Consider the following 53,899-nt stretch of genomic DNA (forward strand, 5'->3'; position numbering starts at 1 on the left):
CAGAGCTGGACGGCGTGACCACACATACCAAGATGGTGAAAGAGTAAGACAATCAAAATCAAACACAGAAGAGCCGGGTAAAAAAACCGGCTCTTCTGCTTGCTACCTCTACAGCAGGCACTCAACGCAAAGCTTTCTGAAAGTCACTGGCTACACCATTGCTACATTCAGCCGGCAGAAGACCAACCTGCTGTGCGCGTAGTTCGTTATTAGCAAGCACACTAGTCCGAACAGCACATGGAACAAACTACTTTATTAAAAGACTACCCGCTAGAGGAGAAGGGGGCCTACTTCGGCGCCCTGGCTTCTCTTGCCTCGGCCGACGGGAAAACGACGGAAGAAGAGTTGGAGTTTTTAGCGTTGATGGGGGAGGCAGCCGACCTACCGGAGAATGTACAGCAGGAGGTGGAGATGATCGCGAAGAACCCCTCCCAAATAAACGTACAGCAATGCCTGGACGTGCTGAAACGCAGCCAACTGCGCTTCTCCTTTGTCACAGACATCATCAGCTTTGCCAAAGCAGACGGACATTATGCCCAGGAAGAGCAAAAGGAAATTCAGCAGATGGCAGATTACCTGGGCGTCAATCAGAAGCAGTACAGCATCTTAGAGCAGTACGTAAACAAAGCGGACGAAGCACAACAGCAGGGCGAAGACCCTACCTCGCAGTCCTTTTTAAATAAGAATGGTTTCGGGGACATGTTTAAGAACGCTGGCATTTCACCGCAGATGGTGCAGGGCGTGTTGGGCGTTGTAGCACCACTGGTGATTGCCAAGCTGCTGAGAGGCGGGCGGCGCAGGCGGTATCGTGGTGGCATAGGCGGTGGTTTACTTGGAGGTCTGTTGGGCGGAGGAATGTACCGCAGCGGGGGAGGATTAGGCTCTATCATCTCGATTCTGGGAGGTTTGAACGGCCGGAAGGGTTATGGTAACATGAGGCGCTCTGGCGGACTGGGAAGCCTGCTCGGAGGAATATTGGGTGGCCGGCGAGGTGGTTCCGGGTGGTAACCGTGCATAGGCTTTACTGATAAGTGTAAACCTTCCGGTACAGAAGTCTGTGCCCGTTTGCGAATCCGGAACAGGGCTTACCCCAGCTCTTGTATGATCAGTCTGCGGAGGTCTTCTTCGCGCAGCAGCCCGCGCACGATTTTGTTGCCGACAATAAAGGTTGGCACTGCCGATACGCCTACTTCTTCGTACGCATGACGCAGTGCTTGCTGGTGCGTCTCCCTGTACTTGCCTGATTCAACAGCTTCTTTAAATGCTTCTTTATCCAGGCCTACTTCCTGCGCCAAATTAGTTAATACGTTTATATCGCCTAAGTCCTGTTCTTCCTGGAAAAAGGCAGTAAACATGCGGTGCGTGTATGCCTCGCCTAACCCTTTTTCCTGTGCGTACTGGTAGCCCTCGAAGGCGAGGTGGGTGTAGGGCTGCGGCGATACCTTGGGCAGCACGATGTTAATATCTAGTTGCTCGGCCATCGGGTATACAGAACGCTGCCAGGTTGTTTGCAGGTAGTCTCCCTCCGGTTTAAGGGTCGGTGTCGGGAAGGGGCGCAGTTCAAAGGGCATCCATTCTATATCTACCTGGCCTTTTAAGCCTTGTAAGGCCCGCTCCAGCATTACCTCTCCTAAAAAGCAGTAAGGGCAAACGTAGTCGGAGTATACTCTTATCTGTAGCATAGGCACTCAATAAGTTATAAATCTAGTACAGCCAGGGCTTTTAATTGTTTTCCTTTGTAGGAACAAAGAGGCACGTACTGCTAATTTTAGTAGATTGTAGGTTCTAAAATAAGATCGTATGATGCTTCGGAATTCTTTCCTGTCGCTGGCCCTGGCCGCTAGCCTGTTATCGTGCCAGCAACAACCTGAGCAGACCGCTACTACTGCAACCACAACGGCAAAAGCTGCCGCAGAAGTTTACTATCCCGGAGACGGAGACGATTGGGAGTACCGCAGGCCCGAAGAGCTGGGGCTGGACCCTGTTAAGTTGCAGGAGGCAGTGGCATGGGCCAAAACACAGGAAACAGAGCAGATGCCGAAAGACTTCTCCACACAGGAGGAAATCTTCGGTAAAATGCTCGGTCCTTTGCCTGCCGACAGAGCCGCTACCAATGGCATTATCCTGAAGGATGGCTATATCGTGGCAGAGTGGGGCGACACCAAACGGCCAGATCCGACTTACAGCGTTGCCAAAAGCTTCCTCTCTACGTTACTGGGTATCACGATTGATGAAGGGATGATCGAGGATATCCAGGACCCTGTGGCGCAGTACGTGAAAGACGGAGGTTATGAATCGGAGCAGAACCGCAAGGTAACCTGGGAGCACCACGCCCGGCAGACCACGGAGTGGGAAGGCGAACTGTGGGGCAAAAAGCATGACTTTGTCGGTACGGAGGAGTATGGCCGTGGCGAGCGTAAGCCACGGGAGCTGCAGGAACCGGGAACTTACTACGAGTACAACGACGTGCGTATCAACCGCCTGGCCCTGTCGCTGCTGCGCCTGTGGGAGAAGCCTTTGCCGGAGGTGTTGGAGGACGAGATCATGGATCCCATTGATGCCTCGGATACCTGGCGCTGGGTGCCTTACCGTAATTCGAAGGTAATGATAAACGGACAGGAGATGCCATCTGTGAGCGGTGGTACCCGCTGGGGTGGTGGTCTCTGGATCAATACCCGTGATGAGGCGCGTTTCGGCTATCTGTTCCTCCGTAACGGGCGCTGGGAAGACAAGCAGCTGATATCAGCGGACTGGGTAAGAGAAGCAACAAGCCAACGCGGTCCTGTGGGGCCGGACTACGGTTACCTGTGGTGGCTGAATACCGAGGGGAAAGCCTGGCCGAGCGCGCCTACTACCAGCTATGCGGCCTTGGGAGCCGGGCAGAACACGATCTGGGTCGATCCGGAACACGATATTGTGATCGTATGGCGCTGGCACAATGGTAAGCAGGACGAACTGTTCAGGCGCGTACTGGAGGCGGTGAAGTGATGGTTTGTTGTTCGTTTAGCGTTGCTTGTTCATCGTAATAGGTTGTTTTATGACAGCTTATGTCTCATTGATTCAGTGCTGTCCCTCTTAGAAAGGGGAGGGGGATGACTTGCAGGGAAAAAATATAAGGTTTTGCTGGTGCGAACTTGTAGTTCGTTCCTTTTCTAGTTGCTGTGCATGCACAGTATAAAAAAAGAGTTTCAACATAAAATTGAACTGTTAGAAAGATGGAGGTACGAGCTACAGGCTCGTGCCTTCATCAGAAGTACAGGGATGAGGCCAAGAGGAAACTTAACCACAAGCGTGGCTTACTTTATTCGTAAGACCAGCTGATAAATGATAACTGATAGATGTTAATTGATTTCTGATGCTTACTTCTTCACCGGCCCAAAGCCACTCACGACTTATTCACCGTGTGGCGGTGGGCTGTTTTTACTTTTTGCAAGGTTTAAGTTTCGCCAGCTGGGGATCCCGTATACCAACCATACAGCAGCAAATGGGCTTATCAGAAGCTGAACTGGGAGGCGTGCTGCTGGCGCTTCCGGTCGGCTTGCTGCTTTCGCTTCCTGTGGCCGGTTGGGTGATTGCGAAAACTGGGAGCCGCAGCGTGGTTATCTTTTCCGGGCTGCTCTACACTACAACACTCGTTGCCATTGGCTATTCACAAGATCCACTGCAACTGATCGTGGCTTTGTTTGTCTTCGGCTTTGCCGGTAACCTGATGAACATATCCATTAATACCCAGGGAGTAGGCGTAGAAGCTTTGTACCAGAAGTCTATCATGGCCTCTTTTCATGGGCTCTGGAGCTTGGCGGGTTTTACCGGAGCAGCTATCGGAACCTTGATGATCGGAGAGGGAGTAGCCCCTTTTGAACACTTCCTGCTGATCATGTTCCTGTCTCTTTTAGTCATTGTGATCGCTTCCCGTTTTGTGTTGCGAGAGGATGTGAATACAGACACAGATAAACCAATCTTTGTGATGCCCGACAAGTCGTTGATAGACCTAGGGATTATCTGCTTCTTTGCCATGATCTGCGAGGGGGCTATGTTCGACTGGAGCGGCGTGTATTTTAAGAAAGTGCTGTTGGTAGAGAAGGCCTGGATCGGGGCGGGTTATACTGCTTTTATGTGCACGATGGCTGCCACCCGTTTTGTGGCAGACTGGTTTACAAGCCGCTTCGGTTTAAAAAGGATTTTACAGCTAAGCGGCACGCTGACAGCCGCAGGCTTGCTCATTTCGGTGGTCTTTCCTTATCTGTATACCGCTATGCTGGGCTTTGCCCTGGTGGGAGCAGGTGTGTCGTCTGTGGTACCCCTGGTCTATGGCGCTGCCGGAAGGTCGAAGGTTATGTCGCCGGGTGTAGCTTTGGCGGCCGTATCTACCATTGGCTTCTTCGGTTTCCTGCTTGGCCCGCCACTGATAGGTTTTATCGCTGGGGCCACCAGCCTGCGGGTGTCTTTCACTATTATCGCAGTTATGGGGCTTAGTGTGGCGCTGGTAGCTACTAACTCCAGATCCATTGGGTAAAGGCAGAGTCAGCTTATTTTCCAGGCTTGTCTTCGTGTTCCTGTTAAGAAGGGAAGCTATCGAATCAAATGTAACAGAGGTTGCATACTCACAGGAGTTATATAAAAACAGTGCAGCCACCCCAAATGAGGTGGCTGCACTGTTTTTATATGTTGGTTAGCTTGGCTTAGTGGCGGCATACGCAGTGCTCACCGGCAATACCCTCAAAGCGGGTGTCGGTACCTTCGTGCCAGTCAAAAGCGGTAGCGTACTTGTCGTTCTCCCACCAGAACTTGCCCGGCTGCTTGTTGTAGTTTCCTACTTCTGCCATGGTAGCGGCATCATACAGGCGGCCGTTGATCATGGTGTACTTCACGTGCTCCGAGTTCTGGATGTTCTCCAGCGGGTTCTCGTCCAGTACGATCAGGTCAGCCAGCTTGCCCGGCTCTAACGAGCCGATCTCCTTATCCATGCCGATGTACTCCGCTCCGTTTAAGGTGGCCGCACGCAAGGCCTCGTGGTTTGTCATACCGCCTTGCTGCAGCATCCACAGCTCCCAATGCGCACCTAGGCCCTGTAACTGGCCATGCGCCCCCAGGTTTACTTTTACCCCGTTGTCGGTCAGGGCTTTTGCAGCACGGGAGGTAGCCATGAAGCCATTCTTATACTCCTCATCCGGCACCTTTGTCACGAACCGGGCGCGGCCATCTATAATAGAGCGAGGCGTAAACTTCAGCAGGCGGTCTTTCTCCCACACGTTCGTTTTCTGATACCAGTAGTACTCGCCGTTAGTGGCGCCATAGTTCACGATCAGGGTAGGGGTGTAGCCTACTTCAGAAGCTTTCCACACTTCCAGCACGTCCTTGTAAAGCGGTGCTACCGGAATGTTATGCTCCACGCCAGAGTGGCCGTCCAGTACCATTGTCATGTTATGGAAGAAGGTAGAACCGCCTTCCGGGTACACGCTCATGTCCAGTTCACGGGCTGCCTCAATTACTTGCTGGCGCTGCTCACGGCGTGGCTGGTTATAGCTCTTTACCGAGAAACCTCCTACGGCCTTCAGACGGCGCAGGTGTGAGCGGGCATCGTCCAGGCTATTGATCACGGCCTTAAAGTTACCGTCAGCGCCATACAGGATGGTGCCGGTTGAGTAGATGCGCGGTCCGATCATGGCACCAGACTTTACTGCCTCTGATTGGCTAAATACCATCTCTGTGGTAGAAGAAGGGTCGTGGGTGGTGGTAACACCGTAGGCCAGGTTGGCATAGTAAGACCACTGCTTCTGCGGGCTCATACCCAGGCGGAATGTACCCAGGTGCGCGTGTACGTCTACAATGCCCGGCATAATGGTTTTACCCTTGGCGTCGATCACTTTGGCGTCTTTCGGAACAGCCACATTATTACCAACGGCCACAATGCGGTTGCCGTCCACTATGATCGTGCCGCCCTCAATCACTTCGTCGCCTTTCATGGTGATGATGCGGGCATTGGTGAAGGCTACTTTCCCTTCCGGAATGTCTGTTTTCAGTTCCAGTCCGATCTTAATGCCTGTTGTGTCGATAGCAGGCAATTCTTCGGGAGCACCAGGCACAAAAGCAAAGCGCTCTTTCAGATCATTCGAGAAGTACTCGTCTCCCAGCACCCAGTTGATCTTCTTGCTGTCGGCAGACCAGTGAATGCTGGTGCCGGCATCGCGGGTAAAGCGCGCCACCGGAACAGCCTTGGTATCGGCACTCAGGTCTAAGCCAGCCCCGTTTGTGGTGAAAGGTGCAATGTAGCCGTTAAACAACTCCACAAAGCCGATCCACTTGTTGTCCGGGCTTGGGTAGAACTGGTCTGTATACTTGGAGGTGTAATGTGTCTGTTCTTCTTTGCCATTCAGGTCCACGCTTTTGAAGGCATACTTGTCACCCTCTCGGCCAGTAAAGAAGATCCGGTCAGAGGTAGCATTAAAGAGCGGAGAAGAACCGCGCTCCTGTACCAGTGTGGCTTTTCCTCCATCAGCAGGCATGTAGTAAATGCCGCGCTCTTTGCCATGCGCATACCCCATGTGGCTGTTTCCGCCATCCTTGCTGTACACGATGTACTTGCCGTTAGGCGAGAAAACAGGCTCGGTATAAAAGCCTTTCTCAGAGGTTAACTTCGTTGGCTTAGGGTTCTTCTTACGGATATCGAGCTTATACAAAGCTCCAAAGTTATCGTCGTTCCAGGTGGAGTACACGATGTACTTGCCATCCGGGGAGAAGGACGGATAGAACTCGAAGTCCTGACCATTGGTAATACGCTCGGGTTTGCCGTTGGGCAGGTCTTTCTTGTAGATGTAACCGGCCGCATTAAACACCAGCGTCTTTCCGTCAGGAGAGGTTACGGCATGGCGAATGGCCTTTGCAGTGAACTGCTTTGGTGCGATGCCCCCGTTCTTGCTGTGGTCGTGGCGTACAGCACCGGTTATATAATGTGTCGCGGTCGCCTCGAATGGGATGTTTGTCACCTGCTTAGATGCTACATCCACTTTATTGATCTTACCGTCGGCCCAGAACACGATGTGCTTGTTGTCCGGTGTCCAGGAGAAGTAAGGGTAAACTCCGAAAATAGCCCAGGCTTCCTGCTGGTCGTGGTTTAACTTGTCATAAACAGGCCACTCTTCGCCGGTCTTCAAGTCATGCACAAACAACACCGACTTAGTACGCACGCGGCGCACAAAGGCAACGTACTTGCCATCGCGGCTGAGTACCGGGCGAACAGCGCCGCCATTTCCTGTGATGACGTTCTCTATCTCGCCCGTATTGCGGTCAACCCGACGGATCACATAGATCTGGCCGTTCGGGTCTTTGTTATACTCAAACGTGGAGCCGCCGCTCATATCCTCTGAGTAGTACACGTACTTGCCGTCGGGGGAGGCGAAGGGTTCGCCTGCATCCTGCTGGTCGTTCTTTCGCTTTGTTAACTGTACGCCGCTACCACCTGTGCGGTGGTACATCCACATTTCGCCGGCACCCAGCGAGCGGGTATTCGTAAAATGCTTACGGGCGATCAGGTACTCCCCGTCTGGGGTCCAGACGGCGTTGTTCAGCAAGCGGAAGCTTTCGTTGGTTACTTGCTTGGCCTCCGAGCCATCGCGCTTCATCACCCAGATGTTATCGCCACCCCCTGCATCCGACGTAAACGAAATATACTGGCCATTCGGACTAAAGCGGGGCTGCACTTCGTAAGGGCGACCGCTTCTGAGAAGTTTGGCTGTACCACCGGAGATGGGCATGATGTAAATATCCCCCAACATATCAAAAACGATCTCTTTGCCGTCGGGACTTACGTCCACGCTCATCCAGGTGCCTTCGTTGGTAGTAACGGAAATCTCTTTTTGTGGACCATGGGCTGCGTCCACCTTCCATTTAGCGTCTTCTTTTTTGTCCTGGGCTTGCGCCGTGCCGTAAGGGAGTGCCAGCGCGGCGGCCAGTAACATACTCAGATAAGTACGTTTATTCATGCGTAGATTAAGTGTTAGATTAGTTTAGCCTCTAAGGTAAGGATTTAGGAGCTTAGGTGAAAAGCTGTTTGATGAATGGTTTATTAAAGAAGGATAGAGAGGATGCTTAGAGGTCTCTGAAAGGTTTTGTCTAAGCTGGCGTAGGGTCTGCTGATCCTATAGGCTTATTGATGCCCTTTTGCATTGCTGCTTACCTGCGCTCTACGTCCGCGAGGGCGCGTTTTCCCGCTCAGCGCTGTGCCGTCTTCCTATGCTCGCTGTCGCTGCGCAATGCTCAGCAAGCTGAGCACCGGAACCCGCCAAGGCGCCTCCCGGGAAAACTGGAGAAGTTTTTTTCTTTGATTAAGTAAGAGAGAGCCTGTAGCGTTTAATTGACGGTGAGTAACACCAACAACGGCAGCAAAGACCTCGCAGTGTGCGCAGCTCCTGCGAGCGTCTGGGATCCTTACTTGTGCTACAGAACAGATAAGGTAGCCAGATGCCCTTTTGACGGTTTTTCGTTTGGGCGTTCAGCGAGTTCAAAATCGTTTTGATTCTTTTGCTCGTTGTGGGGTAGGAGCCCTCGATTCTCATCAAGAAGATAAGTAAGACCCAGCCGGCGAGGCGAAAAGCCAGCAAAAAGCTATGTTATAACAAGTTGGAAAGCTTTTTACAGCTTATGCTTCAGCCGTTCCCTGTAGTTAGGTAGTTCGCTTCACTACAGCGCCGGGAACTTGCTGTCCTGTTGCCTGTTCTTAAGCTGTTTCAGAGCATCCGCAGCGGTGTGCACCGGCAGCTGGCATGTTTTGTTATAGCAGACATAGACCGTTGTCTGGCCCTGTATCGCTACTTTGTCCTCCAGTAATGGTATCTGGCTGCCTTCTCCTGTTTCACTGCCTAATAAGAGCATGTTGGGGAGGTAAAAGGCGCTTAGCTCGGCCCGCATTTCCGGGGCTGCGGGTCCAACAATGGCTACCTCGGCGGTAGGAGTCAGCTTATAGAAGTATAAAGAGGCCCAGTTGCTCAGGTGCGAAGGCTCTTTGACCAGGAGGTCTTTGACTTTGGCCAGCATTTCGTCTGATAGGCTGCTGTACTTTTCCTCGTCATAGGACAGGCCCAGGAAATGGAGGTTGGTGGCCATCACGGAGTTAGAGGCGGGTACTACATTGTCGATGATCTCCTTTTTGCGGGCAATAAGCTTCTCAGAGCGTTTATCCGTGAAAAAGAACATGCCTTCCGCCTCATCAAAGAAGTTCTCCAGGCTATAGTCTACCAGCGCCTTGGCTTCCTGCAGCCACTGCTCGTCAAAGGTTACTTCATAAAGGCGGGTAAAGGCGCGCGCCAATAGTGCATAATCTTCCAGAAAGCCGTCAATCGTTGCTTTGCCCTCCTTATAGTTGTGGTACAGTTTTTCTCCCTCCTTCAGGCGGGCTAAGATGAACCGGGCGTTTTGCAGGGCCAGTTCCAGGAAGTGCTTGTTGCCAAACACATGGTAGGCGTCAGCCAGGCCTTTTAGCATTAACGCGTTCCAGGAGGTGAGGATTTTATCGTCGAGCCCCGGCCGGACGCGCTGAGCCCGCACCTCCATCAGTTTCTCTTTCCAGCTTTGCACCATATCTTCCAGTACGTCTACCTCCAGCTCGTTCTCTTCTGCAAAAGCCTCATCGGTAGAGCGGCGGTGCAGGATGTTGCGGCCATGCTCAAAGTTGCCGGCGGCTGTTACATGGTAGTACTTCGAGAAAAGAGGCTCCTCAGCACCTAAGATAGCCTGTAGCTCTTCTCTTGTGAAGGTGTAAAACCTGCCTTCCTCTCCCTCGCTGTCCGCATCCAGCGAGGAGTAAAACCCGCCTTCGCCGCTCATAAGCTCACGCGCTACAAATCCGATGGTCTCGTAGACTACGTCGTGGTAGAGCGTTTCACGTGTGGCCTGGTAAGCTTCTGCGTACAGGCTGATCAGCTGCCCGTTATCATACAGCATTTTCTCGAAGTGCGGCACCAGCCACGCATCATCCACCGAGTAACGGGCAAAGCCACCCCCGATCTGGTCGTAAATGCCGCCGAAAGCCATTTCGCGCAAGGTTAGGTTGAGGTGGTTCAGCGCTGTCTGGTCACCCGTCTGGCTGTAGTAGCGGAGGAGGAAGAGGTAATTGGTGGGCATCGGAAACTTGGGTGCCTGCCCCATGCCACCCAGCTTTTTATCGAAGCGCGTGCTGAAGTTGTAGCCCATCAGCTTGAAGTCATCTTCGCGTACCAAAAAGTTGCGCTGCCCCAGGCCGTACTTGTCTAACTCGCTACGGTTCAGGTGTTGTACAAACTGCTCTGCCGACTGATCCAGCTTCTCCCTGTTTTTTTGGTAGGCCTCCGCAATGTTTTTAAGCAGGCTTACCCACTGCTGCGGCTGAAAGTAAGTGCCGCCGTAAAAGGGCTTTGCCTCCGGTGTCAGAAAAACGTTGAGGGGCCAACCGCCTTGCAACCCCATCGCGTGCAGGGCATCCATGTACACGGCGTCCACGTCGGGCCGCTCTTCCCGGTCTACTTTAATGCACACGAAATGCTCGTTCATCACCGCTGCGATCGCTTCGTGCTCAAAAGACTGGTGCTCCATTACGTGGCACCAATGGCAGGCGGCATAGCCGATACTCACGATGATGGGCTTATCCTCCTGCTTTGCTTTCTGCAGGGCCTCCTCGCCCCAGGGGTACCAGTCTACGGGGTTGTGGGCGTGTTGCAGCAGGTAAGGGCTGCTCTCCTGTATAAGTCGGTTCGTGTGTTTGTTCTCTCCCATCGTTTTATCAGGTACAAAGAAAAGGGCTTCAGGGCTGTAGCTGCGGGCATTACACCTGCTGTTTCTACGCTTGGCTTGTCTCAGTTTTTACGGTCAAGTTACATAAAAGTGTTGGGCAGGCAAGTCCGGCAGGCGGGCTTACCTCTGTAGGAGTTGCTGTTGGAGGGCCTGCCTTTCTGCCGACGCCTCGATCTGATGCTGCTGTTCAAGGGCCTGTAACTGCTCCAGGGTTTTCCGAAGGAACGCTTGGTGTGCCGCTGATTGGGGGTGGAAGGGCCTGTGTGCCACAGCCCGCTTTATTTTCTCCCACTCCTTTATAAACTGCTGAAAGTCCTTTCTGTAATAGGCTTCTACGAACTTCTGCCAGATATAATCCTCGGCGACTTCCGTTGGGTGCAGCATGTCCTCTTTGTAAAAGCGGTAGTCGCGCAGGTCGTCGAGCATGATTTCGTAAGCCGGGAAGTAAAGCACATCTTCGTGTGCCTCGGCTAGCTGATGGCACAACACGCGTAGGGTAGCTTTGCTGACACTGTTCATCGGAATCGTTTCCTTTATATGGCGTACAGGGCTTACCGTTAGCAGCACTTTCAGGTTGGGGTTCATTAGCTTCAGAAAGCCATACATGTCCTCAAAGGCTTGCATTGTCTCTTCCACACTCAGCAGTACCCGCGAGAAGTTACTGGAGGGGAGCTTATGGCAGTTAGCCACTACTTTACCGTTGTAGTTTAACCGGTAAGCCACGGCAGTGCCTAAGGTAATGATGAGCAGGGAGGACTGCTGTAACTGCTCGCTCGTCTTGTTCAGCCTTGCCTGAATTTGCTGCAGCAGTTCCTGCTTGTGGGGGGAGGAGAGGGAGGAGTGTAAGTCGTAGGCATACCAGATTCCCTGCTGCTCTACCAGGTGCTGTTCAAAACTGTAGGGCTTACCGGAGGCGGCCTTGAGTAACAGGCAAACAGAAACAGGGTTAAAGATAGTGCCGAAAGGGTTAACAAGGGCCTCTACCTTATGTTGCCGTAGCTTGGAGCCGATCACATCGGCAAAGCAGGAGCCAAGGGTGACTACCTTGTCCTGTAAGGTAAGGTTAAGGTCAGACTTTGGTACGTGTACTTCTGTGCGGAACATAGCGATCTAGTTTTTAGCTTCTATACGTGGGGGAGGGCTAAAAAAAAGCGTCCTGCCTTTTGTGGGGCAGGACGCAGGTAATAGTCTTTCAGATAAGCTTACTCAGCCACCACATTAAAACGTATCTGGTGCTTCACTTCTTTGTGCAGGTTCAGCGTAGCTGTGTATTCGCCAGCAGTTTTCACGTCCTGGTCGAAAGAAATACGCTTACGGTCTACATCAAAGCCTTTTGCTTTTAAAGCATCAGAAAGCTGCAGGGTAGTAACAGAACCGAAGATCTTTCCGGTCTCGCCTACTTTTGCAGGGATCTCCAGGGTGATATCACCGATGCTGTTGGCCAGCTCCTGTGCATCAGCTTTTACTTTCTCAGCTTTGTGTGCCGCCTGACGGATATTTTCAGCAACTACTTTCTTGCTTGACTTGTCAGCGATAACAGCCAGCCCTTGTGGGATCAGGTAGTTACGGCCATAACCAGGCTTTACTTCAACGATATCGTTTTTGTAGCCTAAGTTCTTAACATCTTCTTTAAGTATTACTTCCATCGTTTGACCTCCTTATTTTAAAGAATCTGTTACATAAGGTAAAATGGCAAGGTGTCTTGCTCTGGCAACAGCCTGAGCCACTTTGCGCTGGAACTTAAGGCTGGTACCTGTAAGCCTTCTTGGAAGGATCTTGCCCTGCTCGTTTACAAACTTCAGCAGGAAGTTGCCATCCTTATAGTCGATATACTTGATACCGCTTTTCTTGAAACGGCAGTATTTCTGACGGTTCTCTGGTTTGTTTACTCTTTCGTTAACTAAGCTCATTATCCTTTAACCTCCTCTTTTTTAGCTTGTGATTTGAACTCGCCGTTTCTTCTGCGCTCGTTGTAAGCCACAGCGTGCTTGTCAAGGGCAGTAGTCAAGAAACGAACTACTTTTTCATCACGGCGATAAGCCAGTTCAAGGGCATCCACTACAGTGCCTGGTGCCTTAAATTCAACGAGGTGATAGAAACCAGTTGATTTCTTCTGGATTGGGTAAGCAAGCTTACGAAGACCCCAGTTCTCTTCGTGAATAATGTCGGCGCCATTTTCCTTAAGCACCTGTCTGAACTTCTCGACCGTTTCCTGCATCTGCGCATCATTCAAAAGAGGCGTCAAGATGAAGACCGTTTCATAATTTTTCAATTCCATCGGTTCGATTATGGTTTTAATTTTAGCCTGCAAAGGTACGCTTTGGTTTTATCATAAGCAAGTGGGTGTGAGGATTATTATGTGTAACAGCAGGAAGAAAAAGTAGCGAATTGGAAACACAGGGTGGCAGAAAACAAAAACTCCTATATATATAAGGTGTAGGCGGTCAGGCGAAGCGGATTTTTTGCACTGAAAAAGAGAACAATGGAGATGGGGATTTGGACTAAAACAAGAGTAGGTAGGGGTGTGAAACTTGTAATATTTTTGAGTGCAAATTGTGTTATTCTTCTTAAAAGAGGGGGTAAAGGGAAAGGGTCTTATTTAAACTGATTCTAAATAAAAACGCTGAAAAGAGGTCGATACGAGCAATTTATCCATTTTTTAAAGGTAAAATGGAAGGGGGTGCAATAGGGCCAAATAATAAACTTATTCTGTTTGATTAATGGAATTCGCATAGTAGATTTGTGCCCGTAAGTTATTTCACCATATACTAAACACACACAAGTGATCTTGGCTATGATTAGCTGTATACCTAAAATTAAAGCAAAAGTTTTCTTCGCCTTTTTGTTTTCTCTGGTGGTGTCTTTTGGCGCCTTAGCTCAGGGGGCAGCAGAGCAGGCGCAGGTAAGCGACGAAGGAGTAGTGCCAGGTGCTGCTGAAGGTGCCGTGGAAGCTGCAAACGCAGGTGGTTTGCCTGTAGATGATCCTGCTATTGTAAGTGCGGGTAACCAGTTGTTTAAAAATAACTGTGCTGTCTGTCACTCTGCCGGTAGCGATGTAATTGTAGGACCAGGCTTAGCAGGAATTAATGAGAGAAGAAGCCAGGATTGGTTGCTGAAGTGGATTAAGAACTCTCAGGCATTGATTCAGGCAGGAGACGCGGAGGCGGTTGCTGTTTACAACGAGTACAACAAGCAGGCGATGCCCTCTTTCAACTTCAAAGACGAAGAGATCGTCTCTATCCTGACTTATATCAAATCTGCGGAGGCTGAAGTGGCGGCAGTGCCAACAACAGTAGGCTCGGGTGAGGACCAGCCTGCCGGTGAGAACGTGGGGACAGATGCTATTGGGGCTGTTGGAAACTACCTGGATATTATCCTGGTGGTATTGATCCTTGTGTTGATCGTGTTGATCGTTACCCTGTTGCTGATCTCCTCTGTCCTAAAAGGTTACCTGAACAAGAACCGTCAGTTGGATGAGTTTGATAATGAGGTGGTGAACCAGCGCTTCGACTTCTCCAAGATATATAAGTCTAAAGTAGTGCGCTCTCTTGTCGGGTTGATCTTTGTGGTGGTGTTGCTCGATTTGACCCTTGGTTATGCGATGGGTGTGGGTATACAGCAGGGCTATCAGCCAAAGCAGCCAATTGCCTTCTCGCACAAGCTGCACGCTGGTGAGCACCAGATCAACTGTAACTACTGCCACACAACGGTGTATGAGAGCCAGAGCGCAAGTATTCCTTCTGCCAATATCTGTATGAACTGCCACAGCCAGATCAAAACAGAGTCTCCGGAAATTCAAAAGATATACAGGGCGATTGAGCGCGGTAGGCCAATTGAGTGGGTGCGTATCCACAACCTGCCAGACCTGGCTTACTTCAACCACTCACAGCACACACAAGTGGGTGGGGTAGAGTGTGAGACTTGCCACGGTCCGATCCAGGAAATGGATGTGGTGTACCAGTACTCCCCGCTAACCATGGGCTGGTGTATTAACTGTCACCGCGAAACGCCTTTGAACACGGAGGGTAACGGCTACTACGATAAGCTGGTTGAGTTGCACGAAAAATCGTCCAGAGGAACATTTACGGTGGCTTCTAATGGTGGTACTGAGTGTGCCCGCTGCCACTACTAATTTTTAATTCAAGTATTCGAGTTTCTTAGATATAAAATGAAAAACAGGATAAAATACTGGAAAGGAATTGAAGAGCTGGAAAATACGCCAGAGTTTCAAAAAAATGCTCAGAACGAGTTTCCGGAATTCTTGCCAGTAAATGAAAACGGTGAAGAGGCTTCTTCTGGTAAAACAAAGAGAAGAGACTTCCTGAAACTGTTAGGGTTTAGCATGGCCGCTGTTTCACTCGCATCTTGCGAGGCTCCAGTAAGAAAAGCTATCCCATATTTAAATAAGCCAGTTGATGTAGAGCCAGGTGTCGCGAACTGGTATGCTTCCACTTTCTTTAAGAACGGTGACTACAACAGCATTCTGGTTAAGACACGTGAAGGTCGTCCTATAAAGGTAGAGCCAAACACAAGCTCCTCCTTGACGCTTGGAACTGGTCCAAGAGCGCAGGCCTCTTTACTTGACCTGTATGATAATAACAGACTTCGTTTTCCGGTCATCAAAGGGGACGAAGCAGAGTGGGAAGAGGTAGACAGACAAATTGTTGAGCGACTGGCGAATGTTACCGGTAAGGTAGCTTTTGTGTCTTCTACTATTATCAGCCCTACTACTAAGAAACTGATCCGTGAGTTCGGATCACGCTTCAGCAACTTTGAGCACGTAACATACGATGCTAACTCTGCGACAGGACTTCTGGCTGCCAATGGTGGAGTTATTCCTGGTTACGACTTTAGCAAAGCGAAGGTCATCGTAAGCGTTGGTGCTGACTTCCTGGGCTCTTGGCTAGCGCCAGTGATCTTTGCGAAGCAGTATGTAGAGACACGAAGAGTGAACCCGGAGGCGCCGGCTATGTCGCGTCACTACCAGTTCGAAACATGGTTAAGCTTATCAGGTGCAAATGCTGACGTGCGTGTACCGATAAAACCTTCTGAGCATTCAGCTGTAGTAGCTGCCATCTACCAGGCGGTAACAGGTAACAATGGTGGAGCACCAGCTTCTGCTGTAACAGAAAGCCCTGTGCTGGCAGCAGCCATCAAAGAACTGAAAGCCAACAGAGGCCGTGCCTTGTTGGTTTGCGGGTCAAATGATCCGAACGTGCAGGCGATGGTAACGGCTATTAACGATGCTGTAGGAGCAGTTGGTAGCACCATAGATCCGGCAGCTCCTTATTATGTGAAGCAGGGTAACGATGCGAACATGCTTCGCCTTATCAAAGAGATGAATGCGGGCCAGGTGGGTGCTGTGTTCTTCTACGATGCAAACCCTGTGTATCATCACCCGCTAACAGAGGCCGTGGTAAGTGGCCTGGCAAAAGTACCGCTTAAAGTTTCTTTTGCGGATAGAGTAGAGGAAACTGCAGCGTTCTGCGACTACGTAACACCAGACCACCATTACCTGGAGTCCTGGAACGACTACGAGCCAAGAAAAGGCTATTATAGCTTCGCACAGCCAGCTATCAGCCCGATCTTTACTACCCGCCAGATGCAGGACAGCTTGCTGACCTGGCTGGGAACCAACATTCTGTACTATGATTATCTGAAAGATAACTGGAGATCTGCAGAAAGAGGCGATTTCGACAGTTACGACAAATTCTGGGAGCAGCTTATCCACGACGGCGTGTACGAGAGCCAGACGGGTACCATCGCCTTGGACATCGTGAATGACTTTGAGCCGGTAACGCCAGTGGCGCGACCAGTAAAAGGTGGCCCAGGTATAGAGGCAGTGCTGTACGAAAAAATGACCATTGGAACAGGCGAAATGGCCAACAACCCATGGTTACAGGAGTTGCCAGACCCGATCTCAAAAGCTACATGGGGTAACTATGTGTGTATGCCAAGAGACATGGCAGAGGAGATGGGGGTGACGCAAGGGGAGGTGCTTCGTGTGACCATGGAAAATGGGAAGACGATAGAGTTGCCAGCCTTAATGCAGCCAGGACAGGCGAAAGGTACTGTAAGTATCGCAGTTGGATATGGCCGCAAGGTACAGTCTATGCCGGTTGCGTATCAACTGGGCGAAAACGCATGGCCTCTTGCGCAGGTTGTGGACGGCATTATTCTTTACTCTGGTAACGTGAAACTGGAGAAAACAGATGCCCTTCACCCAATCGCACAGCAGCAGACACACCACACCGTAATGGATCGTCTGGTTGTGCAGGAGAGCACTCTTTCGCAGTACCTGGAGAATCCACTGGAAGTAACAGAGTATATCAAAATCGCCACAGCGGATGGTCCTAAAAAACCAGCTTTAGTTTCTTTGTGGGACGACTACGAGTATAAAGACCACCACTGGGGAATGGTCATTGACCTGAACTCTTGTATTGGTTGCGGTGCCTGCGTGGTAAGCTGCCAGGTAGAAAACAACATACCAGTAGTGGGTAAAGCAGAAGTGCTGAACCGCCGTGAAATGCACTGGCTGCGCATCGACAGATACTATAGCGCGGTAGAGCACGAAGAAGGCGACTTTGTGGCGATGGAAGACCCTGCAGAAAACCCTTCTGTTATATTCCAGCCGATGCTTTGCCAGCACTGTAACCACGCCCCATGCGAGACGGTGTGTCCGGTGGCTGCCACCATGCACAGCTCTGACGGCCTGAACCAAATGGTGTACAACCGTTGTGTGGGTACACGTTACTGCGCAAACAACTGCCCTTACAAAGTGCGTCGTTTCAACTGGTTCTCTTATGCGAACAACGATAAGTTCGACTACCACATGAACGATGACCTCGGTAAGATGGTGTTGAACCCGGATGTTACTGTACGTGGCAGAGGAGTTATGGAAAAATGTACATTCTGCGTGCAGCGAATTCAGTTAGGTAAACTAGAGGCGAAGCGTGAGAACAGAAGGCCAAAAGACGGAGAGATTGTTTCTGCTTGTGCGCAGTCGTGCCCTACAAACGCGATTGTGTTTGGCGACATGAAAGACCCGGACAGCAAGGTTTCTCAACTGCTGGCCCGAGAGCACCAGTCAAGAGCGTTCCACGTGTTGGAGGAGCTTAATACGCAGCCAAACGTAACTTACCTGACAAAAATTAGAAACTTAGCTTAATATATAATTTCGATAGCGTTATGCAGCATGTATCTCCGATAAGAGAGCCTCTTGTAACGGGGGGGAAAACATACCACGACATCACCGAAGATGTCTCGAGGCAGGTGGAGGCCAAGCCCAACATACGTTGGGCTACGGCTCTTGCTATTTCGCTGGTGGGCCTGGCAATTTTCGCCTACTCTGTATACCGTACTTTATGGTATGGTATCGGGGAGTGGGGCCTCAACAAAACAGTAGGATGGGCATGGGACATCACCAACTTCGTGTGGTGGGTTGGTATCGGTCACGCCGGTACACTTATCTCTGCCGTTTTGCTTCTGTTCCGCCAGAAGTGGCGCAGTTCCATTAACCGTGCAGCCGAGGCGATGACGATCTTCGCCGTTATCTGTGCGGCTATGTTCCCTGTTCTTCACATGGGGCGTCCTTGGTTGGCTTACTGGGTACTTCCTTTACCAAACACATTCGGTTCGCTTTGGGTTAACTTTAACTCTCCGCTTCTCTGGGACGTGTTTGCAATCTCAACCTATTTCTCCGTATCGCTGGTGTTCTGGTATATTGGTCTGATCCCGGACTTTGCAACAATCAGAGACCGTGCTACTGGCCCTATCGCTAAAAGAGCATATGCCTTACTTTCATTCGGTTGGACTGGCTCTGCCAAGGCTTGGTCTCGTTATGAGACCGTGTCGCTGATTTTGGCCGGTGTAGCTACGCCACTTGTACTTTCTGTACACACGATCGTATCGATGGACTTTGCAACGTCCGTTATTCCAGGATGGCACACGACTATCTTCCCGCCTTACTTTGTGGCTGGTGCGATCTTCTCAGGCTTTGCGATGGTGTTGACGCTGATGATCATTACCCGCAAAGTGTATAAGCTGGAAGACTATATTACAATAGAGCATGTCGAATCGATGAACAAAGTGATCATCACGACCGGCTCTATTGTAGGTATTGCCTATATCACAGAGTTCTTTATCGCCTGGTATTCGCAAGTAGAGTACGAGCAGTATACCTTCATCAACCGTGCTTTCGGTCCATACTGGTGGGCGTACTGGTCTATGATGACGTGTAACGTGATTACGCCGCAGCTGTTCTGGATCAGAAAAATCAGAAGAAGCTTAACCGCAACCTTCATCATCTCGATTTTCGTGAACATCGGTATGTGGTTCGAGCGATTTGTGATCATCGTAACCTCCCTGCACAGAGACTACCTGCCTTCATCCTGGGCCATGTTCTCTCCAACAGCGATAGATGTGGGCGTGTATGTAGGTACTTTCGGTTTGTTCTTCACCCTGTTCTTCCTGTTTGCTAAGTATTTCCCTGTAGTGAACATGGCCGAGGTGAAAGCTATTCTGAAGTCGTCTTCTGGCGTAACGCACTCGCATACTAAAACCATGCATGCCACAGAAAAGGAATTGAATACTAATACACGTCACAACAATGAATAAGAAATTTGTTCTAGGTATATACGATGATGAAGATGTGCTTTTAACAGCCATCGAGAACGTACGGGCTGCCGGTACAAAAATTTATGAGGTGTTTTCTCCTTACCCGATACACGGCATCGACGATGTGTTAGGTATCAAACGTTCAAGACTGCCAATCGTGGCTTTCTTCTGCGGCTTGTTCGGAACATGCTTCGCTTTGTGGATGCAGATCTGGATGCTGGGCTTTGACTGGCCCATGATCATTGGTGGTAAACCGCACATTGCGTTGCCTTCATTCATTCCTGTTACCTTCGAGTTAACAGTACTTTGCGCCGCGTTTGGTATGGTGATCACCTTTTTTATTGTCACTAACCTGAAGCCTTCCATGAAGGTGAACGTGTTCGACAAGCGCTCAACAGACGACAAATTTGTGATGGCGATCGAAGTGAAAGAAGGTGTAACAGATATGACAGCACTAAATAACCTGCTTCGTTCTAATGGTGCAGTAGAAGTAAACGAGAAGGAGGTAGTAAAGTAATGAAAAGACTCACAAAACTAGGCTTACAAGGTTCTGCTATCCTTTTTTCTGCTGCAGTTCTTTTTGCCTGTACAAACGTGGAAGATCCGGGTGTGGAATATGCGCCGGACATGTACCACTCTGTTTCCTACCAGCCTTACTCTCAGGTTGATGAGGTAGCGTTTAATCCCGGTGGTATGACAATGCGTCATCCAGCAAGGGGAACAGTTCCTAGAGGTAAAGAAGGCTATAACCTGTACCTGACGACAGATACAGCTGAAGTAGCAGGGGTAGAGTTAACGAACCCGCTTCCTTATACAGAAGAAAACATCAAACAAGGCAAAGTCTTGTATACACGCTTCTGTTCTCCCTGCCATGGTGAGGCAGGTGACGGACAAGGTTTAGTAGGCGTTAAGTTCAAAGGTGTACCTTCTTACTCAGCAGGCCGGGTAGCAACGCTTCCTGCAGGTCACATTTTCCACGTGATCACCTATGGTAGAGGCCGTATGATGCCACATGGCTCACAGGTAGACCCTACAGAGCGATGGAAAATAGTAATGTACGTGCAGCTGTTGCAGCAAGGCTCAACTGAAATCCCGGTAATAGCAGGATCTGAAGCCGAAAATGAAGCAGCTGGAGAGTCCATTACAGATAATCCGGTAACAGGAACTCCTAACCCAGGATTGGATGAGGAAAACCCGGACCAGGAGCTCACTCAGCCGGAACAACAGTCTCCTAATAACTAAGTCTAAGGCATAATTTAAAAAGGATAATGACAGAAGAAAGACTCATCATTTCCAGAAAAACGAATAATAAGTTTTTCTTAATGATAGCTGTAGGTGTAGTTTTACTTATAGCAGGAATCATTTTAATGGCCACAGGCGGGGGAGGAGAGCATCATGCAGAAGGCGGAGAACAAGCTGCTGTAGAACATGCGGCAACTTGGCTCGACAGACTGTGGGTGAACCTATGGCTGAATAACGTTTACTTCACGGGGATTGCGCTTATCGGGGTATTCTTCGTTGCTGTGAATTACGTAACCTATTCTGGGTGGTATACTCTTATTAAAAGAGTACCGGAAGCTTTAGGATATTTCCTGCCGGTTGGTGGCGTAATTATGCTGCTGGTTTTCTTGTTCGGTTCGCATACCATTTTCCACTGGACACACGAATACCTGTATGAGATCGATGATCCACGATATGACCCGATCATTGCAGGAAAAAGACCTTATCTGAATACGGTGTTCTTTCTCATCCGCATGGTTGCTTACTTCGCGCTATGGATAGGTTTAGCTACCTGGTTAAGAAAGAACTCAGTAAAAGAGGACTTGGAGGGAGGAACAGATTATTACCACAAGAATATCCGTATCTCAGCGGTGTTCCTGGTAGTGTTTGGAGTTACTTCTTCGACAGCAGCATGGGATTGGGTGCTGTCTATTGACACGCACTGGTTCTCTACCATGTTCGGCTGGTACGTGTTCTCAAGCTGGTGGGTTTCTGGTCTTGCAGCAGTTACACTTGCAGTAATTTTCCTGAAGCAGAATGGCTACTTGAAAATGGTGAATGCAAACCACTTGCATGACTTAGGAAAGTTTTGCTTTGCTTTCTCTATTTTCTGGACATACATCTGGTTCTCACAGTTTATGCTGTACTGGTACGCCAACATTCCGGAAGAAGCGATCTATTTTATCGAGCGAACAAACGCACGGGGATATGATTTCAACTGGATATTTTTCGGTAACCTGTTTATCAACTTTTTCTTCCCTTTCCTTGTTCTGATGACGAGAGATGCGAAGCGTCAGATGATCATGCTAAAGATTGTTACGATAGCTATCCTGATCGGCCATTGGTTCGACTTCTACCTGATGATTATGCCGGGTACATTGCGTGGTGAAGCAAGTGTTGGCTTAATGGAAATTGGTACAGCGCTGGTCTTCCTGGGAGTGTTCTTACTTATGTTCACAAAAGGCTTAACGAAAGCTGCCTTGGTTCCTGTAAACCACCCGTTCCTGGAGGAGAGTGTACACCATCATGTTTAGAGAATATACTAAAAGCGTTAAATAATGATATCGTTCGCCATAGGTTTATCCGTTGTCCTACTCTTAACTATCCTGTTCCTGCTTTTCAGGATAGGAACCCTGGTCTCAATATTTAGAGGATCATCACAGAGAGCTGTAGGAACAACAAAAACAAGTAACAAAATAAACAGTACGCTTCTCTTACTTTTCCTATTAGTGGGAGGCGCAGCTTTTGCATGGTCCTTTGCCGATTCTTGGCAAGAAATGAACCAGCCGCTTGCTTCCGTTCATGGAGACTGGACTGACAGCCTGTTCTGGACAACCATGATCATCATTGGAGTAGTGTTTGTCATTACGCAAATCCTGTTGTTCTGGTATTCTTATAAGTACAAGCACCAGGACGACAAGAAGGCGTATTACTATCCGCATAACAACAAGCTGGAAATTGTATGGACAATGATTCCAGCAGTAGTAATGGCCCTGTTGGTGTTCGCCGGCTGGAAAACCTGGACGAAGATCACGAGTGCTTCTCCTGAAGATGCAGTAGTGATTGAGGTGATGGGTAAGCAGTTCAGCTGGATGGTGCGCTATCCTGGTCCGGATGGTGTGTTGGGTGATGCTAAGATCCCTTTAGTTGATGCGACGAACCAAATGGGGGTAGACTTCAGTGATCAGTATGCGCTGGATGACTTTATGCCGCGTGAGATCCACGTGCCAAAGGGAAAACCCGTTTTGCTGAAGATCAGAGCACAGGATGTAATCCACAGTGTCTTTATGCCTCACTTCCGTCTTAAAATGGACGCAGTACCAGGAATGCCAACAAAATTCTGGTTTGTTCCGACCAAGACAACTTACGAAATGCAGAATGAGACGGGCAACCCTGATTTCAAGTATGAGCTGGCTTGTGCTGAGGTTTGTGGTCGCGGTCACTTCGCAATGCGTTTCATCATTGTAGTGGATGAGCCGGAGGATTACGAAGCATGGGTAGCTGAGCAGGTTCCGTTCGTAGAAGAGCACCCTGAAATCCTGACGAAAGCAGAAACAACTCCTGCAAAGGAATTAGTGGCTAAGAATGGTTCAGGGGACAAAGCGGAAGAAGTAAAGACAGCATTATAGTATTAAATAAGATCGACTATGTCTAGTACAGATATCTCTATCAATCAGGATGTACATCATCCGCATGAAGAGCATGATCACCACCATGATCAGAACTTTTTCGAGAAGTACATCTTTAGCCAGGACCATAAAGTAATTGGCAAGCAGTTCCTGATTACTGGTATTGCCTGGGCTTTCATCGGTGGTTTTCTCTCTATCCTTTTTAGATTACAGTTGGGATGGCCAGAGGCGACTTTTACTTTCCTGGAGCCCATTCTGGGCGGCTGGATCGTAAATGGTAAGCTTAACCCGGAGTTCTACCTGGCGCTTGTGACCATGCACGGTACCATCATGGTGTTCTTCGTGCTGACAGCCGGTCTGAGTGGTACCTTCGCTAACTTCCTGATTCCGCTCCAGATCGGGGCCAGGGACATGGCCTCTGGCTTCATGAACATGCTCTCTTACTGGATTTTCTTCCTGTCGAGCATTGTTCTGTTTGTTTCCCTGTTCCTGGAGTCAGGCCCTGCCGCAGGTGGATGGACCGTTTATCCTCCGCTGAGCGCCTTGCCACAGGCAATTGAAGGTTCAAAAGGCGGTATGACAATGTGGCTCATTAGCATGGCCCTGTTCATTGTATCGCAGTTGCTGGGCGGTGTGAACTATATCACGACCGTGATCAACCTGAGAACAAAGGGTATGTCTATGACGAAGCTTCCGCTTACCGTGTGGGCTTTCTTCCTGACAGCTATCCTGGGTCTGCTAGCATTCCCGGTTCTTTTCTCAGCTGCTTTGCTGTTGATCTTCGACCGTAGCTTTGGTACTAGCTTCTACCTGTCTGATATCTTTATCGGTGGTGCTGCGCTGTCTAACACTGGTGGTTCTCCTATTCTGTTCCAGCACTTGTTCTGGTTCCTGGGCCACCCAGAGGTGTATATCGTAATTATGCCTGCCTTCGGTATCGTATCTGAAGTAATCACAACAAACGCAAGAAAGCCGATCTTCGGTTACAGAGCGATGATCGGTTCCCTGATCGGTATCTCTGTACTGTCTTTCGTCGTGTGGGCGCACCACATGTTCGTATCAGGTATGAACCCTTTCCTGGGCTCTGTCTTTATGTTCCTGACGCTGATTATTGCGGTACCTTCTGCCGTGAAAGTGTTTAACTGGATCGCAACCTTGTGGAGAGGTAACATCAGGTTTACGGCCGCTATGATGTTTGCTATCGGCTTCGTGTCCTTGTTTATCTCCGGTGGTTTAACGGGTATTATTCTCGGTAACTCCGCCCTGGATATCTATCTGCACGATACCTACTTTGTAGTAGCACACTTCCACTTAGTAATGGGTGCGGCGGCCTTCTTTGGTATGTTTGCCGGTGTTTATCACTGGTTCCCGAAGATGTTCGGACGCCTGATGGATGAGAAACTGGGTTATGTACATTTCTGGTTAACCTTTGTATCGGTTTACCTGGTGTTTATGCCAATGCACTACTTAGGTATTGCCGGTTTCCCAAGAAGATACTATGCCTGGACTGGTTTTGAGACGTTCAACTTCTTTACAGATATGAACACCTTCATCAGTATTGCTGCTATCCTCGGCTTTACTGCACAGTTTATCTTCCTGTTCAACTTCATTTACAGCATCTTCAGAGGTCGCAGATCTACTGCTAACCCTTGGCATTCTAACACTTTGGAGTGGACAACACCGGTACTGCCAGGACATGGCAACTGGCCAGGACCGCTTCCAACAGTATACAGATGGCCATATGACTACAGTAAGCCAGGTGCTGCTGAAGATTATATTCCACAAACAGTACCTTTCTCTCAGACGCAGTCTTCTAACCTGCCTCAGGAGAGAGACCTAGAGTAACATATTAATGGCTAGCAAATCTTTTCAGTATAAAAGATTTAGAAATATTGGATTACTTACAGTACTAGCTGTATACTTCCTAATATTAGTCGGAGGAATTGTCAGAAGCACGGGGTCAGGCATGGGATGCCCTGACTGGCCCAAGTGTTTCGGAAGTTGGGTTCCTCCGACTGATGTTAGCCAACTACCAGAAGATTACCTAACGGTATACAAACAAAAGCGAATAGAGAAAAACGAAAAACTGGCAGCCTACCTCGACAAACTTGGTTTTGAAGAGCTTGCTTCCACCATTTTTTCTCACCCCAGCCAGTACATCGAAACAGAGTTTAACGTCACGAAAACCTGGATCGAGTACTTAAATCGCTTAGTAGGTGTACTGATAGGTATTTTTATTTTTCTGACGGTTGTGTTTGCCGTTCCTTACCTGAAGCGGGATCCCCTTGTTTTCTACCTGGCACTCGCCAGTTTTGTACTGGTAGGCGTGCAGGGGTGGTTAGGATCCATTGTCGTTTCTACCAATCTTCTCCCGGTAACCATAACAGTGCACATGGCGCTGGCGCTGGTTATTGTGGCGATGCTGCAGTATGCTGTAGCCCGAGCACATAAAGAGGACCTGGAAGGGCAGAGAGCCGCATCTCCACAGGTAAACGTTTGGCTATGGGTATTGGCCCTGATAACGTTCGGGCAGATCTTGTTAGGAACACAAGTTAGGGAAGAGGTAGACCTTATAGCCTATATGATGGGAGGTGAGAACCGGGCCTTATGGGTAGATAAACTCGGGACCAACTTCTATATCCACCGCTCTTTCTCGATATTGGTGCTGGCCCTGCACGGGTATGTGGCCTACAAAATATACCAGGTAAAAAATACAACTTTAACTAAACTTACCCACCTGATGTTGGTGTTAGTTCTAGTAGAGGTGATAGCCGGCGTGATAATGGTCTATTTTGCTATTCCACCGGTTCTACAGCCCATACACCTCACTTGCGCCTCGTTACTCTTCGGAGTCCAGTTCCAGTTGTTAATTGTTAATTATTACGCCTCTCGCGGGGCAACTCAAAAGTCAGTAGTAGTTCACCGATAATGTTAGCTCAAGAAACTGCATCGTTACTGCCTGCTTCTTCCATGGCACAAAAAGCAAAAGCATATTTTCAACTCCTGAAGTTTAGACTAAGCTTTACCGTAGCTTTTTCCAGTGCCATCGGCTACATCCTGGGGTTCCCGGGTGCTTCTTACCTGAATATTGCGTTAGTAATGTTAGGTGGTCTTTTGGTAACGGGTTCTGCCAATATCATCAATCAGATCATCGAGCGGGACCTGGACAAGCAAATGAAGCGGACCGCTAAAAGACCTCTGCCAACAGGAGAACTATCCGTAGCGGAAGCAGCCGTGTTCTGTGTGTTGTTAGGAATGGCAGGCTTAGCGATACTTGGTTTCTATTTTAATTTACTTACAGCAGCCCTGTCGCTGTTGTCGCTTATCCTGTACGGCTTCGTTTATACGCCTTTGAAACGAATCAGCCCGATATGTGTGTTCATTGGTGCTATACCAGGAGGCATGCCCCCGCTAATTGGATGGGTTGCCGCCACAGGTGCCTTAGGACCAGAGGCCTGGATCCTTTTTGGGATACAATTTATCTGGCAGTTTCCGCATTTCTGGGCAATTGCCTGGGTGCTGGATGATGACTATAAAAAAGCCGGGTTTAAAATGCTGCCGATGGAAGGAGGTAAAAACCTGAAAACGGCTATACAGATCATGATCTACACGCTAATGCTGATCCCTTTGAGCATGCTGCCTTTGCAGTTCGGTATGACAGGGATTACCTCAGCAATGATAGCCGTCGTTTGTGGTGTGCTATTTTTGGCGCAAACGTTTTACCTCATGCGCACCTGCTCCAAAAAGGCTGCTATGAGCATTATGTTTGGCTCTTTTTTGTATTTACCTATTGTGCAGATTGCTTTTGTGTTAGATAAAATTTAATGGTATTGCAATGATAAATAATATGGCAATGACTAATCCGTCTTTTAAAGAGGACAATGCAACCTCCGGAGTTCACCCGCTAAAGTTTTCGCTGTGGTTGATAATTATAAGTATTATTATGATGTTTGCAGCTTTTACGAGCGCTTACATTGTACGAAGAGAAGAAGGAAACTGGCTGGAGTTCGATCTCCCGAATGTACTTCTGATAAACACCCTGGTTATCCTGTTGAGCAGTGTGACCATGCAGTGGGCGTATAACTCGGCCAGAAAGAACAACATCGCCACACTGAAGACGATGTTGTTGCTGACTGTAGGGCTAGGAGTTGCTTTTCTGGTGGGGCAGTGGAATGCCTGGGGCGATCTCGTACAGCACAACGTGTATTTCGGAGGAAGCGAAAGCAACCCTTCCGGCTCGTTCCTGTATGTGTTGACTGGAGTGCATGGCTTTCACCTGATAACAGGGCTCATATTTGTGCTGATGACCGTTAGCAGTGCCTTGAAGTATAAGGTTCACTCAAAAAATATGCTGCGTATATATTTGTGCACGCTATACTGGCACTTTTTAGGTGGACTTTGGCTATATTTGTACATCTTCTTAAGAATAAATCACTAAACACGTTTTTCAATACATAAACTATGTCTACTTCAACTACGCTGGAAGCACCTAAGTCAGGTACATGGGATGGTGGTAATGAGCCATTGAAAGCGAGCTATGGTAAACTCATGATGTGGTTCTTCCTGCTCTCTGATGCTTTTACCTTTGGTGCTTTTCTTATCGTCTACGGTTTATCACGCCACAGACACTTACCTTATACAGGTGAGCCGGAGGCTTTTGCATTCTCACAGCAATGGTGGCCAATTCCGGAGAAGGTGTTTAACGCTTTCCCTGGCTTTCATGGTGTAGATCTTCCGCTGGCGTTCGTGGCCTTGATGACCATGATTCTGATTCTTAGCTCCGTGACGATGGTACTGGCTGTAGAGGCCGGACATAGAATGGACAAAAATGACGTGCAGAAGTGGTTGCTTTGGACTATTCTTTTTGGATCTATTTTCTTGGGTTGCCAGGCATGGGAGTGGGCGCACTTTATCTCTGGTACAGAAGAGGGCATGCTGCTGTCTGACGGTACCAGAATCTTTGGCGCAAACCTGACCATAAACCAGTATGGACCGCCTTTGTTTGCTGACCTGTTCTTCTTTATCACAGGTTTCCACGGCACACACGTGTTCTCTGGGGTTGTGCTGTTGATCATGATCTTCATCAACACCGTGAACGGGGTGTACCACAAGCGTGGACATTATGAGATGGTTGAAAAAGTAGGCCTTTACTGGCACTTTGTAGATCTTGTTTGGGTATTCGTTTTCACATTCTTCTACCTGGTTTAATAAGAGATCCAATAACCTACAGGTCGTGTTATAGTATTAAATAATAGGATTTGTAGTAAAAAGATATTTGAGCATTATGGCACATCATCATTCAGATAACGACTTCGAGCAGACAAACAATATTCCAGAGCCACAGACTAAAGCGATCTGGAAGACGTTTGGAATACTAGTAGCGCTTACCGCGCTGGAGTTCGTATTCGCTTTCGCAATGGAAGCGGGTACTATGCGTAACACGATCTTTATCATTCTAACAATTTTTAAGGCTTACTTTATTGTAGCGTACTTTATGCACCTAAAGCATGAGACAAAAGCCTTGATTTGGTCGATCATGTTACCGCTGGCGCTCATTGTGTGGTTAATGGTTGCGCTGATATCAGAAGGTAGTTACTACTTTGAATCAGTAACAAATTACTTTAATAATTAAATACACTTATAATGAGTAAAGTAAAGGCACTAATACTAGGAACCCTATTATTAGTGCCTATTCTTATTTTTGCCTTCGTCAGTTTGTTTGGCGAGCACCACTTCTCCCTCAAGACCTATTTCCCAAAAACAGATGAGTCGGGAGAGGTTGTTTTCTCCACTGCAGGAGACACGGTCTTTCATCAAGTGCCGGATTTCCAGCTTACCTCGCAGAAAGGCGAAACTTTCACCGCCGAAGACCTTTCCGGAAAAATCTATGTTGCCGATTTCTTCTTTGCCACTTGCCCGGGCATCTGTAAAAAGATGTCTTCGCAGCTAGTAAGGGTACAGGAGGCATTTGAGAACTACCCGGAGGTGAAGATTGTTTCCATCACAGTAAACCCTGAGCATGACTCCGTTGAAGTGTTGCAGAACTATGCTGCGCAGTATGGGGCGAAGGAAGATAAATGGTATTTCCTGACAGGGGAAAGAGACAGCATCTATCAGCTGGCTAAGAAAGGCTTTTACTTGCCAGTGCAACAGGTAGAGGGGCAGCAGGACTTTATCCACAGCGAAAAGTTTATGCTTGTGGATAAGGACAGGAACGTAAGGGGAATCTATGAAGGCACAGACCCTGCCGACGTGGATCGGTTAGTTACAGAGATTAGAGTATTGCTGGATGAATACAGTAAAAGCGAATAACAAACAGGCTGCGACCGCGAATGATAAGAAGTTCCTGACGCTAATAGCCGTTTTATCAGTACTGATCCCGATAGTGGTGGCCGTACTGTTCTTTATGCCAAAGGCTGGAGACAGCCAGGTGGATGTTTCTTATCTGCCTGGATTCCATGCCATTCTTAACTCGTTAACAGCTATCGCGCTACTCATTGGGTACTATAACATTAAGAAGCAAAATGTAAAGGGGCACAGGGGCGCGATGCTCGCTGCGTTTGGACTGTCTGCCATTTTCCTGGTTTCTTATGTTACCTACCACTTTTTAGGAGAACGTACCGTGTATGGCGGTGATGGAGCCTTAAAGTACATTTATTACTTTATCCTGTTAACGCATATTGTGTTGGCAGTCGTAATTGTGCCTTTAGTACTGTTGTCTGTTTACTATGGCATCTCAAACCAGTTGGATCGCCATAAGCGGATTTCGAAGTGGACTTTCCCGGTCTGGCTTTATGTAGCGGTTACCGGAGTACTGGTTTATCTGATGATCTCTCCGTATTATAGTTAATACGCAGAACTACTAATTCGTAATAGCAATGAGACTGAAAGTAAATAAAATCATAGCGCTTGCAGGGCTAGTGTTTGCCTTGTCTTTTGTCGTTACAGATGCCTACAGCCAGTGCGCAATGTGTCGCGCCACGGTAGAGTCTAACGTTGGGACAGGGAAAGGAAGTCAGGAGCCTGCTTCGGAAGTAGGGCAGGGGCTAAACACGGGTATTTTATACCTGATGGCTGTCCCGTATGTGTTAATCGGGGCTGTCGGCTTTTTATGGTATAAATATAGCCGTAAAAAAGCATGAGCAAACCTTCTATGGCAGGAGCTATTCTCTCCTGCCGTTGCCCCAGGTGCCGTAGGGGGGAGGTATTTACCCACTCTGCGCTGAACCTTGGGAAGTTTGATCATATGCACCAAAGCTGCCCCGTATGTAATTTTCACTATTAGGTAGAGGTGGGATTCTTCTGGGGAGCCATGTACATCAGCTACGGTATCTCTGTCGGCATCGTCCTGACGGTAGGCGTCATGCTGTACTACCTGGCAAATGACCCTCCTGTCTGGGTATACCTTTCAGTGGTAGCCGGTATCATTATTACCCTAACCCCGCTACTTTTCCGTTACGCTCGCATTCTCATGCTGTATTTTTTTGCCGGCGTTACATACAATTCCCGCTTCAGCAAACAATTGCACGATTCTTGAACCTATAGTTTTATCTGCCGTTTTGCTTAAATTCGTAGATAAACTACTTCGTTTTGAACAGGAAAATATCCTTTATTGCTTTGTTAGTGCTGGCTTTGCTGTGTTTTTTAGGCACAGCTGCGCTCTATTATAACTATCCTGGAGCAAACGAAGGACAAGACCAGGCTTCAGAGATAGCCACTATCACTAAAAAGGTGCACCAGTGCATCGACAAGGCACACCACGAAGCAGCCACGATAGGTGCGCAGCTGCAAAAGCCAGACGTAACCTTTACATCCCTTCTTAAAAAAACAGAATACCCTACCTTTGTTTACAGAAAGGGGGAGCTTATCTTCTGGTCTCACCATACGATTGTGCCTGAGCTAGGCGAAACGTTGGTCGGAAACAGGCCCACCGCCATTAGCAATGAGTATGGGACGTTTATTGTGGTGCCGGAAAGGACACAGGGCTATGATATAGATGTCTACGTTCCGCTGCTGGCCGACTACCAAACCAGTAACACCTACCTCGCTCCGGAGTTAAAAGATGAAGTGTTTGAGGAGCAGGATGTGCAGCTGGACTGGAATCCCAGCTCTGCTCATCCTCGTGTATACACACAACAGGGTGACTTCTTGTTCGCCGTAAACATGCGCCGTGGTGGGCAGGAAGCACCGGAGAGCGTGTTGCTGCTAGTGCTCTTTTGTGCGGGGCTTCTGTTCTATATCTTCTTTGTAATACTGCTCTTCCGGTACCTTGCCGGCAAGGAACAGTACAATAAAGCAATCGGGCTTTTACTTTTGTTGCTGGGCCTGCTGCGCTTGTTGCTGTTAGCGCTCAACCTGCCTTTTGCACTGTTTGAGATAGATCTTTTCAACCCCAGGTTTTACGCTGCTTCTTTCCTGTCTCCTTCTATCGGCGACCTGCTACTAAATATGGTCTTGCTCGCCTTAGTTGCCTGGAGCGGACTTTATCTTTTCAGAAAGAACAGGCTGGTAGCACAGTTAAAAGAACTGAGTAGGTCCAAGAGCCGTCAGCTACAGACGGGCTGTATCCTGATCTTTTACTTATTGCTGCTGCTGCTTTTCCAGTTCTACTTTAACATTTACCATAACAGTCCACTGGTACTGGACGTGAGTCGGTCACTGGACTTCACGTGGTATAAGGCAGCCCTTTATAGTGTCATGTTCATTCACACGGTTGCCCTTAGCATCTTTACCTATATGCTGGCAACAGTCGTGTCGGTACTAGTGGCGAGGGAGCAGAAGTTAGTTCCCTATAAGCAATTGGTCTTGCTGTCTGGTTTTCTGTTGCTCTTGTCCAGCTTTTTAGTGCAGCCCCTGGCTATTCTGGTGCTGATTGGCTTTCTGTTCTGGCTCATTATCATCTTTGCCGCACAAAACCAGAATGCTGTCAGCTGGGGGTACCGTACTTTCCTGTTCTTCTTTTTGGTGGTGATCGTCAGTTCGCTGACGGGAGGTTTGTCGCTGTACGCCCATTACCACAGCGAGCTGAAGATCTACAAGCAAAAGTTTGCCTTTAACATCCTGCAGGAGAATGACGTGCTGGCCGAGTACCTGTTGATGTCAGAAGACGTGGCAGGTCGGATTGCTGGCGATGAGGTGATTCAGATGAAAATGAAAGGCCCCTATGTGGATGCCTCTTTCATTAAGCGGAAGATCAAAAAGCAGTACCTGCCCAGCTACTTCGATAAGTATGAGGTAAACGTGCAGCTCTTCGATAGCCGGGGAAATGCTCTGGAAGTAGCTGATACAGCAAGTGCCTCCTTACAGGAACTGCTCAGGCGCTTTAATACCCCGCAGGCCCAGACGGAACATGAGGGACTTTTCCTGCTGCAAGATCCCATGCGCTATAATGCCCGCGTGTACCTGAAATTAATAGAGGTGCCCGTGCATGAGTATCAAAACGGGTATATCGCACTACAGCTCACCCTTAAGCGGCTGCTGCCAAACAGTGTAGTGCCGGAGCTGTTGGTAGATCAGAATTATGCGCAGCCTTTTAGAACGGATATGCTCAGTTATGCCATTTATGAGGATAGCAAGCTGCGCTATAGCGAAGGAGAGTACGATTATGCGACTAACTTTAACCGCAGGCTGTTGCGCCGGTCAGAGCTTTACCGCAACGGGGTTAACTTGGGCAACTACCACCACTTTGGCGTTCGGAACGGCGAAGGCCAGCGGCTGATCATCACCACGGAGAAGTATGGCGGAAAAGAGCTGCTTTCCAATTTTTCTTTCCTGTTCCTTTCGTTTATAGCAGGAATGCTGGTGTTAGGGCTCCTGTACACGGCCGTGCAGCGCCAGCGCCTCCAGGACTTCAGCCCTGATTTTAGTGCCAAGATCCAGATATTCCTGAACTTCGGCATTATCCTGCCTTTGCTGCTGGTCAGTATAGCGACAGCCAGCCTGGTAACGGCCTCTTATAAAAAGGACCTGATGAGCACCTACGAGCAGCGGGGAGAGGCCATACAGAAGAGCCTGGCGGAGCAGCTGCAAAATGGCTTGCTGGAGGATAAGCGAAGGCTGGAGGAACGTATCGGCGAGATTGCCTCTATCTCAGAGACAGACATTAACCTGTACGATAGCAAGGGAAAGCTACTGGTAACAAGCCAACCCCTGATTTTTGAGGCCGGACTGTTGTCTAAGCTGATTAACCCGGAGGCATTCGCTGCCATAGCAGAGAGGCAGGCCCTGCGCGTATTGCTGGAGGAGCAGGCCGGGAACCTTAACTTCAACGCCGTGTACCTGCCGCTCCGCTACGAAAACAACCCTACAGCCCTGGCAGGCTTTATTGGCATCCCGTTCTTCGATTCGGAAAAAGAACTGGACCTGAAGCTGATAGAGTTAACGACCACTACCATGAACATCTTCACGGTGATGTTCATCGTCTTTCTGGTACTCACCTTCTTTGCCTCCCGCGCTTTAACCGTGCCCCTGCGCATTCTGGCAGACAAGCTGAACCGTACCTCTCTGACCGGTAAGAACGAGATGCTGGCCTATGAGGGGGCCGATGAGATCGGGATGCTGGTAAAGGAGTATAACCGCATGCTGCTGACGCTGGAGCAGAACAAGCAGGACCTGGCGATGCAGGAGAAAGAGGCAGCCTGGCGGGAGATGGCGCGGCAGGTGGCCCACGAGATTAAGAACCCGCTGACGCCGATGAAGCTCTCGCTGCAATACCTGCAGAAGGCAATCGCAGAGAAGCGGCCTAACACAGAGCAACTCATCGACAAAATTTCCCAAACGCTTATTTCTCAGATAAATATACTGAGCGATATTGCAACGTCGTTCTCTAGCTTTACCTCTATGCCGGAACCAAAGGCAGAGCTCATGGATATCTCGGCCGCCTTGCAAAAAGCAGCTGACCTGCATAATGATCCGGCTGCGGCAGTGATCGAAAAAGACATACAGGCGGAGGAAGTAGTGGTAAAGGCGGATGAGAACCTGATGGTGCGGACGTTTAACAACCTCCTCTTAAATGCCATTCAGGCGGTGCCGGCCAGCCGGAAGCCGCACATAAAGATCGGGCTGGAACTACAGCCGGATAAAACGGTGTTGATCTCGATTCAGGATAACGGCAGTGGTATTCCCGTGGATATCAGGGGCAAAGTATTTATCCCGAATTTTAGTACAAAGTACACTGGCTCAGGGATAGGCCTGGCCGTAGCCAAGCGAGGTATTGAAAACGCAGGTGGTCGCATATGGTTTGAGACAGAAGAAGGACAGGGAACTACGTTTTTTATATCATTACCGCTTGCCGGTCATGCGTAAGAAGCGTTTTTACCTGGTGCTGCTCTTGTGCTGGCTGAGCCTGCCGCTGCTGGCTCAGCCTCCGGCAAATAACCAGCGCTGCAAGTGGGTGCCCGTTATAAGCTATCCACAACGGCTGGACACGCTAACCCTCTTACCCAGTTCTGTAACCCTGCATCATCCTAAAAAAGAACAGTTTGCCTTTGATTACAACTATACGCTAAACGAGTTTACCCTCACCAAATTCCCAACTCCCGATTCCATCGCCATCGACTCGCTCGGCACCATGGCCCCGCTGCGCGATTCGGTGCTAGTCTGCTTCCGGGTCTTACCCTTGAACCTGACAAAACCCGCCTTCCGGCGAGACATAGCCAAGCTGGAGATGAACTCTTTCCGGGACGGTTTTTACCAGGAGGACATCGCTACCCGCGAGGAGATCTTCCGGACACCCGGCCTGAACAAGACGGGTAGCATCTCCCGGGGCATCTCTTTTGGGAATACCCAGAACGTGTTTGTGAATTCGGCCCTAAACCTGCAGTTGGATGGCAAGTTGACCGATGATATCAGCATTACGGCAGCAATTACAGATCAGAACATTCCTTTTCAGCCGGAGGGCAACACACAGCAGTTACAGGAGTTCGACAAGGTGTACATTACGCTACGCCACCGTTTATGGCAGCTGACGGCAGGGGATGTGGTACTGCAGAATAAGCCTTCCTACTTTCTGAAGTATTACAAGAACGTGCAGGGAGCAGCCTTTGAGACGAACCTCGGCAAGACGCCCGACAGGCAGGGAGTAACGACTGTAGCAGCCTCTGTGTCGAAGGGCAAATTCGCCTCTCAGGCGATACAGCCCGCCGAGGGAGTGCTGGGGCCCTACCGCTTACGGGGACCTAACAACGAGCGCTTTATCATTGTGTTGGCTAATTCAGAAAGGGTGTTTCTGGACGGCAAGCTGCTGGTGCGGGGCTATGACTACGATTATGTGATCGATTACAACCAGGCAGAGATTACCTTTACCACCCGGCACGTCATTACGAAGAACTCCCGCATTAAGGTGGACTTTGAGTACTCGGACCAGAACTACAGCCGGGGCATTTACAACCTGAGCCATTACCAGACCCTGGGCAAAGTGAAGGTGTTCGCTAACTACTATAACGAGTCAGACAACCGGAATAACCTGCTCAACCTAAACCTGCAGACCGAAGAGAAGCGCTTGCTTTCTCAAATCGGCGACGACCTGGAAAGAGCTGTGAGTGCTGGTGCTGATAGCGTAGCCTTTGATCCTGCCCAGGTATTGTATGCTAGGCGGGACACGATGTATAACGCCGGGCAAAGTTATGCCAGCATCTACGTACACTCTACAAGTCCTGATTCTGCCTTTTACAATGTGAGTTTTACTGAGGTAGGGGCTAAACGGGGAGACTACGTGGCGGTGAACAATGCCACCAATGGCCGGGTGTACAAGTGGGTAGCTCCTGTAAACGGTGTACCACAGGGAAACTACACGCCTATGCGGGTGTTGCCTACCCCTAAAAAGAAGCAACTGATTACTTTGGGTACGAGCTATGAGCTACAGCAGGGCATGAGTTTCTTTATAGAAGGAGCCGCATCAGAGAACGACATCAACCGCTTTTCCTCCCTAGACGCAGACGACGACAAAGGCAAAGCCCTGCGGGTAGGTTACCTGGTACAGGACAGGGAGCTTGCCTTTATGGGGAAGTACAGGCTGAATAGCGCGCTCAATTACGAGTATACCGACGAGTATTTCTCGCCCATTGACCGCTACCGGCCCATTGAGTTTGACCGCGACTGGAGCTTGGCTACCACAGAGGCGGCAGAAGACCACATCCTCAACTTTTCGGTAGGAGCTGTGCAGGATGCGGCAAACGCGCTGAACTACCGTATCAGTAGCCGCCGCAGAGAAGGTCAACTGAATGGGGTACAGCACTACTTCGACTTGGTGAAGACTGTAGGCAAAGCGGCCTTTAGCAATCACCTGTTCGTGCTCAGCAGCCAACAGGGAGAGCGGGAATCGGAGTGGTACAGGGGCGACTTTGGCCTAGCCTACAAGCTGGGCAAGCTAGCCCCGGGCTATACCTACCGTTTTGATAAGAACAGGATCACGGCACTTGGCTCGGACTCGGTAGTGGCTTCGGCCATGTACTTCGAGGAGCACCTGGTGTATCTCCAGAGTGGTGACTCTACCCGAACCCGCTTCCGGTTAGATTACAGCCACCGTACTGATAAGCGCCCGACGGGCAGGGGAGACCTGGACCAGCCGGAGGTAGGCCAGACCTACAATGCTATCCTGCAAACCCCGCTGGGGGCAAACAGCGACCTGGCCTTGCAGGCCACTTACCGCAAGCTGGAGGTAGCCACGGGAGACGAGGAGGAAACCATACAGTCGCGGGTAGACTGGAATGCAGGTTTCCTGGACGGTAGCTTTCAGTCGGAGCTAAGTTATGCCACGGGCACCGGCCGAGAGCTGAAGCGGATCTACATTTTTCAGGAAACTTTGCCGGGGCAAGGCACCCACTACCTGCGGGATGAAGGTAACCCAGCTAACCTGAACGATTACCTGGAGGCCCAGACGGTAGACCAGCGGCGTTATATCAAGATATTTTTGCCGACAGACGAGTACATCAACGCTTATACCAACAGGTTTACCTACCGGCTTACCAGCAATACCCCTGTTAGCTGGCGTGCAGAAAAAGGCCTGAAAGAAAAGCTGTCTCACTTCTCGATGCTCACCTTTCTAAGCATTGATAAGAAAACGACAGACGACAACCTACAGCAGCGCTTTAATCCTTTCAGCCAGGAAATAGAGGACCAGTTTCTGATCTCCTTTGTCAAGTCCTTGCGTCATACAATGTACTATAATCGCAGCAACCCGAAGTATGGGTTGGAGTATACCCTGCAGCAGAACCAGCAGAAGTCTTTGCTGGCCAACGGCTCGGAGACACGCCTGGTGGGGAGCCACGTCTTTGTAGGGCGGCTGAACCTGAACGAGGTGCTCAGCTCCCAAATGAATTTGGCGCTGAACGTGCGGGAAAACAAATCTAATTTTCTGAGCTCTAAAAACTTCAGGATCGAAAGCAGGGAACTATCGCCGGAACTGGCCTACCAACCCAACATGAAGCTACGTTTTACCGGAAAGTACCAATACTCGCTACGGCAGGACATGCTGGCCCCGTCCGACGCAGAACAGCAGGGCGCTTTTCATGAACTGGGCCTGGAGGCAAAGCTGAGCCAGGTAAGCAAGCGTACTTTCACGGGCAACATCAAATACGTGAACATCGACTTTACCGGGGACATGAACTCCTATGTGGGCTATGAGATCCTGAACGCCCTGCGGCCCGGCAACAACATGACCTGGTCGCTCAACCTGCAGCAGCGCCTGAGCAATGGCCTCAACATTTCCCTTAACTACGATGGCCGCAAAGCCAACGGGGTAGGGGCCGTGCATACTGGCCGCACGCAGGTGTCGGTGTTGTTTTAAAAGGCTTAAAGAGGAAAAGCTTTTTAAAAGCTCCCGTCTATTTATGTTGCTGTCACCAAGAGCAGCTTTAAATCGTTAGCTGGAGATTGATTACACTATAAAGCTTAATCAAAGCTTGCCATACCCTCTAAATCAGGAAGTTTACTGGCTAGTCTGTAGAAAAGTGTTATATTAGTTAAAGTATATACTAAAGTAAGTGTAATGGTTAGTACAGTAAAAAGCTCAAGGGCCTCTGTATGCTTTTTAAAACTGTGTAATGCAGATAAACTGGTTGACTGCGTTTAGCCGCTAGTTTTTAGTATTAATATTATCAATGAAGCGTTTAACCCTGATATCTTATTTAACATCATTTTTGGTTAGTTGTACTTCCACTACCAGCGGTAAGGTAGAATCGAAAAGGTTGGAAGACGCATTTGTAGAAGACTTTAAAACAAGCAGCTTTTGCAAGTGTGTAGAGAGTGGGAGTAATCAGACCTTAGATGATGTAAGTTGCCGCTATCCTGACTATTTGTATAGTGAAGCTCAAACGATCAGCAATCTTGCTAAATTGGAGGGAGACAAAATACGCATAGATTCAATTAGAAGAGTTGGACGTGTTGCAGAGGGGATGGAAGGTAAAAGAGCAATAGAGATGTGCCTGAAGTTCTACAAGAGTAGAGAACTGGATTCAGTTGCCAGAGCACGATTTAAACTAAGTGAGAAGGCCATGAAGAACGCACAGAATAACTAAAATGCCTCTCTCTAAACAACTGCACATATTTGTAGAAAGGCCTTCATAATACTGCAAGCTTTTTTAGATTATAATACCATGACAAAAGCGATCATACTACTGTTTGCAGTTATTGGGTTCGCGTACTTTCTATTTTACCCCTTCTTGAAGCATGCTGTTAACAGAAAGAAGCTCTTTAGATGGTTCATCATTTTATACGCGATCGCGATTATTGCCTCTACTGTAAGTACTTTCCTGTAATCAGGAGCAAACGAGGATGAACAGTCGAATAAAAGAAGGATAAACATAACCTGCCTTAAATGACAAAGAACTTAAGCTATCTTGTTGTCTACTGCCTGGCAGTAATGTTTTTCTCATGTAATCCAGAAAGCCTCCCTATAGACCGGGCAACGGATGAAAGTTTGTCTAAAGCGATGAACATAGTGAAGGAGAGCAAACTACCTGTGCTACTGGCTGAGCTTAAAAGTAACGATCAGGTAAAGGTAAATGAGTACACCTCTCTGCTTGCTACCGTATCAGATAAAATAGCGAAAGATTGGAAGTTGCCACTAGCAAAGCTGGTTATTAACAGTTATGTGAGATCTAATGGGCTGGATGAGAACAGCTACACCAGCTACTTGTATCAGGATCAAAAGCTTGCAGTGGCCTACTCTGTTCCGGAACATGTGAAAGACTCCTTTGACAGGACTTTTCTTTGCCGTTCGCCGGACTACTGGAAACAGCTTCCTGCAAGAGAAAAGGCAATTACCTCTCCTGTGGATACGCTGAACAAAGAGATGAGATTTGAGATAGTTATGCTCAAATAAAAGGGCCGAGCGCTGTCTTCTAAAACATTGACAACAGAACATACCGCTTATGAACAAACCTATAGTTTCCATCCTCTTCATTTGCTTGATAACCCTTAGCTTTTGTGCAGGGAAAAAACATATGGCATCATGGGGCACTTATGTGATCAGGGGTACTGTAAAAGGTGTTGAGAATGGCACCTGGATATACCTGACAAGCATGGACCGGTTTGATCAGACCCCGCTGCTAGACTCTGCCCGGGTGAAGAAAGAGCGGTTCGAGTTCAGGGGACAATTAAGGAACAAAGTGCTGCAGGCAATGCTAGGGTTAAAAGGTCCGGTCTATAAGTCAGACGGCGTTACGGTAAAAGAGCACAGGCTAACAGATGCAGCAATGCTCTGGCTTGAGAACAATGACTTTTTTGTAGAAGGGGAAAAAGGCAGGCTGTTTCAGGCGACGATCAACGGCCCTGCAACCCAGCAGGACTTTCAGTTACTGATGAGAGGAAATGTGGAAAAGGCTGAGTTTATCCGGCAGCACCCCAACACGTCTTACCTTAGTGTTTTTCTTCTGAATGCGGAGAAAGAACAGTATGGCAAAGAAGTTACAGCAGCGTTGTACAAGCTACTTTCAGAAGACAGAAAAGAAACCCTTTACGGCAGGCAGGTTGCTACTTACTTGGAAGGAGACTAAAGGACAGTTTGACAGTGAGGCAAAGAAAAGGTCCGGCTCACAGGAAGCTTCTCCTTTGAACCGGCCCTTTTTTGGCAGCAAGGCTGATTAATAGTATTTGTGTGGTATCAGGTAATTCTGCACATAGTCTTTTACCCCTTCCTCCAGGGTGTAAAAAGGCTTGTCGTAGCCAATGGAACGGAGCTTGCTCATGTTCGCCTCCGTAAAGTATTGGTACGTATCGCGGATGGTCAGTGGCGTATCGATAAAGTCAATGTTAGCAGGCACGCCCATCGCCTCGAACGTATTCAGGGCTAGGGACATAAAGGTGCGTGCTTCGCCGGAGCCAAGGTTGTAGATGCCGGAGTTCTTGCGGTGGTGCATCAGGAAGAGGCACACATCCACCACGTCCTTCACATAGATGAAGTCCCGCATCTGCTCGCCATCTTTAAATTCAGGGTTGTGAGAGCGGAAAAGGGCTAGCCGGCCTTGCTCATGTACCTGGTTGTAGGCATGCAGGATCACAGAGGCCATTTTCCCTTTGTGGTACTCGTTCGGTCCATAAACGTTAAAGAACTTCAGTCCCGCCCAGAAAAAAGGCTTTGCCGTTTGCTCCAGTGCCCAAATGTCGAAGTCGTTTTTAGACTCTCCGTAAGGATTTAGCGGTTTTAGCAGCGGAATAATGTCCTCGTTGTCGTCGTAACCCAAAGTGCCGGCGCCGTATGTGGCGGCCGAGGAAGCGTATACCAACGGGATCTGGTATTCACAGCAGGCGTTCCATACTTTCTTGGAGTAGTTCAGGTTCAGCAGGTCAAAGATGTCCTTGTCGAACTCAGTCGTGTCGGTGCGGGCACCTAGGTGAAAGATAAACTCTACTTCCTCATAGTGCTCATCCAGCCAATCGAAGAAGTTATCACGGTCTACAAATTCCTTTATCTTTTTACCCTGCAGGTTGCGCTCCTTCTTCGAAACAGAGAAGTTATCCACTACTACTATGTCATTGAAGTTAGCCTGGTTAAGCCTGCTTACTAGGCAACTGGCTATAAAGCCGGCTGCTCCGGTTACTACTATCATAATTCTGTTTTTAAGCCTTAACGAAATTGCGCTAAATTTACGAAAATAAACTGAGCCGCCTTAGGCCATGCAGGCGCATTAGCGAATCTACATTTTGGGAAAAACGCAAAGCAAAAGATACAAATTGTTATGGCTGTTAAGCCTGACCCTGATCAGCACCCTTTGGGCCTGCACCCAGGAAAAGCAGGAAACAGAAGACGTAATCTTGCTGCAGGATGACCTGGGCCGAGAGCTAACATTGGAAAGCCAGCCGAAGCGGGTGCTGTCCCTATCTTCTTCGATGACGGAGATGCTCTTTGCTGTGCTTGATACGAGCGCGATTATTGGCCGTACCCAGAACGACGATTATCCCACTGCCGCTCTTGCCAAACCTGTTGTCAACAATTATCCTGTGGATTATGAGCAGGTGTTGGCCCTGAAGCCGGACCTGATATTTACCATAGAAGGCATTACCCCCTTGGACGTAGCGGCGAGGCTGGAAGAGTTAGGCATTCCGGTATATTACCAGAAGTACAACACCGTAGAGGACATATTCACTGGCCTGGAGGACATCGGCCGCATTATGGGCAAGGAGCAGCAGGCAACGCAAATAGCAGACTCCTTGCGGCAGGAGGTCGCGCAGATAGCCCGGCGCCATAAGGGGGAGCAGGACCCGCAACAGGTACTGGCCATTACCTGGACAGATCCAATCTATGTGTACGGGCAGAACACGATTCTGACAGACAAGCTCCGGATACTCGGGACAGAGAATGCTGTGAAAGAAGTGTTCGAGCAGCCTTACCCCGCCCTTACCCGCGAATACATTTTGAAACTAAACCCAGACGTACTGTTGGGCGGCACCCCTGAAAAGCTGGAAGAGAGCTTCTTCGGCCAGTACCCTGAGCTGCGTAAGATCAAAGCTTACCAGAACAAGCGCCTGTACGCACCCACCGATGACCTGATGGCCCGTCCGGGGCCTCGCGTGGTAGAGTCGCTGCGGGAGCTGGAGGGCTTCCTGTACCCATGAGGCGGGGACTTTATTTCCTGCTCGCGTTGCTCCTGATCCTGGTCGTGCTGCTACTGGGCCTGCAGGTTGGCTCCTTTGATTCCGATATAGCGACTATTCTAAACGCTTTCCTCCACTACGATCCCGACAACACCACGCACTTTGCCATTATGCACCTGCGCCTGCCGCGCCTTTTGCTCGCCTTGGTAGTAGGGGCTGCGCTTGCCTTCTGTGGCTATTTGATGCAGGCCATGGTAAACAACGGCCTGGCCGATCCGTATCTGCTGGGTACTGCCTCGGGCGCCTCGCTGGGAGCCGTGATCGTTTTCTTTGGTTTTGTGGAAATATCCCTTGGAGGATTCTACATGCCTCCGGTTTTTGCCCTGGCCGGTGCCTTTGTAGTAACGCTGGTGGTAGTGATGTTAGGTTACCGAAAGCGGCAGCTCATTCCCGCGCAGCTCCTGCTGGCAGGTATCGCGATCAGTGCCCTTGTTACGTCCATCGTTGGGCTGCTTACGTTTCTTTCGGATTCGGAGGGGAAGCTGAAGTCAGTTATCTTTTGGTCGATGGGCAGCTTTGAACGGGCCAGCTGGGCCTTACTGCCCTATCCGGCTGTGGCCTTGCTACTGGCCTTGCTGCTGTTTGTATACTATCAAAAACAGCTAAACATATTATTGCTGGGGGAGGAGCGGGCGCAGGCCTTAGGAGTGCGCGTAGCCAATACCCGTTGGGTTATACTCGGCACTGTATCTGTGGTAACAGGCTTTGCTGTGGCGACCTCCGGGCCGATTGGTTTTGTGGGGCTTATTATCCCGCACGTAACACGGGGTGTGATGGGAACAACGGGTAGGAGTAACCTGCTTTTTTGTGCTTTTGTGGGTGGACTTTTTATGCTGCTCTGCGACCTGCTCTCGCGGTTGATTTATCCACCGGCAGGTTTGCCGATTGGAATCATTACTTCGTTCTTTGGTGTTCCTTTCTTTGTATATTTGCTTTTCAGAAAGAACTACAACTTTAAGGATTAAATGATTTACGTAAGCAGGTTAGAGCACTTTAATGCAGCTCACAAGCTGCACAACCCGAATTGGTCGCTGGCGAAGAATAAGGAGGTATTCGGGCCATGTGCAAACACCAACTGGCACGGGCATAACTATGAGTTGATCGTGACGGTGAAGGGAAAACCTGATTCCGATACTGGCTTTGTAATCGACCTCAAAAAACTTAGCACACTTATCCGTACACACATTATCGCGAAGGTAGACCACAAGAACCTGAACCTGGATGTGCCTTTTATGGAGGATAAGCTGGCTAGTACCGAGAACCTGGTGGTAGAGTTCTGGAAGATACTGGAGCCACGCATCCTCGAAATTTCAAACAAAAATGCACAACTGCATAGCCTGAAGCTTTACGAAACACCGCGTAATTACGTAGAGTACTTCGGAGAATAACCAAGCCTGTCGTTACGTTGTAGCATTAGTCAGCGCTATTTTAACCCGCCTGCCCAAACAGAAGCAAACTGCATGAAATATTATATTATAGCCGGAGAGCGCTCTGGGGACTTACATGCGTCTAACCTCATCAAGCAACTGCGGCGGCAAGACCCTGTTGCGGAGATAAGAGGATGGGGCGGCGACATGATGCAGGAGGCAGGCATGGACCTGGTACACCATTACCAGGAAATGGCCTTTATGGGCTTTGCCGAAGTGTTCAGGAGCCTGCGTAAGATCCTGGGCTTCTTGCGGGAGTGCAAGGCCGACATTAAAACTTACCAGCCGGACGTGGTGATCCTGGTGGACTATGCGGGCTTTAACATGCGCATTGCCAGGTTCGCTAAGAAGCATGGGCTTAAGGTATACTACTATATCTCCCCTAAAATATGGGCCTGGAACCAGGGGCGGGTACACAAGATCAAGAAGGTGGTGGACCGCATGTTTGTGATCATGCCTTTTGAGGAGGACTTTTATGCCCGCTTCGACTACAAGGTAGACTATGTGGGGAACCCTGTGAATGATTCCGTCACGGACCATGTGGCCAGCACTGACTTCAGGACCCGAAACAGGCTTTATAACAACAAGCCTATCATTGCTATTCTGCCCGGCAGCCGTCGGCAGGAAATAGAGAGCATGCTGCACGTAATGCTGAGCGTACTGCCTTCTTTCCGTGATTATCAGTTTGTAGTGGCAGGTGTGTCTAATTTCTCAAAAGCTTATTACGAGCAGTATAACAAAGACCCGAACATCAAGATCATCTACGACCAGACCTACGACCTGTTGGCGCATGCTCAGGCCGCCTTAGTAACATCAGGTACAGCCACGCTGGAGACTGCTTTGTTCGGTGTGCCGCAAGTGGTATGCTACAAGACAAGCGCCATCTCCTATGCGATAGGGAAGATGGTGATCAAGGTGCCTTACATCTCCTTGGTAAACCTGATTGCTGATAAGCCTGTGGTAACAGAGCTAATTCAGGATGACTTTACTCCTAAAAAGATCATAGCAGAGCTAAAGCAGATACTCTTCGACAAGTACTTCATCAAAAAGCAGAAAGAGGGATATGCCCTGGTGCGCCAAAAGATAGGGGAGTACCGCACCGCGGAGCGTGCAGCAGAACTAATGGTCGGTTACTTGACAGAGGAAAAGACAGCCAAGGCCTGAACATGCCTGAATAGAGGACTATCAAAACAACAAGCCCCGGCCTTTATCAGGCCGGGGCTTGTTGTTAGTAGTAAATACTTTACTTTCTAAGCCACTTTCAACTGCTTAAGAGTAGACTTCTCGAACTTCTCACGGGCATACTCGCCTGTGATCGTCAGTTCTTTGGTGCCCTCTTCTGACGGAAGCTCAAACATAGCGTCTGTCATGATGCCTTCGCAGATAGAACGTAAGCCACGGGCCCCTAGCTTATACTCCGACGCTTTCTCTACGATGTAGTCCAGTGCACTTTTATCGAAGTTAAGCGTGATGTTCTCCATTTCGAACAGGCGCTTGTATTGCTTGATGATCGAGTTCTTCGGCTCCAGCAGGATGCGACGCAGCGTTTCGCTGTCGAGTGGGTTAAGGTGTGTGGTTACTGGCAGACGTCCGATCAGTTCCGGTATCAGACCAAAGTTCTTCAGGTCTTGTGCTGTGATGTAGCGCAGGAAGTTCTCATTCTCTTCTACCTCATCCAGCTTAGACTTGGAGAAGCCAATTGGGCGGGTATTTAAACGGTTCTTGATCAGCCTGTCGATACCTACAAAAGCGCCACCGCAGATAAAGAGGATGTTTTCAGTGTTTACGGTAATCATCTTCTGTTCGGGGTGCTTACGGCCTCCTTGTGGTGGCACGTTTACAGAAGTACCCTCTAACAACTTCAGCAGGGCCTGCTGCACGCCTTCTCCGCTCACATCGCGGGTAATAGACGGGTTGTCACTCTTACGGGCAATTTTGTCTATCTCGTCGATGTACACAATGCCGCGCTCTGCTGCCTCAACGTTATAGTCTGCTGCCTGTAGCAGGCGTGTTAAAATGCTTTCTACGTCTTCGCCTACATAGCCAGCCTCTGTCAGCACGGTAGCGTCCGCAATACAGAAAGGTACTTGCAGGATACCGGCCATCATGCGGGCCAGGTAAGTCTTGCCTGTCCCCGTTTCGCCTACCATAATAATGTTAGATTTCTCGATCACCACCTCCTGGTCTTCGGTAGGTTGCATCAGGCGCTTGTAGTGGTTGTAAACCGCTACCGACATCACTTTCTTAGCCTCATCCTGTCCTACAACAAACTGGTCGAGGTACCCCTTCATTTCCTTTGGCTTCATCAGGTTGAATTTAGGGGTACGGCTGTTGGCGCGTATTTTATTCTCTTCGTTCAGAATCTGCTGAGCCTGTCCGATGCAACGATCACAGATATGCGCGTTAATACCGGATATCATCACCGATACATCCTTCTTGTTTTTGCCACAAAATGAGCAAGTAATTTCAGCCATAAGAAACGATTGATACAGATTGTTTTAGGCTTTGATTTCCAAAGCGTAAAGCAAAGGTACAAAATTGAAAAGTTATGCAACCACAATTTTTTCAAGACTAACAGGGCCTGATAGCCTGCTTTGGGCCATAAATTTCAAGATTTATATTTTTATATCTTTGTGTAAGTGCTTGGTTATTAAAGCTGTTATACGTGATAGTATCCACATAGGCCTGTTGATAAATTATTTATACCTACGGTGCTTTCGGGTGTACCGGCACGTTGCCAGGGCAGAGCGGTAGTGCAATTGGGGAAAATAAAAACCCGCCCTGTCTTCACAGAGCGGGTTTTGAGGACTGATTATACCTGGTGCTTACTGCGCCTTACGTATCAGCACTTCATCAATCAGACCATACTCTTTTGCTTCTTCTGCCTTCATCCAGTAGTCGCGGTCAGAGTTGTCATATACCTCCTGATAGCTCTTGCCAGAGTGCTGTGCCAGGATCTCGTACAGCTCTTTCTTCAGCTTCAGGATCTCACGGGCGGTGATCTCAATATCAGAAGCCTGCCCTTGTGCGCCACCCATTGGCTGGTGAATCATCACGCGGGCGTGTGGCAGGGCAGAACGCTTGTCTTTCGCGCCACCAGCTAATAGTACAGCTCCCATAGAAGCGGCCAAACCTGTACAGATGGTCGCCACGTCCGGGCTTACGTACTGCATGGTATCATATATACCTAAGCCGGCATAAACAGAGCCACCCGGGCTGTTGATGTACAGCAGGATGTCTTTCTTGGCATCAGCCGACTCCAGGAAAAGTAGCTGGGCAGTGATAATATTGGCAATGAAATCGTCTACCTGGGTACCCAGAAAGATGATACGGTCCATAATCAGGCGGGAGAACACGTCAATCTCACGGAAGTTTGTCGGGCGTTCCTCAATCACGGAGCGGGTCATGCTTTCGATGGTGTGCATCGCGCGGCCTTCTACGTGGTTAATATACTGGTCTACGCCCAGGCCACTCATGCCCTGGCCTTTTACGGCAAATTTCCGGAACTCGTCTTTGTTAAACATATCTTGTTTAGGTTTACGGTTTACTCAAAAATAAAAAAAGTCCTTCAGTAATGAAGGACTTTTCATAAATGTATAGTTGTATGCGCGTTTATTCAAACGACATATTTCTGAAGTCCTCTGCTGTTACAGTCTTCTCTACAACAGTCATCTGCTCCTTAAGTTTAGCGAGCACTTTCTCAGCTAGCAATTGCTCGTACTCCTGGATGTAGTTACGGCCGTTATCCTGCTGCAGGTACTGGTTCGCATAGTTGTTCATGCTCTCTAACAGCTCCTCAGGCACCTCTGGCATATTGAACTGGGCAAGCATCTTCTCCTTGGTGCTGTTCACCACTTCCTCGTTGCTTACTTTCAGCTCGTTCTCCTCTACAACCTTGTTCTTGATCATAGACCACTTCAGCTCACGGGTATACTTGTCGAAGTTCTCCTCAATCTGCTCAGCAGTCAGCTTGCCTTCGTTTGTAACCTGTAGCCAACGCTTAAAGAACTCTGTAGGCAGTTCAACTTCTACGTTGTCAACCAGCGTATCGATGATATTACGGTACAGGATATTGTCTGCTTCACGCTCATAGTTCTCCTTGATGGTCTCACGGATCTTGGCGTCAAACTCTTCCTCTGTTTTTACTTCGTCTTTACCGAAAAGCTTGTCAAAAAGTTCTTGATTCAGCTCAGCAGGCTCTGTACGGTTTATTTTCTCTACCGTAAACTCAAACTCACCGTTCAGGTCAGCCACTACGTCTTTGCTCAGACCAGTAACATGTGCCAAAGCAGCGTTGTCGTCGCCGAAAGTCTTACGAATATCGAAACGAATTACGTCGCCTTCCTTTACGCCGATAAACTGGTCCTGACCCTCCACTACACGGTTGGTAGGGATAAGCGTCTTAGACTGGAACTCGCCGTCTACCTGCTTTAACTCGCCGGAGATAAAATCACCCTGCTCAGAAGCTTCCGGGTTGGTGGTTTTACCAAACTGGCGCTTTAGGTTCTCGTAAGCCTCGTCAATTGTCTTCTGGTCTACCTCAATGGTGTAACCCTCTACGCTTTTATCCAGCGGAAGGTTAACGTCCGGTAGCAGACCTACGGCATAGTTAAACTCAAACTCTTTCTGGTTATCCCAGTCAATTTGCTCCTGGCTTGGCTCCGGAAGCGGCTCTCCCAAAAGCTTCACGTCGTTCTCGCGGATGTACTTAGAGATCTCCTCCTGTAAAATCTTGTTGATCTGCTCTACCAGGATGCTCTTGCCGTACATTTTCTTTACAAGCCCTGCAGGTACTTTCCCAGGTCTGAAGCCCTTGATCTGAGCCTTTTTGCTGTATTCTTTTACCTGCTGGTCTACTTTAGGGGCGTAGTCGGCCTCTTCCAGTACCACCTTCAGTTGCGCATTGGTGCTGTCGGTTTGGTTTAATGTAATATTCAAGGCTTATAAAATTTTAATTTTGAAATACCTACTAAAAACAAACCCCCAACATGGCTGTTGAGGGTTTGAGATTGTGCGGATGGAGGGACTCGAACCCCCATGCCTCGCAGCGCTAGATCCTAAGTCTAGTGCGTCTACCAATTTCGCCACATCCGCTTGAGTGTGCTTGTTTGTAATAGTGATGCAAAGGTACAACACGAAATTTTAAATGCAATAGCTGCCCCAAAAATTTCCTGAATATTTTTTAACTTAGATATAGCGGGGCTACAGAATGCCTTTAAAATGGCACTGTATTGGTAGCATTTTATATTCAGTTATATTTGAAACTTATAAAGCCGCTAGCTTATTAATACTTATATGGCAGGTAAGACGGACAAAACCGGAACGCTTCTTACTACTTCAGACCAGGTTAACATGATCGATCCAGAAGCAGAACGCAAAGAGATCTTAAGACACTATAGAAGACTACTTCGGCACGCTAAGCCTTTTTTGAAGGACAACGATGCCAAAATTATAAAGAAGGCCTTTAATACCTCTGTGGAGGCGCACAAAGACATGCGCCGCAAGTCGGGGGAACCTTATATTTTGCACCCGCTGGCGGTGGCACAGATTGCCGTGGAGGAGATAGGACTGGGGACCACGTCCATTGTCGCCGCCTTGCTGCATGATGTGGTAGAGGACACAGAGCTGGAGATTTCAGACATAGAGCGCGATTTCGGGCACAGTGTGGCGCGTATCATCGAGGGGCTCACCAAAATATCCGGTGTGTTCGATTATGGTACCTCCCAGCAGGCCGAGAACTTCCGGAAAATGCTGCTCACCCTGAGCGATGACGTACGGGTGATCCTGATCAAACTGGCCGACCGCCTGCACAACATGCGCACGCTGGATAGCATGCCGCGGCACAAGCAGCTGAAGATTGCCTCGGAGACCATGTACCTCTACGCGCCGCTGGCGCACCGCCTGGGCCTGTACGCCATTAAGTCAGAGCTGGAGGACCTGTACCTGAAGTACACTGATACAGAAACCTATAAGGATATCTCGAACAAGATACGCCAGACGCGCAGCGCCCGAAGCAAGTTTATCAAGGACTTTACACACCCGGTAGAGGAGGAGCTGCGCAAGTACGGTTTCAAGTTTACCATCAAAGGCAGACCTAAGTCTATTTACTCTATCTTAAAAAAGATAAAAAAGCAAAACATCACCTTTGATGAGATTTACGACCTGTTTGCGATCCGGATCATCCTGGACGTGCCGCTGGAAAACGAGAAGGCGGCCTGCTGGCAGGTGTATTCTATTATCACAGACTTTTATCAGCCAAACCCCGACCGCCTGCGCGACTGGGTGAACACGCCCAAGGCCAATGGCTATGAGTCCTTGCACACCACGGTTATGAGTAGGTCTGGCCAATGGGTGGAAGTGCAGATACGCACCAAGCGCATGGACGAGATCGCCGAGCGCGGGTATGCGGCTCACTGGAAGTACAAAACAGAGGGGGTTGCCTCTGCCGAATCGGGGCTGGAACAGTGGATAAACAAGGTGCGAGACATGTTGGAAAACAACACGGCCAACGCACTGGAGTTTATGGACGAGTTCCGCAAAAACCTGTTTGTAGAGGAGGTGTTTGTGTTTACCCCTAAGGGCGAGTTGATCATTTTGCCGGACAAGGCCACTGCGCTGGACTTTGCTTTTGAGATACACAGCCAGATCGGCCTGCAGTGCCTTGGAGCCAAAGTGAACCAGAAATTGGTGCCGCTCAGTTACAAATTAAAGAATGGGGACCAGGTAGAGATTCTGACCTCGCAGAAGCAGAAGCCGAATGAGGAGTGGCTGCAGTATGTGGTTACCTCTAAGGCGCGCACCCGCATTAAGGACGCCCTGCGGGAAGAACGTAAGAGCAAGGCTGAGGAAGGGAAGGTAATGCTGGACAGCCGCCTGCAGCAGATTAACGTGCCGGACACGCAACAGAACCTGAACAAGCTGCTGGCCTTCTTTAACGTGCCTGCCCTGCAGGACCTGTATTACAGAATAGCGACAGGCCATATTGATATCAAGAACATCAAGGAGGTGCTCTTTGTAACAGGAGGTGAGAAAGGAGCCTCCATGCTGGATCCAAAGTCTTTCGACAAAGAGGTGCAGAAGATACGGGGAGTGAACTCCGACATGCTGGTAATAGGGGAAAACACCTTTAACATGGACTACCGCATGTCCAAGTGCTGCAATCCAATTCCTGGGGACGATGTGTTCGGCTTCCAGACAGAGGAAGGCTTGATCGAGATACACCGTACCAGCTGTAAGCAGGGGATTGAGTTGATGTCGAACTACGGCAACCGCATCATAAAGGCAAAGTGGACAGAGCAGAAAGAGTTGGCCTTCTTAGCAGGTATCCGCATCAAGGGGACAGACCGGGTTGGCCTGGTAAATGACCTGACCAAAGTGATCTCAACCAGCTTAAAGGTAAACATGCGCTCGATTACGATCGACTCGAATGACGGCATCTTTGAAGGAAACATCATGGTGTTCGTAAACGACACTGGGCATCTCGATAAATTGATGCAGCGCATGAGCCGCGTATCGGGCATTCTAACCGTGGAGCGCTTCGACTAAGGGCAATATTTTAAAAAGAACAGACAATGGCATTAGACCGAAATAAATTTGAAGAGGTAAAGAAGATCTTTACGGCCTACTTGGAGAGCAAGGGCCTGCGCAAGACGCCGGAGCGTTATGCTATCCTGGAGGAGATATACTCCCGCGATGGGCATTTTGACGTGGAGTCGCTCTACATCAGCATGAAGAACAAGAATTACCGGGTAAGCCGGGCTACCGTATACAACACCCTGGACTTGCTGGTGGAGAATGACCTGGTGAGCAAGCACCAGTTCGGGCGCAACCTGGCCCAGTACGAAAAATCGTACGGCTACCGTCAGCACGACCACGTAATCTGTACGGAGTGCCACAAGGTTGTGGAGTTCTGTGACCCCCGTATTCATAATATACAGACCATGGTGGGGGAGCTCCTAAATTTTCATATCTTGCATCACTCCCTAAACCTATATGGTGTATGCGGTGATTGCCGCGCCAAAAAAGCGACAGAGGAAAAGCAACATGAAGTATCAGACAGAGCTTAAAGAAGACATTCTCTTTATCAGGCTGGAAGGCGATCTGATAGCTAGTGCTGACACACAGGGGATGATAGAGGACATAGACGCAATGGAAGGGGGAAAGGTCCTGCTTTGTGCCGTAGACCTCTCCAACGTGCGCTTTATGGATAGCAGTGGAATGGGAGTACTGGTGTCGCTGTTAACGAAGTTCCGGAACAGGGGAGGAGAGCTCGTGCTCATTAAGCCTTCTGATCATATCCGCAAACTTTTGATCGTTACAAAGCTGAATGCCATCTTTACTATCGCAGAAAATGATAGTTTTGCGACTCAGTTCTTAAAAGAATCAATTTATTAAATACTTAAATGGCAGTTGATATACTAATAGGTCTGCAGTGGGGCGACGAAGGTAAAGGCAAAATCGTTGACGTACTGGCCCCGACCTATGACATTGTAGCCCGTTTTCAGGGTGGTCCGAACGCAGGACATACGTTGGAGTTTGAAGGTACGAAGCATGTGTTGCATCAAATCCCTTCCGGTATTTTCCACCCGCATATCCAGAACATCATTGGCAACGGCGTCGTGTTGGACCCCATCGTGTTTCGTACTGAAATGCAGAAACTGAAAGACCGTGGTGTTGATGCTGCTAATAACCTGTTTATCTCAAAAAAAGCGTCCCTCATCCTTCCTTCGCACAAAGCACTGGACCGGGTTTCTGAGGAAGCTTTAGGAAACGAGAAGATCGGTTCTACTTTAAAAGGAATTGGACCAACTTACCAGGACAAGATTGGCCGAGTGGGCTTACGGGTAGGTGATATTCTGGCAGACGACTTCCAGGAGCGCTATAATAAGTTAGTGGCACGTCACCGTAAAACAGTAGAGTTCTATGGCAAGGAGCTAGACCTGGGCGATCAGGAGCAGGCTTTCTTTGATGCGGTGGATTACCTGCGCTCGCTGCAGCTGGTGGACACAGAGTACCTGATCAACCAGGCAATCAGCAGCGGGAAAAAGATCTTAGCAGAAGGAGCGCAAGGCTCTTTGCTGGATGTTGACTTTGGAACCTATCCTTTTGTTACTTCCTCTACTACTCTAGTAGCGGGAGCCTGTACAGGCTTGGGTATTGCCCCAAAGCATGTAGGCGAAGTTTACGGGATCTTTAAAGCCTATACGACCCGCGTAGGTAGCGGACCGTTCCCAACTGAGTTGGAAGATGAAGTCGGAGAGCAAATACGACAGGCTGGCCGTGAGTTTGGCTCTACGACTGGCCGACCACGTCGTTGTGGCTGGATAGACCTGCCCAGTCTGAAGTATTCCATCATGCTAAATGGCGTAACGCAGCTGGACATGATGAAAGCTGATGTGCTTACTGATTTCGATACTATTAAAGTTTGCACCCACTATAAATTAGCATCAGGTGAGTTAACAGATCAGGTACCACATTCCATGGAGATAGATATTCTGGAGCCAGTGTACGAAGAGTTGCCAGGATGGAAAGTAGACCTGAACAAGATTGAGAGTGTAGATGAATTGCCACAAGCATTCAAGAATTACTTAACATTTTTGGAAGAGCAATTGCATGTTCCAATTACGATTGTGTCAGTAGGCCCAGACAGAAAGAGCACGCTGAAAAGAGATGCTGTAGTGGCTTAAGCATTTATTATACTAAGAAACATAGCAGGAAAAAGCTCCCGTCGGACAGGCGGGAGCTTTTTCTTTTTTCCTTAGCGAAAGCTCATCAGCTGTTGAACTTCGTGGAGTTGGTCTTAGGTTACCTCCGAGCGGTGGGGGAGACTCCAGCGACTAGGCGGTAAAAGGGGATGGCTGGGTAAAACAATCCTGCCAAGGGGGAACTTCAGGCCACGCTTTTGCTGTTTTTTTCCAGCGCTAAGAGGAAAAGCTTACAGGGGTAGCAGTTAAAAAAAAGCTGTTTTAGCCGGAACTCCCACCAGCCCTCTGGCTGTTACCCTCTAGCGCCCAAAGAGGAAGGAAGGGTCGGGGGAAAATAATCCCCCACTGCCTGAGGTACTTGGGCTTTTTCTGCGCTGATCTTCTCTGAGGCCTTGCCTGTAGGGAAACTTTTCCTACCTTTGCGCTCCCTTCGGCAGGACAGGGGCAGGGTTAACAGGGGCTGAATGAGTCTTTAGCAGGCAAAGGGAAAAGAGGAAAAACTCTCCCCTGGTGCTTGCAAAACGAAAAACTCTTCTTACCTTTGCAGCCCGCTTCAGAGGGAAGGGGAGGCATGGCACACTTCTTGAATAAAGAAAGAGCTGGTCAAAAAAAATAAAAGAAAAAGCTTGGTGGTTTAGAGAGAAACACCGAACTTTGCAGCCCGCAA

General features: G+C 49.0%; 45 protein-coding genes and 1 tRNA gene. 34 read left to right on the plus strand and 12 right to left on the minus strand.

Annotation, left to right across the window (positions count from 1 at the left end; translation table 11 throughout):
• Positions 1 to 202 (plus strand): hypothetical protein (locus tag CHB92_RS26025; protein ID WP_218824299.1); only part of this gene is annotated, 202 nt, incomplete at its 5' end.
• 35 nt (positions 203 to 237) lie between these two features.
• Entirely contained in the window at positions 238 to 1,008 is a 771-nt protein-coding gene (locus CHB92_RS22695; RefSeq protein ID WP_089321534.1) for a tellurite resistance TerB family protein, read from the plus strand.
• 77 nt (positions 1,009 to 1,085) lie between these two features.
• Here CHB92_RS22695 and CHB92_RS22700 read toward each other — a convergent pair whose 3' ends face one another.
• Positions 1,086 to 1,682: a DsbA family oxidoreductase gene (locus CHB92_RS22700; protein WP_089321535.1), complete on the minus strand. Its 597-nt coding sequence runs from the start codon at positions 1,680 to 1,682 to the stop codon at positions 1,086 to 1,088.
• 118 nt (positions 1,683 to 1,800) lie between these two features.
• Between CHB92_RS22700 and CHB92_RS22705 the strand changes: the two genes are divergently transcribed.
• Together CHB92_RS22705 and CHB92_RS22710 are read left to right on the plus strand one after the other, a co-directional pair.
• A complete protein-coding gene (locus CHB92_RS22705) occupies positions 1,801 to 2,988 on the plus strand; it encodes a serine hydrolase domain-containing protein (protein WP_245842833.1) in 1,188 nt (395 codons plus the stop codon).
• A 367-nt stretch (positions 2,989 to 3,355) separates the two neighbouring features.
• The gene (locus CHB92_RS22710; protein WP_089321537.1) at positions 3,356 to 4,516 is read left to right on the plus strand and encodes an MFS transporter; all 1,161 of its coding nucleotides are present in this window, start codon (positions 3,356 to 3,358) and stop codon (positions 4,514 to 4,516) included.
• Positions 4,517 to 4,682: 166 nt separating this feature from the next.
• Here the strand turns inward: CHB92_RS22710 and CHB92_RS22715 are convergent, their stop codons facing one another.
• The 6 genes from CHB92_RS22715 to rpsF form a co-directional block, all read right to left on the minus strand.
• Positions 4,683 to 7,982: an amidohydrolase family protein gene (locus CHB92_RS22715; RefSeq protein ID WP_245842835.1), complete on the minus strand. Its 3,300-nt coding sequence runs from the start codon at positions 7,980 to 7,982 to the stop codon at positions 4,683 to 4,685.
• A 697-nt stretch (positions 7,983 to 8,679) separates the two neighbouring features.
• Positions 8,680 to 10,746 (minus strand): thioredoxin domain-containing protein, encoded by a 2,067-nt coding sequence (locus CHB92_RS22720; protein ID WP_089321539.1) that lies wholly within the window; start codon positions 10,744 to 10,746, stop codon positions 8,680 to 8,682.
• Positions 10,747 to 10,884: 138 nt separating this feature from the next.
• Positions 10,885 to 11,868: a GSCFA domain-containing protein gene (locus CHB92_RS22725; RefSeq protein WP_089321540.1), complete on the minus strand. Its 984-nt coding sequence runs from the start codon at positions 11,866 to 11,868 to the stop codon at positions 10,885 to 10,887.
• 98 nt (positions 11,869 to 11,966) lie between these two features.
• Positions 11,967 to 12,410 carry a 50S ribosomal protein L9 gene (gene rplI / locus CHB92_RS22730; RefSeq protein ID WP_089321541.1) on the minus strand — a complete coding sequence of 148 codons (444 nt, stop codon included), beginning with the start codon at positions 12,408 to 12,410 and terminating at the stop codon, positions 11,967 to 11,969.
• A 12-nt stretch (positions 12,411 to 12,422) separates the two neighbouring features.
• On the minus strand, positions 12,423 to 12,674 hold the full coding sequence (gene rpsR / locus CHB92_RS22735) for a 30S ribosomal protein S18 (RefSeq protein WP_089321542.1): 252 nt from the start codon (positions 12,672 to 12,674) through the stop codon (positions 12,423 to 12,425).
• Positions 12,674 to 13,042 carry a 30S ribosomal protein S6 gene (rpsF, locus tag CHB92_RS22740; RefSeq protein WP_089321574.1) on the minus strand — a complete coding sequence of 123 codons (369 nt, stop codon included), beginning with the start codon at positions 13,040 to 13,042 and terminating at the stop codon, positions 12,674 to 12,676. The genes rpsR and rpsF overlap by 1 nt, the downstream gene beginning before the upstream one ends.
• A 516-nt stretch (positions 13,043 to 13,558) precedes the next feature.
• Between rpsF and CHB92_RS22745 the strand changes: the two genes are divergently transcribed.
• The 22 genes from CHB92_RS22745 (at position 13,559) to CHB92_RS22850 (ending at position 40,003) form a co-directional block, all read left to right on the plus strand.
• The gene (locus CHB92_RS22745) at positions 13,559 to 14,896 is read left to right on the plus strand and encodes a cytochrome c3 family protein (protein ID WP_089321543.1); all 1,338 of its coding nucleotides are present in this window, start codon (positions 13,559 to 13,561) and stop codon (positions 14,894 to 14,896) included.
• Between the two features lie 36 nt (positions 14,897 to 14,932).
• Entirely contained in the window at positions 14,933 to 17,932 is a 3,000-nt protein-coding gene (locus CHB92_RS22750) for a TAT-variant-translocated molybdopterin oxidoreductase (protein WP_089321544.1), read from the plus strand.
• 20 nt (positions 17,933 to 17,952) lie between these two features.
• Positions 17,953 to 19,380: an NrfD/PsrC family molybdoenzyme membrane anchor subunit gene (nrfD, locus tag CHB92_RS22755; protein ID WP_089321545.1), complete on the plus strand. Its 1,428-nt coding sequence runs from the start codon at positions 17,953 to 17,955 to the stop codon at positions 19,378 to 19,380.
• Positions 19,373 to 19,897, plus strand: coding sequence for a DUF3341 domain-containing protein (locus CHB92_RS22760; RefSeq protein ID WP_089321546.1), 525 nt, complete (start codon positions 19,373 to 19,375; stop codon positions 19,895 to 19,897). The genes nrfD and CHB92_RS22760 overlap by 8 nt, the downstream gene beginning before the upstream one ends.
• Positions 19,897 to 20,622: a c-type cytochrome gene (locus CHB92_RS22765; RefSeq protein WP_089321547.1), complete on the plus strand. Its 726-nt coding sequence runs from the start codon at positions 19,897 to 19,899 to the stop codon at positions 20,620 to 20,622. The genes CHB92_RS22760 and CHB92_RS22765 overlap by 1 nt, the downstream gene beginning before the upstream one ends.
• Before the next feature lie 26 nt (positions 20,623 to 20,648).
• Entirely contained in the window at positions 20,649 to 21,914 is a 1,266-nt protein-coding gene (locus tag CHB92_RS22770) for a quinol:cytochrome C oxidoreductase (protein ID WP_089321548.1), read from the plus strand.
• Between the two features lie 243 nt (positions 21,915 to 22,157).
• On the plus strand, positions 22,158 to 23,009 hold the full coding sequence (locus CHB92_RS22775) for a cytochrome c oxidase subunit II (protein ID WP_308701873.1): 852 nt from the start codon (positions 22,158 to 22,160) through the stop codon (positions 23,007 to 23,009).
• Positions 23,010 to 23,027: 18 nt separating this feature from the next.
• Complete coding sequence (locus CHB92_RS22780) at positions 23,028 to 24,854, plus strand: cytochrome c oxidase subunit I (RefSeq protein WP_089321550.1); 1,827 nt, start codon at positions 23,028 to 23,030, stop codon at positions 24,852 to 24,854.
• A 7-nt stretch (positions 24,855 to 24,861) separates the two neighbouring features.
• The gene (locus tag CHB92_RS22785; protein WP_089321551.1) at positions 24,862 to 25,938 is read left to right on the plus strand and encodes a COX15/CtaA family protein; all 1,077 of its coding nucleotides are present in this window, start codon (positions 24,862 to 24,864) and stop codon (positions 25,936 to 25,938) included.
• Positions 25,939 to 25,979: 41 nt separating this feature from the next.
• Positions 25,980 to 26,834: a heme o synthase gene (gene cyoE, locus CHB92_RS22790; RefSeq protein WP_245842837.1), complete on the plus strand. Its 855-nt coding sequence runs from the start codon at positions 25,980 to 25,982 to the stop codon at positions 26,832 to 26,834.
• A 22-nt stretch (positions 26,835 to 26,856) separates the two neighbouring features.
• Entirely contained in the window at positions 26,857 to 27,447 is a 591-nt protein-coding gene (locus CHB92_RS22795) for a cytochrome c oxidase subunit 3 (RefSeq protein WP_089321553.1), read from the plus strand.
• Between the two features lie 23 nt (positions 27,448 to 27,470).
• Entirely contained in the window at positions 27,471 to 28,217 is a 747-nt protein-coding gene (locus CHB92_RS22800) for a cytochrome c oxidase subunit 3 (RefSeq protein ID WP_089321554.1), read from the plus strand.
• Positions 28,218 to 28,293: 76 nt separating this feature from the next.
• Positions 28,294 to 28,641, plus strand: coding sequence for a cytochrome C oxidase subunit IV family protein (locus CHB92_RS22805; RefSeq protein WP_089321555.1), 348 nt, complete (start codon positions 28,294 to 28,296; stop codon positions 28,639 to 28,641).
• An 11-nt stretch (positions 28,642 to 28,652) separates the two neighbouring features.
• Positions 28,653 to 29,321 (plus strand): SCO family protein, encoded by a 669-nt coding sequence (locus CHB92_RS22810; RefSeq protein ID WP_089321556.1) that lies wholly within the window; start codon positions 28,653 to 28,655, stop codon positions 29,319 to 29,321.
• Entirely contained in the window at positions 29,299 to 29,859 is a 561-nt protein-coding gene (locus CHB92_RS22815; protein WP_089321557.1) for a DUF420 domain-containing protein, read from the plus strand. Before CHB92_RS22810 ends, CHB92_RS22815 begins: the two co-directional genes overlap by 23 nt.
• A 28-nt stretch (positions 29,860 to 29,887) precedes the next feature.
• Entirely contained in the window at positions 29,888 to 30,151 is a 264-nt protein-coding gene (locus CHB92_RS22820) for a hypothetical protein (RefSeq protein WP_089321558.1), read from the plus strand.
• Positions 30,152 to 30,300: 149 nt separating this feature from the next.
• Positions 30,301 to 30,546 (plus strand): DUF983 domain-containing protein, encoded by a 246-nt coding sequence (locus tag CHB92_RS22825; protein WP_245842839.1) that lies wholly within the window; start codon positions 30,301 to 30,303, stop codon positions 30,544 to 30,546.
• Between the two features lie 53 nt (positions 30,547 to 30,599).
• Positions 30,600 to 34,313 carry a sensor histidine kinase gene (locus CHB92_RS22830; RefSeq protein ID WP_245842841.1) on the plus strand — a complete coding sequence of 1,238 codons (3,714 nt, stop codon included), beginning with the start codon at positions 30,600 to 30,602 and terminating at the stop codon, positions 34,311 to 34,313.
• Positions 34,306 to 37,794, plus strand: coding sequence for a hypothetical protein (locus CHB92_RS22835; protein ID WP_089321559.1), 3,489 nt, complete (start codon positions 34,306 to 34,308; stop codon positions 37,792 to 37,794). Before CHB92_RS22830 ends, CHB92_RS22835 begins: the two co-directional genes overlap by 8 nt.
• 400 nt (positions 37,795 to 38,194) lie before the next feature.
• A complete protein-coding gene (locus tag CHB92_RS22840; protein ID WP_144266373.1) occupies positions 38,195 to 38,524 on the plus strand; it encodes a hypothetical protein in 330 nt (109 codons plus the stop codon).
• A gap of 413 nt (positions 38,525 to 38,937) precedes the next feature.
• Positions 38,938 to 39,330: a hypothetical protein gene (locus CHB92_RS22845; RefSeq protein WP_106219221.1), complete on the plus strand. Its 393-nt coding sequence runs from the start codon at positions 38,938 to 38,940 to the stop codon at positions 39,328 to 39,330.
• A 121-nt stretch (positions 39,331 to 39,451) separates the two neighbouring features.
• Positions 39,452 to 40,003 carry a DUF4369 domain-containing protein gene (locus tag CHB92_RS22850; RefSeq protein WP_179223136.1) on the plus strand — a complete coding sequence of 184 codons (552 nt, stop codon included), beginning with the start codon at positions 39,452 to 39,454 and terminating at the stop codon, positions 40,001 to 40,003.
• Between the two features lie 87 nt (positions 40,004 to 40,090).
• Here the strand turns inward: CHB92_RS22850 and rfaD are convergent, their stop codons facing one another.
• Complete coding sequence (rfaD, locus tag CHB92_RS22855; RefSeq protein WP_089321563.1) at positions 40,091 to 41,056, minus strand: ADP-glyceromanno-heptose 6-epimerase; 966 nt, start codon at positions 41,054 to 41,056, stop codon at positions 40,091 to 40,093.
• 124 nt (positions 41,057 to 41,180) lie between these two features.
• On the opposite strand from rfaD, the gene CHB92_RS22860 reads away from it, so the two are divergent.
• The 4 genes from CHB92_RS22860 to lpxB all read left to right on the plus strand — a co-directional run bounded on the left by CHB92_RS22860 (position 41,181) and on the right by lpxB (position 44,692).
• Positions 41,181 to 42,062: an ABC transporter substrate-binding protein gene (locus CHB92_RS22860; RefSeq protein ID WP_089321564.1), complete on the plus strand. Its 882-nt coding sequence runs from the start codon at positions 41,181 to 41,183 to the stop codon at positions 42,060 to 42,062.
• Positions 42,059 to 43,066, plus strand: coding sequence for a FecCD family ABC transporter permease (locus CHB92_RS22865; RefSeq protein WP_089321565.1), 1,008 nt, complete (start codon positions 42,059 to 42,061; stop codon positions 43,064 to 43,066). Before CHB92_RS22860 ends, CHB92_RS22865 begins: the two co-directional genes overlap by 4 nt.
• Positions 43,067 to 43,489: a 6-pyruvoyl trahydropterin synthase family protein gene (locus CHB92_RS22870; RefSeq protein ID WP_089321566.1), complete on the plus strand. Its 423-nt coding sequence runs from the start codon at positions 43,067 to 43,069 to the stop codon at positions 43,487 to 43,489.
• A 72-nt stretch (positions 43,490 to 43,561) separates the two neighbouring features.
• Positions 43,562 to 44,692, plus strand: coding sequence for a lipid-A-disaccharide synthase (gene lpxB / locus CHB92_RS22875; protein ID WP_089321567.1), 1,131 nt, complete (start codon positions 43,562 to 43,564; stop codon positions 44,690 to 44,692).
• 86 nt (positions 44,693 to 44,778) lie between these two features.
• On the opposite strand, the gene clpX is transcribed toward lpxB, so the two are convergent.
• The 4 genes from clpX to CHB92_RS22895 all read right to left on the minus strand — a co-directional run bounded on the left by clpX (position 44,779) and on the right by CHB92_RS22895 (position 48,622).
• On the minus strand, positions 44,779 to 46,002 hold the full coding sequence (clpX, locus tag CHB92_RS22880) for an ATP-dependent Clp protease ATP-binding subunit ClpX (RefSeq protein WP_089321568.1): 1,224 nt from the start codon (positions 46,000 to 46,002) through the stop codon (positions 44,779 to 44,781).
• Positions 46,003 to 46,353: 351 nt separating this feature from the next.
• Positions 46,354 to 47,052 (minus strand): ClpP family protease, encoded by a 699-nt coding sequence (locus tag CHB92_RS22885; RefSeq protein ID WP_089321569.1) that lies wholly within the window; start codon positions 47,050 to 47,052, stop codon positions 46,354 to 46,356.
• 88 nt (positions 47,053 to 47,140) lie between these two features.
• A complete protein-coding gene (tig, locus tag CHB92_RS22890; protein WP_089321570.1) occupies positions 47,141 to 48,466 on the minus strand; it encodes a trigger factor in 1,326 nt (441 codons plus the stop codon).
• A 74-nt stretch (positions 48,467 to 48,540) separates the two neighbouring features.
• Positions 48,541 to 48,622, minus strand: a tRNA-Leu gene (locus CHB92_RS22895).
• Positions 48,623 to 48,823: 201 nt separating this feature from the next.
• On the opposite strand from CHB92_RS22895, the gene CHB92_RS22900 reads away from it, so the two are divergent.
• The 4 genes from CHB92_RS22900 to CHB92_RS22915 are packed head-to-tail and all read left to right on the plus strand — an operon-like array spanning position 48,824 to position 53,214.
• Positions 48,824 to 51,073, plus strand: coding sequence for a RelA/SpoT family protein (locus tag CHB92_RS22900; RefSeq protein ID WP_245842843.1), 2,250 nt, complete (start codon positions 48,824 to 48,826; stop codon positions 51,071 to 51,073).
• Between the two features lie 26 nt (positions 51,074 to 51,099).
• A complete protein-coding gene (locus tag CHB92_RS22905; protein ID WP_089321571.1) occupies positions 51,100 to 51,594 on the plus strand; it encodes a Fur family transcriptional regulator in 495 nt (164 codons plus the stop codon).
• The gene (locus tag CHB92_RS22910; protein ID WP_089321572.1) at positions 51,572 to 51,922 is read left to right on the plus strand and encodes an STAS domain-containing protein; all 351 of its coding nucleotides are present in this window, start codon (positions 51,572 to 51,574) and stop codon (positions 51,920 to 51,922) included. The genes CHB92_RS22905 and CHB92_RS22910 overlap by 23 nt, the downstream gene beginning before the upstream one ends.
• An 8-nt stretch (positions 51,923 to 51,930) precedes the next feature.
• Entirely contained in the window at positions 51,931 to 53,214 is a 1,284-nt protein-coding gene (locus CHB92_RS22915; RefSeq protein ID WP_089321573.1) for an adenylosuccinate synthase, read from the plus strand.
• Positions 53,215 to 53,899 lie beyond the last annotated feature (685 nt).

The sequence above is a fragment of the Pontibacter ummariensis genome (genome assembly GCF_900188175.1).
In the GTDB taxonomy this organism is placed as follows: domain Bacteria; phylum Bacteroidota; class Bacteroidia; order Cytophagales; family Hymenobacteraceae; genus Pontibacter; species Pontibacter ummariensis.

Excerpts from the sequence above, each read along its gene's own strand:
- cyoE (WP_245842837.1), top strand. The coding sequence starts at position 25,980 with ATGGCACAAAAAGCAAAAGCATATTTTCAACTCCTGAAGTTTAGACTA.
- CHB92_RS22850 (WP_179223136.1), top strand. The coding sequence starts at position 39,452 with ATGGCATCATGGGGCACTTATGTGATCAGGGGTACTGTAAAAGGTGTT.
- CHB92_RS22815 (WP_089321557.1), top strand. The coding sequence starts at position 29,299 with ATGAATACAGTAAAAGCGAATAACAAACAGGCTGCGACCGCGAATGAT.
- CHB92_RS22800 (WP_089321554.1), top strand. The coding sequence starts at position 27,471 with ATGTCTACTTCAACTACGCTGGAAGCACCTAAGTCAGGTACATGGGAT.
- CHB92_RS22910 (WP_089321572.1), top strand. The coding sequence starts at position 51,572 with ATGAAGTATCAGACAGAGCTTAAAGAAGACATTCTCTTTATCAGGCTG.
- CHB92_RS22905 (WP_089321571.1), top strand. The coding sequence starts at position 51,100 with ATGGCATTAGACCGAAATAAATTTGAAGAGGTAAAGAAGATCTTTACG.
- CHB92_RS22710 (WP_089321537.1), top strand. The coding sequence starts at position 3,356 with ATGCTTACTTCTTCACCGGCCCAAAGCCACTCACGACTTATTCACCGT.
- CHB92_RS22780 (WP_089321550.1), top strand. The coding sequence starts at position 23,028 with ATGTCTAGTACAGATATCTCTATCAATCAGGATGTACATCATCCGCAT.
- lpxB (WP_089321567.1), top strand. The coding sequence starts at position 43,562 with ATGAAATATTATATTATAGCCGGAGAGCGCTCTGGGGACTTACATGCG.
- CHB92_RS22915 (WP_089321573.1), top strand. The coding sequence starts at position 51,931 with ATGGCAGTTGATATACTAATAGGTCTGCAGTGGGGCGACGAAGGTAAA.
- CHB92_RS22805 (WP_089321555.1), top strand. The coding sequence starts at position 28,294 with ATGGCACATCATCATTCAGATAACGACTTCGAGCAGACAAACAATATT.
- CHB92_RS22750 (WP_089321544.1), top strand. The coding sequence starts at position 14,933 with ATGAAAAACAGGATAAAATACTGGAAAGGAATTGAAGAGCTGGAAAAT.
- CHB92_RS22870 (WP_089321566.1), top strand. The coding sequence starts at position 43,067 with ATGATTTACGTAAGCAGGTTAGAGCACTTTAATGCAGCTCACAAGCTG.
- CHB92_RS22695 (WP_089321534.1), top strand. The coding sequence starts at position 238 with ATGGAACAAACTACTTTATTAAAAGACTACCCGCTAGAGGAGAAGGGG.
- CHB92_RS22785 (WP_089321551.1), top strand. The coding sequence starts at position 24,862 with ATGGCTAGCAAATCTTTTCAGTATAAAAGATTTAGAAATATTGGATTA.
- CHB92_RS22770 (WP_089321548.1), top strand. The coding sequence starts at position 20,649 with ATGACAGAAGAAAGACTCATCATTTCCAGAAAAACGAATAATAAGTTT.
- CHB92_RS22900 (WP_245842843.1), top strand. The coding sequence starts at position 48,824 with ATGGCAGGTAAGACGGACAAAACCGGAACGCTTCTTACTACTTCAGAC.
- rpsF (WP_089321574.1), bottom strand. The coding sequence starts at position 13,042 with ATGGAATTGAAAAATTATGAAACGGTCTTCATCTTGACGCCTCTTTTG.
- CHB92_RS22700 (WP_089321535.1), bottom strand. The coding sequence starts at position 1,682 with ATGCTACAGATAAGAGTATACTCCGACTACGTTTGCCCTTACTGCTTT.
- CHB92_RS22865 (WP_089321565.1), top strand. The coding sequence starts at position 42,059 with ATGAGGCGGGGACTTTATTTCCTGCTCGCGTTGCTCCTGATCCTGGTC.
- CHB92_RS22715 (WP_245842835.1), bottom strand. The coding sequence starts at position 7,982 with ATGAATAAACGTACTTATCTGAGTATGTTACTGGCCGCCGCGCTGGCA.
- clpX (WP_089321568.1), bottom strand. The coding sequence starts at position 46,002 with ATGGCTGAAATTACTTGCTCATTTTGTGGCAAAAACAAGAAGGATGTA.
- CHB92_RS22720 (WP_089321539.1), bottom strand. The coding sequence starts at position 10,746 with ATGGGAGAGAACAAACACACGAACCGACTTATACAGGAGAGCAGCCCT.
- CHB92_RS22705 (WP_245842833.1), top strand. The coding sequence starts at position 1,801 with ATGATGCTTCGGAATTCTTTCCTGTCGCTGGCCCTGGCCGCTAGCCTG.
- CHB92_RS22835 (WP_089321559.1), top strand. The coding sequence starts at position 34,306 with ATGCGTAAGAAGCGTTTTTACCTGGTGCTGCTCTTGTGCTGGCTGAGC.
- rplI (WP_089321541.1), bottom strand. The coding sequence starts at position 12,410 with ATGGAAGTAATACTTAAAGAAGATGTTAAGAACTTAGGCTACAAAAAC.
- CHB92_RS22810 (WP_089321556.1), top strand. The coding sequence starts at position 28,653 with ATGAGTAAAGTAAAGGCACTAATACTAGGAACCCTATTATTAGTGCCT.
- CHB92_RS22725 (WP_089321540.1), bottom strand. The coding sequence starts at position 11,868 with ATGTTCCGCACAGAAGTACACGTACCAAAGTCTGACCTTAACCTTACC.
- CHB92_RS22795 (WP_089321553.1), top strand. The coding sequence starts at position 26,857 with ATGGCAATGACTAATCCGTCTTTTAAAGAGGACAATGCAACCTCCGGA.
- nrfD (WP_089321545.1), top strand. The coding sequence starts at position 17,953 with ATGCAGCATGTATCTCCGATAAGAGAGCCTCTTGTAACGGGGGGGAAA.
- CHB92_RS22845 (WP_106219221.1), top strand. The coding sequence starts at position 38,938 with ATGAACATAGTGAAGGAGAGCAAACTACCTGTGCTACTGGCTGAGCTT.
- rpsR (WP_089321542.1), bottom strand. The coding sequence starts at position 12,674 with ATGAGCTTAGTTAACGAAAGAGTAAACAAACCAGAGAACCGTCAGAAA.
- CHB92_RS22765 (WP_089321547.1), top strand. The coding sequence starts at position 19,897 with ATGAAAAGACTCACAAAACTAGGCTTACAAGGTTCTGCTATCCTTTTT.
- CHB92_RS22745 (WP_089321543.1), top strand. The coding sequence starts at position 13,559 with ATGATTAGCTGTATACCTAAAATTAAAGCAAAAGTTTTCTTCGCCTTT.
- CHB92_RS22775 (WP_308701873.1), top strand. The coding sequence starts at position 22,158 with ATGAACCAGCCGCTTGCTTCCGTTCATGGAGACTGGACTGACAGCCTG.
- CHB92_RS22760 (WP_089321546.1), top strand. The coding sequence starts at position 19,373 with ATGAATAAGAAATTTGTTCTAGGTATATACGATGATGAAGATGTGCTT.
- rfaD (WP_089321563.1), bottom strand. The coding sequence starts at position 41,056 with ATGATAGTAGTAACCGGAGCAGCCGGCTTTATAGCCAGTTGCCTAGTA.
- CHB92_RS22885 (WP_089321569.1), bottom strand. The coding sequence starts at position 47,052 with ATGTTTAACAAAGACGAGTTCCGGAAATTTGCCGTAAAAGGCCAGGGC.
- CHB92_RS22820 (WP_089321558.1), top strand. The coding sequence starts at position 29,888 with ATGAGACTGAAAGTAAATAAAATCATAGCGCTTGCAGGGCTAGTGTTT.